This is a genomic window from Pseudoalteromonas sp. HM-SA03, from assembly GCF_002289345.1.
Taxonomy (GTDB): Bacteria; Pseudomonadota; Gammaproteobacteria; order Enterobacterales; family Alteromonadaceae; genus Pseudoalteromonas.
Genome location: NZ_NSDG01000099.1, coordinates 1,358 through 59,028, shown reverse-complemented (window position 1 = coordinate 59,028; position 57,671 = coordinate 1,358). Strand labels below are relative to the sequence as shown.

The 57,671-nt window shown below is 43.1% G+C and carries 37 protein-coding genes and 2 pseudogenes; 2 read left to right on the top strand and 37 right to left on the bottom strand.

The genetic code is table 11. The features are described from left to right. Positions 1–8: 8 nt before the first annotated feature. The gene (locus CKO50_RS19005; RefSeq protein WP_095729424.1) at positions 9–1,214 is read right to left on the bottom strand and encodes a lanthionine synthetase C family protein; all 1,206 of its coding nucleotides are present in this window, start codon (positions 1,212–1,214) and stop codon (positions 9–11) included. A gap of 228 nt (positions 1,215–1,442) precedes the next feature. Here CKO50_RS19005 and CKO50_RS19000 point away from each other — a divergent pair, with 228 nt between their 5' ends. Then, positions 1,443–1,643, top strand: coding sequence for a hypothetical protein (locus tag CKO50_RS19000; RefSeq protein WP_039493184.1), 201 nt, complete (start codon positions 1,443–1,445; stop codon positions 1,641–1,643). Positions 1,644–1,819: 176 nt separating this feature from the next. On the opposite strand, the gene CKO50_RS18995 is transcribed toward CKO50_RS19000, so the two are convergent. The 17 genes and pseudogenes from CKO50_RS18995 to CKO50_RS18915 form a co-directional block, all read right to left on the bottom strand. Further along, positions 1,820–2,581 carry an outer membrane lipoprotein-sorting protein gene (locus CKO50_RS18995; protein ID WP_095729423.1) on the bottom strand — a complete coding sequence of 254 codons (762 nt, stop codon included), beginning with the start codon at positions 2,579–2,581 and terminating at the stop codon, positions 1,820–1,822. Then, on the bottom strand, positions 2,574–3,791 hold the full coding sequence (locus CKO50_RS18990; protein WP_095729422.1) for an FtsX-like permease family protein: 1,218 nt from the start codon (positions 3,789–3,791) through the stop codon (positions 2,574–2,576). The genes CKO50_RS18995 and CKO50_RS18990 overlap by 8 nt, the downstream gene beginning before the upstream one ends. Then, on the bottom strand, positions 3,791–4,486 hold the full coding sequence (locus CKO50_RS18985) for an ABC transporter ATP-binding protein (protein WP_095729421.1): 696 nt from the start codon (positions 4,484–4,486) through the stop codon (positions 3,791–3,793). The genes CKO50_RS18990 and CKO50_RS18985 overlap by 1 nt, the downstream gene beginning before the upstream one ends. A gap of 16 nt (positions 4,487–4,502) precedes the next feature. Further along, on the bottom strand, positions 4,503–5,087 hold the full coding sequence (locus tag CKO50_RS18980) for a hypothetical protein (protein WP_095729420.1): 585 nt from the start codon (positions 5,085–5,087) through the stop codon (positions 4,503–4,505). A gap of 240 nt (positions 5,088–5,327) precedes the next feature. Next, the gene (locus CKO50_RS18975; RefSeq protein ID WP_095729419.1) at positions 5,328–6,116 is read right to left on the bottom strand and encodes a LytTR family DNA-binding domain-containing protein; all 789 of its coding nucleotides are present in this window, start codon (positions 6,114–6,116) and stop codon (positions 5,328–5,330) included. Beyond that, entirely contained in the window at positions 6,085–7,152 is a 1,068-nt protein-coding gene (locus tag CKO50_RS18970) for a sensor histidine kinase (protein ID WP_095729418.1), read from the bottom strand. Before CKO50_RS18970 ends, CKO50_RS18975 begins: the two co-directional genes overlap by 32 nt. 1 nt (position 7,153) lies before the next feature. Next, positions 7,154–8,344: a hypothetical protein gene (locus CKO50_RS18965; protein WP_095729417.1), complete on the bottom strand. Its 1,191-nt coding sequence runs from the start codon at positions 8,342–8,344 to the stop codon at positions 7,154–7,156. A gap of 155 nt (positions 8,345–8,499) precedes the next feature. After that, positions 8,500–10,628: pseudogene (locus tag CKO50_RS18960) on the bottom strand (peptidase domain-containing ABC transporter). Positions 10,629–10,645: 17 nt separating this feature from the next. Next, on the bottom strand, positions 10,646–11,890 hold the full coding sequence (locus CKO50_RS18955; RefSeq protein ID WP_095729416.1) for an HlyD family secretion protein: 1,245 nt from the start codon (positions 11,888–11,890) through the stop codon (positions 10,646–10,648). A 161-nt stretch (positions 11,891–12,051) separates the two neighbouring features. Next, positions 12,052–13,410 carry a bifunctional UDP-N-acetylglucosamine diphosphorylase/glucosamine-1-phosphate N-acetyltransferase GlmU gene (gene glmU, locus CKO50_RS18950; RefSeq protein WP_095729415.1) on the bottom strand — a complete coding sequence of 453 codons (1,359 nt, stop codon included), beginning with the start codon at positions 13,408–13,410 and terminating at the stop codon, positions 12,052–12,054. Between the two features lie 327 nt (positions 13,411–13,737). After that, on the bottom strand, positions 13,738–13,947 hold the full coding sequence (locus CKO50_RS18945) for a hypothetical protein (RefSeq protein ID WP_095729414.1): 210 nt from the start codon (positions 13,945–13,947) through the stop codon (positions 13,738–13,740). Between the two features lie 14 nt (positions 13,948–13,961). Further along, positions 13,962–15,581, bottom strand: a complete 1,620-nt coding sequence (locus CKO50_RS18940) for a cyclic peptide export ABC transporter (RefSeq protein ID WP_095729413.1) — start codon at positions 15,579–15,581, stop codon at positions 13,962–13,964. Positions 15,582–15,629: 48 nt separating this feature from the next. Then, complete coding sequence (locus CKO50_RS18935; RefSeq protein WP_095729412.1) at positions 15,630–16,640, bottom strand: TauD/TfdA family dioxygenase; 1,011 nt, start codon at positions 16,638–16,640, stop codon at positions 15,630–15,632. A gap of 19 nt (positions 16,641–16,659) precedes the next feature. Continuing rightward, on the bottom strand, positions 16,660–23,958 hold the full coding sequence (locus CKO50_RS18930; RefSeq protein ID WP_095729411.1) for a non-ribosomal peptide synthetase: 7,299 nt from the start codon (positions 23,956–23,958) through the stop codon (positions 16,660–16,662). After that, positions 23,955–27,332 carry a non-ribosomal peptide synthetase gene (locus tag CKO50_RS18925; RefSeq protein ID WP_095729410.1) on the bottom strand — a complete coding sequence of 1,126 codons (3,378 nt, stop codon included), beginning with the start codon at positions 27,330–27,332 and terminating at the stop codon, positions 23,955–23,957. Before CKO50_RS18925 ends, CKO50_RS18930 begins: the two co-directional genes overlap by 4 nt. A 2-nt stretch (positions 27,333–27,334) precedes the next feature. Beyond that, complete coding sequence (locus CKO50_RS18920; protein ID WP_095729409.1) at positions 27,335–33,106, bottom strand: non-ribosomal peptide synthetase; 5,772 nt, start codon at positions 33,104–33,106, stop codon at positions 27,335–27,337. Between the two features lie 3 nt (positions 33,107–33,109). Further along, positions 33,110–35,533, bottom strand: a complete 2,424-nt coding sequence (locus tag CKO50_RS18915; RefSeq protein WP_095729408.1) for a penicillin acylase family protein — start codon at positions 35,531–35,533, stop codon at positions 33,110–33,112. 162 nt (positions 35,534–35,695) lie between these two features. Here CKO50_RS18915 and CKO50_RS18910 point away from each other — a divergent pair, with 162 nt between their 5' ends. Further along, a complete protein-coding gene (locus CKO50_RS18910) occupies positions 35,696–37,837 on the top strand; it encodes a winged helix-turn-helix domain-containing protein (protein WP_095729407.1) in 2,142 nt (713 codons plus the stop codon). Positions 37,838–37,999: 162 nt separating this feature from the next. On the opposite strand, the gene CKO50_RS18905 is transcribed toward CKO50_RS18910, so the two are convergent. The 19 genes and pseudogenes from CKO50_RS18905 to CKO50_RS18815 form a co-directional block, all read right to left on the bottom strand. Further along, entirely contained in the window at positions 38,000–38,206 is a 207-nt protein-coding gene (locus CKO50_RS18905; RefSeq protein ID WP_095729406.1) for a hypothetical protein, read from the bottom strand. Between the two features lie 150 nt (positions 38,207–38,356). Next, positions 38,357–38,566: a hypothetical protein gene (locus CKO50_RS18900; RefSeq protein WP_095729405.1), complete on the bottom strand. Its 210-nt coding sequence runs from the start codon at positions 38,564–38,566 to the stop codon at positions 38,357–38,359. A gap of 666 nt (positions 38,567–39,232) precedes the next feature. Then, positions 39,233–42,322 carry an efflux RND transporter permease subunit gene (locus tag CKO50_RS18895; protein ID WP_095729404.1) on the bottom strand — a complete coding sequence of 1,030 codons (3,090 nt, stop codon included), beginning with the start codon at positions 42,320–42,322 and terminating at the stop codon, positions 39,233–39,235. After that, entirely contained in the window at positions 42,319–43,380 is a 1,062-nt protein-coding gene (locus tag CKO50_RS18890; RefSeq protein WP_095729403.1) for an efflux RND transporter periplasmic adaptor subunit, read from the bottom strand. The genes CKO50_RS18895 and CKO50_RS18890 overlap by 4 nt, the downstream gene beginning before the upstream one ends. 729 nt (positions 43,381–44,109) lie before the next feature. After that, positions 44,110–44,526, bottom strand: a complete 417-nt coding sequence (locus CKO50_RS18885) for a F0F1 ATP synthase subunit epsilon (RefSeq protein ID WP_010604138.1) — start codon at positions 44,524–44,526, stop codon at positions 44,110–44,112. Between the two features lie 13 nt (positions 44,527–44,539). Continuing rightward, positions 44,540–45,925: a F0F1 ATP synthase subunit beta gene (gene atpD / locus CKO50_RS18880; RefSeq protein WP_017218546.1), complete on the bottom strand. Its 1,386-nt coding sequence runs from the start codon at positions 45,923–45,925 to the stop codon at positions 44,540–44,542. Between the two features lie 32 nt (positions 45,926–45,957). After that, positions 45,958–46,818 carry a F0F1 ATP synthase subunit gamma gene (gene atpG / locus CKO50_RS18875; protein ID WP_095729402.1) on the bottom strand — a complete coding sequence of 287 codons (861 nt, stop codon included), beginning with the start codon at positions 46,816–46,818 and terminating at the stop codon, positions 45,958–45,960. Between the two features lie 52 nt (positions 46,819–46,870). Beyond that, complete coding sequence (gene atpA, locus CKO50_RS18870; RefSeq protein ID WP_010376884.1) at positions 46,871–48,412, bottom strand: F0F1 ATP synthase subunit alpha; 1,542 nt, start codon at positions 48,410–48,412, stop codon at positions 46,871–46,873. A 14-nt stretch (positions 48,413–48,426) separates the two neighbouring features. Next, positions 48,427–48,960 (bottom strand): F0F1 ATP synthase subunit delta, encoded by a 534-nt coding sequence (gene atpH / locus CKO50_RS18865; protein WP_010604141.1) that lies wholly within the window; start codon positions 48,958–48,960, stop codon positions 48,427–48,429. A 16-nt stretch (positions 48,961–48,976) separates the two neighbouring features. Further along, positions 48,977–49,447: a F0F1 ATP synthase subunit B gene (gene atpF, locus CKO50_RS18860; RefSeq protein WP_010376882.1), complete on the bottom strand. Its 471-nt coding sequence runs from the start codon at positions 49,445–49,447 to the stop codon at positions 48,977–48,979. 49 nt (positions 49,448–49,496) lie between these two features. Then, positions 49,497–49,730: a F0F1 ATP synthase subunit C gene (gene atpE / locus CKO50_RS18855; RefSeq protein ID WP_010376881.1), complete on the bottom strand. Its 234-nt coding sequence runs from the start codon at positions 49,728–49,730 to the stop codon at positions 49,497–49,499. 78 nt (positions 49,731–49,808) lie between these two features. Next, positions 49,809–50,666 carry a F0F1 ATP synthase subunit A gene (gene atpB / locus CKO50_RS18850; RefSeq protein WP_095729401.1) on the bottom strand — a complete coding sequence of 286 codons (858 nt, stop codon included), beginning with the start codon at positions 50,664–50,666 and terminating at the stop codon, positions 49,809–49,811. A 15-nt stretch (positions 50,667–50,681) separates the two neighbouring features. After that, positions 50,682–51,062: an ATP synthase subunit I gene (locus CKO50_RS18845; RefSeq protein ID WP_010604145.1), complete on the bottom strand. Its 381-nt coding sequence runs from the start codon at positions 51,060–51,062 to the stop codon at positions 50,682–50,684. Positions 51,063–51,351: 289 nt separating this feature from the next. Further along, positions 51,352–52,290 (bottom strand): ParB/RepB/Spo0J family partition protein, encoded by a 939-nt coding sequence (locus CKO50_RS18840; RefSeq protein WP_095729400.1) that lies wholly within the window; start codon positions 52,288–52,290, stop codon positions 51,352–51,354. Between the two features lie 15 nt (positions 52,291–52,305). Continuing rightward, on the bottom strand, positions 52,306–53,091 hold the full coding sequence (locus tag CKO50_RS18835; protein ID WP_010376876.1) for a ParA family protein: 786 nt from the start codon (positions 53,089–53,091) through the stop codon (positions 52,306–52,308). Between the two features lie 14 nt (positions 53,092–53,105). Further along, positions 53,106–53,726 carry a 16S rRNA (guanine(527)-N(7))-methyltransferase RsmG gene (gene rsmG / locus CKO50_RS18830; RefSeq protein WP_010376874.1) on the bottom strand — a complete coding sequence of 207 codons (621 nt, stop codon included), beginning with the start codon at positions 53,724–53,726 and terminating at the stop codon, positions 53,106–53,108. Positions 53,727–53,741: 15 nt separating this feature from the next. Beyond that, a complete protein-coding gene (gene mnmG, locus CKO50_RS18825; RefSeq protein WP_095729399.1) occupies positions 53,742–55,631 on the bottom strand; it encodes a tRNA uridine-5-carboxymethylaminomethyl(34) synthesis enzyme MnmG in 1,890 nt (629 codons plus the stop codon). A 422-nt stretch (positions 55,632–56,053) separates the two neighbouring features. Beyond that, positions 56,054–56,491, bottom strand: coding sequence for an FMN-binding protein MioC (gene mioC, locus CKO50_RS18820; RefSeq protein WP_010604148.1), 438 nt, complete (start codon positions 56,489–56,491; stop codon positions 56,054–56,056). Between the two features lie 409 nt (positions 56,492–56,900). Next, a pseudogene (locus tag CKO50_RS18815) lies at positions 56,901–57,530 on the bottom strand (isocitrate lyase/phosphoenolpyruvate mutase family protein); the annotation flags it as partial. Positions 57,531–57,671: the final 141 nt, after the last annotated feature.

Below are 57,671 nucleotides of genomic sequence, written 5' to 3'. Positions count from 1 at the left end.
GTTACTCCTTAACTCATTAACAGACAATCGGTCCAATCAAGGTTGTCATCCAGCACACAGATAAGCGCTAAACCAACACCTGCAAAACCCATTAAAAAGCTAAAATCTTCCTGGTGCACCTTTTCCAAACCGTTATATGAATACAGGGCTTCTAGTCCACGTTCTTGGTACTGATTTAAGCCATAATCTAGCCAGGTTAAGGCGGCTTGCTGTAACTTAGGATGAGGCATAACTTGGTTGAGTAGTTGATAAATAGTTACCAGCCCAAAAAAGCCATGACAAAGCCCGGCATCGTTAATATGACCTTGCTTTGCGTCTCTATCGACGTTAAACAACGCGATTTCTAATGCTCGTTCAACATAGCTAGGTTTGTCTAGCGCATGCCCAGCTCTTGCAAACGTCAACGCAATCGTTAAGTCACCATAGCACCAACCTAACCGAGAGTGGTGTTCATCTCCTGCACATGAGCCAAAGCAAGCTTTCTTATCATCAGCATGACTTTGTTGTTCAAGCAACCAATCACAGCCCGCAACAATCAATTTTTGCGCCCGTAGCTTCACTTTTTCATCCTGAAGCGCAGGAATAAGTGCCGCGATAATCCCAGGTACACCATGAGCAAGCCCAAGGTTAAACTCATGTTGTTCGAGATTTTCTTTGTCAAATCTATACACCGATTGCTTCGGCTGAGACCAAGCAACCTGTTGATCATCTAGTTCTACCGCAACCGACTCATATCCCGTAACAAGACGATCAAATAAAGTACTTTGTTGTGTTTTTTTTGCACGACGTGAGATATAGGGAGAATATCCGGCAAGGCCTAACACCATTTCAATTTCTCCAGTCCAAGGAGAAAAGTCGAGTGCCGTGTCAAAGAAGTTATCTATCTCCTCCAGCAGCTCAGGGTCATACTCTTCGTCGTTATACTGGTTAAAATACTCGAGCACCCAAGCTTGTCCAGCTAGCCCTGAACTCAATTCAGGGGTTTGCTCTGCCAATTCATTTTGGAGCTTATCTAGCGCCAGATGAAACTTTACCTCATCGACCCAAGCATTATTAAAGTTTGCAGCCCGAAATAAAAACAATAAGTGCCCAGCTAAACCACTAAGCAAGCCGTTACTGTTAACGGCTTCAAGATTGGACTCAACCTGCTTGGCTAGCTTTTCCACTATAGACAAGATCTGTTCTTTTTTTTCTAAATCTAACACCTTTAGCATACTTATCCTTGTTTAACTTTTGATTATAATATTTGTACTCACCATAGGTAAGTTAACCTTTTGTTTAGTCAAACTCAAACTTTGATACACAGACCACCATCAAAAAACAAAGTGTTGACATTTATTCAAACTAAAACTAGCTTAACTTTTGTACACACCCGTTCAAGCGTGTAGCAAAAGGATTGAAATAAGGAACTACTATTAACCAAAATAAGTAAGGAAAAACGAATGAAATTGACACTAAACAAAAAGTGCATAAAAGCACTCTCAAATGACAGCAAATCTATTCCAGCGAATATGACACCTCAAATTGCTGGCGGTGATGTTCAGGCTAATTCTCCAGCAGGCTCTTTATTCACAGATCGCTATGGCGATTGTTGGACAGGCCGTAACCACTCTTGCCGTGAACACACCTGCCAGATCCCATAATCTGACTAAAAAGAGTAGAGAATTCTCTACTCTTTTTCGGCTTTATACCTCGTCCTTAAAGCTGTTTTCTGATTGCGTACAACGAAGAAAAGCGCTCGACACAATCTTTACTTGCTTTTCAGGAGGTCTCCGTATATCAATTTGGTTTTTCTTTAATGACAATTCCACCCCAACTCCTAATCAGTAAGTAGCAGGTCTAAATCGCTACGGATCAGTATCTGTGGATTAAATAATTTATCCGGCACTTCAATCTGTTGCACTGCGTCATAAGCAATAATAGTTTTTTGTCCTTTCTGCACTTTGTCTTGTAAAGTCATTGCTACCACTTTGACTTTGTCATCGCGGATCCCACGTTCAAAAAATGCTGTTTTAGCATGTTTACCTGAGCGCAAATAAAGTTCTGCTTTTTTGGGGAAATAATCTTTTTGACCAATTTCCAGTAGGATATGTTGATAACTTAGCTTGGTTGAATTCGCTTGCAGCTCAAGCTTAATAACATCTTCAACTTGCGCAACGCTTTTAACTTGATACTCTTCACTCCAACTCAAAGTTGCGATATCACCTAATGATGCTTCACCAAGCAGCTTTTGCATCGGGGTGATTCGAATTGGACGGCGACTTTTGGGCATAAACATCCAGTAGTTGCTTCCTTTCATCAGTACCTTTTGGCCCTTTTCAGAGTCTGATTTAAAAACCACCAACGCACGTTTTGATGACGATGAATACACATCATATTGTTTTGTATGCTTAAGAATGTCGTCATCAAAAGCTTTTACGGTGGCTGATACCTTCACCGAAGCTGGCTCATTTCTATATGCATCGACTTTTGATAACACGGTTTGTGCATCTATTTTGATAAGCTGTGCAGCATAAACACTAGATGAGGCAACCGCTAACATTGCTAAAGTTAGTAAAGTTTTGGTCAGTTTATTAAACATGGCTTAGAGCCTCCGTGATTGGCTTCGCGCTACCTTTGTATGCCGCTTTGAATGCCGCTAATACACAAACTAAAATCATTGTTAACATTACACTCAACGCAATTTCCCATGAAAACGTAATAGTAAGTGGATACCCTTGGTTACTGCCTGGAGGTGGTGGCATTTCTAACCCCAAATAAACGAGACCCCAAGCAACAAGAGCCGAGATAGCAATGCCAATTGTTGCGCCTAAAAAACCGATGATGCTGGACTCAAGAATGAAGTTCCGGATGATTTCCCCTTGGTAAGATCCCATTGCTGCTACCGTCCCGATTTCCCTAGTGCGCTCAGTCACCGTCATCGCCATTGTGTTTGAGATAGAAAAGAACACCAGTAACACCATAATTCCACCCAATAGGCCAAAGATGCGGTTATATAAATCTTTAACTGATTGATAGTAAAATGCACTTTCCCACCAAGGGACAACGGCCAAAGCTGGAACTCTTGGCTCGTATTGCGCAACCGCGCTTTGAGTATTATCCAAGTCAAATAAGTAAACAGAAAGCGAGCTAACCTTATCGGTGTAGAGTAAAGATTGGGCGTCACTCAGTTTAATGTATAGCTGGCGCTTATCTAAGTCCGGCACACCTGTTGTATAAATCCCTCGAACTTGAAAGTCTAAGGCATTTAATGCACCATCTGTGGTCGTCGACATTAGCGTCACATAATCACCAACAGCCACTTTTAAACTCCGAGCTAAGTCTTTACCTAGCACAATTTGTGACTCGACTTCAGAGTCACTAAAACTCGATAATGCCTGACCAGATAGCATGGTTAAGAACGGCCCTTTCACCATAAACTCTTCTGGCTCAACTCCTAACCCAATAAAAATAGAGCTTTTTTCACCATTTGAAACGAGTCCATTAAAGTTGATTCGAGGTAAAACACTCTTTACCCTTTCATCTTCTAATAATTGATTTTGCAGCAGTTCAGTATCTGCCAAACCGTACTGCAACGGCATATCTTCTTCTTGCTCTAGTTGTTTTTTATGGGTAATTATGAAGTTACCTTCATCTCTTGCTGCTTTCTCAGCTAAAGATTGGTAGGTAAACAGTGCAAATCCACTAGTCGTTAGAATAGCGGCCACCGCTACTGCGGCAACCAAAATTGTGAACAGTGAACGTCGTCCGTTTCTCAGTACGTTAAAAAATGCAAATACAACCCAACGCATTATCCTGCTCTCCTGTTATCTACTTGTTGTAACTGTTCTGTGATGTGCCCATCAGCAAGATTTAATACTCGATGGCAGCGCTCCGTCATCCGGTGATCATGAGTAGCAACAATAAACGTTGTGCCCATGTCATTACCTAGATCACGCATTAAGCTCATCACCGTGGCCGCTGTGGCTGTATCCAAATTTGCTGTGGGCTCATCTGCGATAACTAATTCAGGTTTCTTTACTAATGCTCGAGCTATCGCGACACGTTGTTGTTGACCACCAGAAAGCTGGTCAGGACGTTTAGATATATGATCTTGCAAACCAACTTTATGGATAATTTCAACCACCCTATCCATTCTTTGCTGCTTATTTAGATTTACCATCAACAGTGGATATTCGATGTTCTCAAACACCGACATCACAGGAATTAAGTTGTAGCGTTGAAATATGAACCCCAGTTTTTCTCTTCGAATTTGGGTCAATGCGCTTTTCTGTTTTGGGATCGGCCGATCATTAATCCAAATCTCTCCTTGATACTGCTCATCAAGTAATCCACAGATATTGAGTAGTGTTGATTTTCCACTACCCGATGGCCCGCACAGAGAAACGGTTTCGCCAGCATGAATATGCGCAGAAACTCCCTTAAGTGCATCGACAGTTACGTCACCTGTTGTGTAAGATTTTCGAATGTTTTCAAAACGAAGCATAGAAGCGTCCTCGTTGTTATTTGGTGCTAGCTAACAGGAGCTTTTGTGCCAACTCCACCATCGATTTTGCTTGCTCAGCATCATCCAACTTCTCAGCTGCAGCTGCTGCACAACGGTACGCACTAACCTGTAAAGCAGGCTCTAACTGTTTAAACTGCTCACTTTCATTGATTACTTTGTTCAGTAAGTAACTTCCATGCTCTGCGCGATTCATCATTTTTGGAACCTGAGCAAAAGTACAACCAGCAGTTACACTGACTCGTGCCTGCAATGAATAAGGTAAAGACTTAGCCTGCTTGATTGCTTTGGACAATTTCGCCATCCCCTTTTCAGCATATTGCATTTTCTGCCATGGCTTGTTGGTATAACGAGCTTGTGTTGTCTCTGTGCTACCGAGCATCGCCAGAACAACTGGATTTGGTGCTTTTTCGTTAATTTCTTTTAGTGCATTAAAAGCGAATTGATTTTGTTCTTGCGAGCCTTGTAGCCCCGCTTGGTAGGCTTCGATTACCTGCTCAGGAATAGCATTTGAGGCTTCGACGTTTAAGCTTAAGAAGCCCATTGCTGTTATTGCACTTGCTATGATTAATTGGTTTGTCATCACTATTACCCTGTGTTTTTCTGTTGATATGAACATCATAAGAAAAGAAAACTGATAGCAGTAAATGAGGTGATAACCTGCGCTTAGATGGGATAAATGGTAAATATTAAAGATAAAGTGAAGTGCAGTTTAAAAGTTGAAATAATCTAAGATCGGGTCCGCCGTTATCCATGATTCAATTCGCGGAATATATATAGATATGAGATGCTAAAGAGCACACTTTTAGCATCTGAAAGGATATTACATCTGCTTAAAAAGCGATTGATATTTTCGACTTACCGCCAATCTATCACTGCTATCTTTTAAGTCTATGTAAACATGACCAAGCTCATCTTTAGTAACACGTTGAATTCTTTCAACTTTGACGATGCAATTACGATGGATACGCCAAAACACTTCTGGATCTAACTCACTTTCCAGTGCTGTAACTGCTGTTTTTATCAAATAAGTATCTGTCGCAGTATGCACTTCAGTGTATTTATTATCAGCAATGAAATACTCAATATCTGAGGTGTTAACGACGTGAAGCTCATTATTTTTGCTAGCCTTGATCCATTTCAGGTGGCTGCTTGTTGCGGCTGCCTGAGTGGTTCCGATCAATTCTTCAAACATCTCACTGAGTTGAGCTTTTTGGTTTAAGTCGGGAGATTGTTGGAGTACTAGCTTTTGCAGACGTTCGACAGTTCGCTCTAAACGAGATTCTTCGATGGGCTTTAATAGATAATCAATCGCTTGGTTCTCAAAAGCCACCACTGCATGCGCATCATAAGCCGTTATAAAAACAACATAAGGCGGCTGTGCGTGTTCACACAGTTGCCGCGATACTTCTAACCCATCTATGCCAGGCATACTAATGTCCAAAAACACAACTTGAGGTGAAAAAGCCTCAACGAGCATTAATGCTTCTTCGCCATCCGCAGCTTGACCAACAATATCCAGATCTGGCCAGGCGGCTTCCAGCATCATTTTTAAATGTGCTCTTAAAATAGGCTCATCGTCAGCGATTACCGCTTTTATCCGTTGAGACATTAATGGGTACCTCCAAAGTTACGCGAACCTGTCCCACTTGGCTATCATCATAAACCAGCTTAGCTTGATCCCCGTAAAGCTGTTCCATTCGCTGTTGCACGTTTTTCAGGCCAACATTCGTGCCCTTTCGTTTACTGCCCCCGATATTACAATCGTTCGACACAACAATAATCACATTCTGCTCAGTGCGCCGTATTATTAGCTTCAGCATACCACCGGATTTAATCTGCTCAATACCATGTGTTACCGCATTTTCTATGATCGGTTGCAGCAACATTGGCGGAAACAAAATATCCTCTGTAACTTTATCGATGACATCGTACTCAATATGCAGACGCTCGCCTAGTCTAATTTTTTGTATGTCCAAGTAAGCCTGATTAAATCTGAGTTCATGACCAAGTGTCAGCCACTGTGTATGTGTCCGGTCGAGGCTATGCCTCAACAAAGCAGTTAATGCTGACAGCATTTTACTCGCTTGTTTCGCGTCAACCGTAATTAATGCTTGGATATTTGCTAGCGTGTTAAAGAGAAAATGCGGCTCAATCTGAGATTGAAGTAGCCTTAGCTGGGTTTCTAGTAATAGCTTATCTTTTTGTACTTGGTCTAGCTCGAACTGATAAAGAGCGCGTCTTAATTGTGCGGTTTGCTCACTGCGGTAGTAAATAAAACTAACCACAATCATGAAGAAACCACCAACAACAAACACCCCTAAGTACTGCTGTAAGTCATCAACATAACCACCTGAATTCTTTATTACATTTAATAGAATAGGTGTTACACCCCAAACTAAAAATGATAAAGCCAATGCGGCAGAATATTGTGTAGCCAACTTCATATTAGGGTAATTTGTCGCCAGCCAAATTCGTGATAATCGAATGGTAAAACCAATCCCGAGCGATATGAGCACCGAAATTATCGGATATTTAGCCCACCCTATGGCGTAAATCGCAAACCCGATGAATGTACATATCAATGCCAATCGAACATTTTTTTTCCAATTATCACCACTAATCGGTGCGCCCTCAGTTTGACTCATACTAAAATTTTAGTTCCGTAGAAAAGTACCATGTCCTGCCAAAGCTAAGCTGCTCATAGATAGCTTCATTACCACCGGCATACTGCCGAATACCACCACACAGTGGGTTATGTTTAAAGCCACTGTAGCATAGCTTCCCATCAATCAACATACTGTTATCATTAGGGTTTACAACCCAAGTCAGCGTAGGCTGCCAAGCTGTCGGTAATGTTGTTCTCAGGTGCAGCATCAGATTATTCCTGAACAAATTTTGGGTTGCAAAGTGTCCGCGCATTACCCGTAATTGATGGCTTTCTATGTTATCATCTGCAGCCGCAATCAAGTTGCGCCACTGCGTATTACTCGGTGCGCGACCATCGTACCAATACTCAGCAATTAGCGTCACCCCAAAACGCAAACTGTAATTGATCCCCATTAAGGCTTGAAGACTACCACGCTGCCACTGTGTTTGAACCGAAGGAAGAAAGCTGTCTGATTGCAGTGTACGCAGGTCAAAAACTGGCACCCTATGCCTTTGTTGCCAAAGTAATGAACCATGGATTTCCATGCTATCACCGATAACAGTAACAGCACTACCGCCAACTCTCGCGCCTAATTTCTCGTCATAGTGCGCAACGGTCTGAGCCTCAAAATTCTCAAAGTATCGATAATAGCGACCACCACAGCCAAAGCTTGCGGCCACTTTCAATCCTTTTTCCAAATAATCAGGGGTAGTTTCATTACACACTAGGCTGACACTACCGGTTTCGGTGAAATAATCTCCCACCGCCATCCAAGTGCCAGGCGGCACTGCGGTATAGACCGCAAGAGAATCGGTAGGAGAAAACATATCGAGAGGTCGAAAGCCATAACCAACATCCCAATCCAATTTTTTCTTGCCGACAGACGCAAACCAATCACCTAACGTGAAATCGTAGTAAGCCTCAGAAACGTCTATATCGAGTTCAGACATTCCAGCCATTGCCATCCAGTTTGCAGTGGCCGCAACTCTCATCCCATTAAACTCAGTACTAACATCGAGAGCAGTAAACCAGAACGTCGCGTTTTTTTCATCAAAGATTCGGCTGTTACTGGCACTAAGCTCTTGTATGTTCATGCGCCAAGTTGTATCAAACTCAACGGCTGCATTCAATGAGTAACTTAACAAGGTGAGAATGACTGATAATAAATAGTGGTTGATTCGTTTTTGCATTATGCCCTCCAGATATGAGTAGCATACGATTTGCTACTACCAATTGGAGAGCAAACGACAAAAAGATGAATGTGAAGATAAACGGTGAATTAGCGTGATAAACGGTTGAAGCACACTAAGCGGGAGCAAGCTTGTTACCGGCCTGCTCCCACCGCCTATTCAGACTCAGACGTTTCCATTTCCGCGTCCATCTTTTCTGGCTTTTTGAGCTTAATTTCCCGATCTGCCGAGGCGATGGTTTCTTTACGGTGTGCAATGATCACACGGGTAATTTTCAACCGTGATACGGCTTCATTGATATCCTCTTCCAGCCCCGTATCGAGGTGGCTAGTCGCTTCATCCATAAACAGAATCTTAGGATCTTTATACAGCGCACGCGCCAAGATGATCCGCTGCTTCTGGCCCCCAGATAAGCTCGAACCCATGTCCCCAATCAGGCTGTCATAGCCCATAGGCATTTCGCTGATATCGTCATGAATGGCTGCAAGCTGGGCACAGTGCACCACTTTCTCCATATTAATCGGAGAATCAAAAAAGGCNCCACCGTACCTGATAATAACTCATCGTCTTGCATCACCGCAGCAATCTGCTGGCGGTATTGTCTAGCGCCAATTTGGCTAAGAGATATGCCATCCACCAAGATTTCACCGCTGGATGGTTTATTTAGCCCCAGCATTAACTTAAGTAATGTCGACTTACCGCAACCAGAAGGCCCGGTGATTGCTACTGACTCACCCGCATTGATTGTTAAGTTTAGTTTTTCAATAACATTTGGTGTTGCGTCTGAATATGCGAACGACAGATTTTTTACTTCAATTTTACCTTCGATATTCAGTTTGCGATATTGATCTGGTTGCAACTCTTCTTTGTCCGTTAAAGCAATATCAGCGATACGGTCAAAGTGGAGGCCTAACATTTTAAACTCAATGAGCTTTTCTATAAGATTTGCGGTCTTATCCATAAACTGACGTTTGTAAGACATAAAAGCAAACAGCATACCGGTACTAAATCCACCAGCAATCACTAAGTGTGCCGCCAAATAAACCACAATGATATTCTCGATACCAAATAGCGCCCGGTTAATCGCGTCGTAACCAATTTTAAAATTGCCCAAGCGGATATTGTGGTTAATTGCACTAGCGTAGCGATTTTGCCACTGCCCTTCTCGCTTGACCTCTGAGCCAAATAATTTAATTGTTTGGATCCCGCGTACCGTTTCCATAAAGTTGGAATTTTCTTCCGCGCGCGCCATGATTTCTTGCTCACTGATATTACGAAATGGCTTATACATGACCATTCTGATAATCGCGTAAGTGATCACAGCCACTAACACAACCGCTGATAACATGGGGCTGTAAAAGAAAATCATCGCTAAGGTAATAATCGCCATTAAGCCATCAATAATCGCTTCAATGACGCCAGTTGTAAGAAGTTGCTTTACTTGCTGAAGAGAGCCAAAGCGAGAAACGACATCCCCCATATGGCGCTTCTCAAAATAGGCGATAGGTAAGCGCACTAAATGGTGAAATAGGTTCGCTCCCAATTGAATATTCATCTGATTACCAAAGTGTAGCAAGGTGAAGCCTCGCAGCGCATTGGTGGCAATTTCAAACAATAGGACTAAAAAGAAGCCAACCGCAAGCACGGTTAATAATGAGGTGTCCCCAGTGAGTATGACATCGTCTATGACCAGCTGAATATAATAAGGTGCTGCAAGCGTAAATACCTGTAGCAAAATGGAAAGCATAAAAATCAGCAGCAATGAACGTTTTAAGCCAGTAATACGACTCCAAAAATCGGAGAACTTCAAACTGGCCTTTTGCTCTTTCTTCTCAAACTCTTTGGTTGGCGTTAACTCAAGCACCACTCCAGTAAAGTGCTTAGAAGCTTCTTCCATCGTAAAGGTTTTTTCGCCACCTGCTGGGTCGTGGATCACGATGCGCTTTTCGTTGGCCTTTTTAAGCACCACAAAATGGTTCATGTCCCAATGTAAAATTGCCGGTGTTTGCAGCGCATCTAAATCCTCAAGTTCAATTCGCAGCGGTCTTGAGGTTAAGTGCAGCTTCTCGGCAAAGTGCATGATGTCGAGCAGCGTACAACCTTCGATTGAAATGCTAAAACGCTGTCTTAGGCGTGTTAAGTCAGTATGGTAACCATGATATCCCGCAACCATAGCAAGGCTTGCAAGACCGCACTCAGCCGCTTCTGATTGAATGATCACAGGTAAAGATTTCCGCGACCAAAACTCTAATTTATTGGCTGCGCCTTCGTGTTCCATTTCCATATCAACCCTTTTACTTCTTATAATTGGCCTTTGATGCTAAATACTGGGTCGAACAACCAACGCAATAATGAGCGATCTTCTACCACAATATCGGCATCCAGTGTCATACCTGCTCGCAATGCAGTATCTTTACCGTATGCTTTCACCACTTGCTCATCCAACGCAACCACCACGCGGTACGCTGGCTCTTGGATAATACCTGGCATATTGGTTTCCTCAGGTAAAATCACACTGTTACTGAGTTCCACAATTTTTCCTTTGTAAATGCCAAACTTTTCATAGGGAAAAGCGTGATAACGCAGTTTCGTCTCTTGCCCTTCTTTAATAAAACCAAAGGCAGAAGTTGGGATATAAACTATTGCTTGCATATCACTATGCTCGGGGATAAGGGTAAGCAAGTGTTGACCCATGGAAATATTTTTACCTAGCTTTGCCAGTAATCCTGTCACCACACCGGACTGAGTCGCACGAACTTCACCAAGTCGCTCCTGCTCGATGGATGAGATTTGGATAAGCAGGTCAGCTTGTTGTGATTGCAGCTGAGAAATTCGGTTTTGGTGTTCAATGGGCAATTTAGCCAATTGGTTTTTGACATTTTTAAGTTGCGATTCCAGCGCAATGCGCTCCGAGCGGATAGAGGACGATTGCTGCTTTAGCGAAAGCAAAGTGTCTTTCTGACGCTGTAACTCCAGCTCAGAGATGTATCCAGTGCCTTTTAGCGTTGCAATTTGCGATACTAAGTCTTGATTAAGTAGTAACCGTTCTTGGAACGTAGTTGCTTGGCTCTCAAGTTCATGTAACTTTTCTCTTACAGTGCTTTCTTGTTGCTGCAATTCCTCAATATCAAGTTGATATTGACCTCGCAATTGCTCTATTTGTTGTAATAGATTTTTTTGTTGAAACCGGTACTGGTTAAGTAAGGCTTGATTTAATTCAGTGGCTTCCGTGCTATGTTTTGCAGATGCGATTCGCAGCAAGGGTTGCCCAACAGCAACTTGTTCACCCTCTTTGACCAACACTTCAGACACCACCCCCTGTTGCATTGCGGCAACGCGCAGCAGTCCACCACTGGGTTCAATAACGCCAGACACTCTTTCCTTTCTGGTATAGCTACCACTTGATAGAAACACGATACTTAAAATCACAACCGTTAATATGAGTAATCCCAGCGTCTTAAATACGGGCGGTTGGATTAAGCTAATTGTCCCCTCTAAGCGGTGCTGTTTATGCTCTAACACCTCACGGCGAAATAAATTTTCCATAGCACTTTTCGAGTAATATTATTGTTAATATTTTTTTATTGAAAATACAATGTACCACGGGTGGTAACAGAAAGGAATGAAATAAGGCAAGTATGATTTACCTTATTTCATTCTGAGAAGTGTTATACTATCTCTATGATAATAAATATAAAATAAACTTATTACTTTTTAATTGGACGCTGCCAGCCATCTAGATTTCGCTGCTTTCCGCGCGCTACCGCTAATTGTTCATCCTTAACACTTGAGGTAATCACTGAGCCTGCGCCAATCGTTGCTGTACTACCAATTTCCACCGGTGCAACCAGCGATGAATTTGAGCCAATAAAAGCGTTATCGCCAATAATGGTTTTTGATTTATTCACACCATCGTAGTTACACGTAATGGTCCCAGCGCCAATATTCACTTTTTCCCCAATTTCAGCATCTCCAAGGTAGGTCAAGTGATTAGCTTTTGAACCTTTCCCCAAACGAGATTTCTTCATCTCGACAAAGTTACCAATATGAGAGTCTTCTTCCATGATCGCACCAGGGCGCAAACGAGCAAAAGGGCCTAAAGTACATTTATCAGCGACTGACGCATCCTCAATAAGAGTATTGGCTTTAATCACAACACCATTACCAATTTTACAATTTTTAAGTACGCAGTTTGGACCAATGACGACATCGTCACCGATCTCTACATTACCTTCAAACACCACATTTACGTCGATTAAAACGTCTTGACCTGTGGTTACCTGTCCACGCACATCAATACGAGCAGGGTCAGCTAGACTTGCACCGTTAATCATCAGGGCTTCTGCTTGCCAAGCCTGATAAGCACGCTCTAAGGCAGCAAGTTGTACACGGTTATTCGCACCTTCAACTTCCATCTTATCGTCTGGTTGTGCTGAGGTAATTTCTATTCCCTCATCGTGTGCCATTGCAACGATGTCAGTGAGATAATATTCGCCCTGTGCATTCTCGTTTGATAGCTGCCCCAACCACTTTTTCAAAAGCTTACCATTAGCAGCCATAATGCCTGTATTGATCTCGGTAATAGCAAGTTGCTCCGCAGAGGCATCTTTTTGTTCGACAATACCAACCAATTTGCCATTTTCGCGCAGCATACGGCCGTAACCTGTCGGGTTTGCTAAATCAACAGTGAGTACTGCAAGGCCGTCATCTGGCGTCACATCCAACAAACGCTGCAGCGTGCTCAGCTTTGTGAGTGGCACATCACCATAGAGGATTAAAACTTTATCATCGTCACCAATGTGCTCTTTCGCAACCGCTACCGCGTGACCTGTACCTAACTGCTCTGCTTGATGAACCCAGTTCACTTCATTATGTGATAACGCAGCTTGTAGCTGCTGCGCACCATGACCGAAAACTAAATTGGTAGAGTGTGCGCCCAATGAGACTGCATTGTCGATAACATGCTGAACCATCGGCTTTCCAGCAATAGGGTGAAGTACTTTTGGCAACTTAGAGCGCATACGAGTGCCTTTACCCGCAGCAAGAATAATTGTATTTAACGGCATGAACACAGGATCCTTTTTCTTGTGTCAAAAAACAAACATACGGTTCAATACTCTTGTCTTTAATCCGGTCACTTCATTGTGCACCGTAATACCGAAATAGCTTTTAGCAGACAACAAGCACTTACTAAGTACAAATTGCGCAATATTGTAGCGAGGATTGGTGAGAAAGGTAAGAGTGTACTTTTCTTCCACACCGAGGTTTAATCAAAAGGTACGTTAAAAGAATGCAATAGTACCTACAACACAGTCAGCTAAATCGTTTTAACACGCTAAAAGCGAGCTAAAGTGGCACGAAGCTTTCGTCTCGCGCCACTCAATGTTCAGCACCTATTTAGCTGGAATTTGGGGCGGATTCGGCGTGGTTGGGACTGGTCCGCCATCCCCTTTGGTAACAGTTACATGGCGCTCTTTCACCACTTTACCACCGTCGATGTACTGGGATTCTTTCACTGTCACTTCGCTTTCAGCTCCAACAACTTCGATATCCGTACTTTTTGGTGTTTCTGGGGTCTTGCGACCTTTGATAAAATCAAACATATGTGCTCCTTTATTTATGCAGCTTGTTGTTTTTTCTGGTTCAACTCTTCTGCCTGCCCCTGATCAAACTTGATATGGCGATCAGCGAGGTGAAAGTATTTGTCATCATGAGTTACTGCAATTACTGTTTTACCTTGCGATTTCAACCATGGCAGCAATTCTTGATAAAATAGCGCTCTAAAATGTGGGTCTTGATCTGCCGCCCATTCATCTAGCACATAAATATCTTTATCTTCGAGAATTGAGGCGATCAATGCCAAACGCTTTCTCTGTCCTTGGGAAAACTGTGTGGCAGAAAACCCTTCCTCATCCACACTTAGCTTGTGATCCAATTGAAACTGAGCCAGCAATGTATTCGCCCTTTCTCTATCTACTGGCTCACCTTTAGCATCTAACAGCTCACGATAAAGGTAGAAATCGGGCAGTACCATCGTAATTTTATCTCTATAGCTATCAAGTTGAGCTGCATGCACTTCCTGTTCATCTACTTTTATTACGCCCTTTGAAGGGGTGTAAAGGCCCAATAGCAAGTGTAAGAATGTTGACTTACCACTGCCGTTACCACCGGTAATAAAAATAATTTCTCCTTTATTAAAAGTCAGATTCAGTTTAGGCAAAGAAAAAGCGGTATCTTCTCCTTTCGCTTCATAGGCGAAAGAGACATCTTTAAAAACTAACTTATTCCAGTTGTCTGAAAGCGACGCATGCTGATCTGTAGTTAATCCACCTTGTTCACTGCCAAGCTGTAAAGATTCGATTTTTTGCATTGAGACGCGCGCCCGCGCGATGTTTTGCCATAGGTTCATCACATAACCGAATGGTGCCGCAATGTAAGTTACGATAAGGATATAACTCATTACTAATTCAGTGCGTTGTAGATAATGACTTACCGCAACTATGGCGCCCAGCGTGATGAAAATCACCACCTGACTTATATTGCGATTAATGTCCCAGGCAAAGCCATATTCACGCTCGCTGCTGCGTAATTCAGTCATCACTGGCTGTAGGCGCTTCTCAAAAAAATACTGGCGTCTCGCTTTGTTGACTGTTAATTGTTTCGCGCCATCTAAAATACCCTTATAGCCCTCAAATACATGGTCTTGATGTTCACGCATTTGGTTTGCGGCCTTGGTTATTTTTGTCATTACTATTTTTGTGATTAAAAATGACACGAAGGCAGCCAAGACGAGAATGCCAAACATGACTTCAGACAGTACAAATAGATAACCGAAACAAGCTAACAACAGAAAACTGTTATAAACGAAAGCTGGCATCTCAGCGAGCGCCCCCGAGATAGCATTCACATCATTAGTCAGAACGTTATACAGTCGCGCTCTACCAGCTTTTTCTAGTTTGTCATAATCGGTTCCCAAAATTCGACTAACTAGGTTTTGGCGCACACTGTTTACTGTGCCTGCACTGTATTGAGAGAGAAAGTAACTCGTCGTCATTGAAGCCGCTAATAGAAACGTGACTAATACCGCAAACACAACAACCTCTAGAGGCTGAAAACCGGTTTCCCCACTTTCCCCTATCATATGAAACAAAGCTATCGATGTAGCCGCAGTAAACAAACTAGCGAGCCCCGATAAGAACATGATCTTTTTGAATTTTTTAATATAGTAAAGCAACATAATAAACCTGCTATTTTGGGGCTCACAGTCACGAGCCACATGACTAACTTATAGTTCCACTGGCTCGCCCATTGAAACAACAACCCGGCGCTCGCCTTTGAATGGGTCGCGGCCGTGTGATACCAACATGTTATCCATCAGTAACACATCGCCTTTTTCCCACAAGAAAGTTACGGTCGCTTTTTTATAGGCTTCGTTAATATGCTCAATCACATCATCAGGGATCACAGAGCCGTCGCCATACATTGTGTTATAAGTTAACGCTTCTTCGCCAAATTGAGACACTAACTCTTTTCTAATCACTGGACACAAACTTGACGGGTGCCAGAATGCAGCATGGTTAAACCACACCTTTTCACCGGTATGAATGTGATCGCGAATAGCAGGGCGCACTTGGCGAGTACGGATTTGATCGGCGCTGATAATTTCCAACTCAACATCCGCTTTATGACAGTATGCTTTAACTTCTTCAATATCATCAGTGTTGAATGCTTTTTGCCAAGTTGGGCCTAAGCCATTGCCATAGTTTCGTACTAACATCCAACCATGCTCTTCAAACTTGGCTTTAATATCAGCGTCAATATAGTCATGCACTTTTCTAACATCTGCGATAGGTGTCGCACCGCGTTCCTCTGCAGGGATCATGCAGCTAAATGCAATCTTCATTGGCCATTGTTTAACGTATGACAACTCGTTGTGCTGTGCGATGCTCAATTCATTAGGAAACTCAGTTGAGGTGTAAGCGCCTTTGCCGAGATTAGTGCGAGGTGTCGCGCCTTCCATATATTTTGCGAGTGTCGGAATAAATTCATTTGCGACGTCACGGAAGTCGTCTTCATTCTGTAGATTAAAACCACGTAGTAGAATCGCACCGAATTGTTTCAGCTGTTGATCTATTTTTGCTGCATTGTCAGCAACCCACTGCGCGGCACTGTGTGTTCCGCTAGTATCTTCAATTACAAGCGGGAAATCTGGACCTTCCGGTAAAAAACGCTCCTGAAGTGCAGCTGGCATTTGACCGTTGTATTGCTCTTTGAAAATTACAGTATCTTTTAACATGGATATTTCCTTTTATATTTTAGTTTAAATGCTTATTAATCAGTATTTTAAGTTCATTTTCTTTCATAATGGCATGATGTTCTGTGTCCTCAATACCGAATGCTTCACAGTGTGATAAACGTGTTGACCATCCCTCTATAGCCGTAAAATCGCTGGCGTAAATTAGCCGAGCACTGGATGCAGAAGGAATGCAGGTATGGGCTGAAAATAATGCATGGTTATGGCTCAATATTTGCCATTGCATCTGCAAATCCATCAAGGTAAACGCTTCAGAGACAAGGTGCTGTGTCACACACAACTTATGAAGCATCGCCAGACGTTGCTCGTGATCCAAATGCTGTACATCTTCAACGGCAATGCCATCCAGCGACACCCCAAGCTCTTCGGCAAAAGCGCCTAACCGCTGTAATTCATTTTGTTCAATATTTCTATGTAGTTCAGGAATATATGAATCAATCATGGTCAGACTAAGTACTTTTTCTTGTGCCAGCCTTTGCATGGTGTGACCAATCACTCCACCCATCGACCAACCGATCAGATGATAATTCGGGTGTTCGATATCAGCCTCAAGCAAAGACAGATAATGTGTGGCCAGCTCAGTGATCGATCTGAATTGCAAGGTCGTGGATTGCAGCCCGTAAATAGGTACATTTGTTTCCAATTCAGAAACCAATTGAGCATAGCAAGTCAACTGACCACCCACAGGGTGAATAAACACAATCGGGGGTTGTTGGTCATCGCCTTCACGCAACAACACAAGTTGTTTAAGGTCACCATAACTACCCATAGCATCCACTTTTGCTGCCAGTGAACTCAGCGTTTGCTGCTGAAAAACATCTAGTGCATTGAGCTGCACATTGAACGCCTTTTTAATTGCTCGGACTAGCGCGACCGCTTGCAATGAATTGCCACCTAGATCAAAAAACGACGACCCCTTAAACAGCAGCGTATCCGTCGGTAGCCTTAATACTGCTTGCCATACCTCTGCTAACTTGCACTCCGTCTCAGTGCTTAAACTGTCCCCGGATGGCTCAACCTCGACTTGTGGTAATGCAGAAATATCCAGTTTGCCGTTGCGAGTAACTGGCCAGTGTGTCATGGCAATATATTGTTGAGGTACCATGTAGCTTGGTAATTTCGCACTTAATGTAGCGCTCAACCCAGTACTATCAAGCACTTCAGATACACCTTGTACATATGCCACAAGCATAGGAGTACCACTTGCTAAATAACTAATCATCACATGTGCCCTTACGACATCAGGCAAAGCGAAAAGATGCTGCTCTATTTCAGCCAATTCAATTCGATAGCCATTTAGTTTCACTTGAGAGTCAGCACGACCTACGTAGTGCAAAATACCGTCTGAAAAACGCACGATATCGCCTGTTTTGTATAACCGAGCATGGCATGATTGGTGGTAACCAAACGGGTTATCAATAAAGCAGCTGGCAGTTAGCTCAGGTTTACCTAAATACCCTTCTGCAACGCCTTCACCACTGATATATAACTCCCCACTCATTCCTTCTGCGACTAATCTTTGATGATCATCAAGCACATACAAACGAGTATTAGATAACGGCAAACCTAAATGTGGACAGGAGCCTGAGATTTCAGCAACCGTTGCATTGACGGTACATTCTGTTGGACCATAAACGTTCAATGCCGTCCGATCATGCAGGTGCTGCCACTTAATCAAACGCTGCCAAAGTGATTCAGAGATGGCTTCACCGCCTATAATAAGGTTTGGTAATTGCGCATCTAGGTCTTCATCCAGCCACATTTCGACTAAGCTTGGCGTACAATCCAATACCGTCACGTTATGGTCGCTAAGGTATTCGCCCAGTTGTTGTGGTTGTAACTTAAGGGTTTCTGGTATCGGTGTTAACGCCATCCCAGCTATCAGCTGCAACAACCCCTGCAACGATGCATCAAAGACATAGTTAGCATTCCATCCCCAGTTTTGTTCACCTTGGCATATTGGCCAGCGTTGCATCTCTTCCATCAATGAAACTGCATTGCGGTGCGATACCATGACACCTTTCGGTTGCCCTGTAGTACCTGAGGTGTATATCACATAGGCAAGATCCTCTGCCGAGACGATAACAGGGGTAACTTCCCCAGCGACTTGTGCGACTTCTAACATATTGACGGTAGTACTTGGGCACTGAGCGCTATCAAAGCGCGTCTGATAAGCAGGCTGTGAAATCAACAGACTGGCTTTAGCATCAGCTAGCACAAAATCAACTCGTTCTCTCGGCGCGCTTGGGTCTAGCGGCAAGTAAGCTGCGCCAGCAGTCATAATGGCTAACAAAGCAACGACCATCTCATCACTTTTGTCCATCTGCACAGCGATAACCTGTCCACGCTCAATACCATGAACTGTCTGGAGCACTTGCGCACACTTTGCTACACGCGATGCCAATGCTTGAAAGGTCCAACTTTGATCCTGCCAGTGAAGCGCGATGTTAGTTGCGTGCTTTACTACAGTATCTGACCAACATGTGACCAAACTCTCGGCAACAACAGGCTGCGTCGAGTCTAGCGGATTCAACATAGCGAGTAGTGCTGTGGTTTGAGCTTCGTTACAAAGCGTCAACGCGCTCATAGGCAAAGTCATGATATCGCGCTGCGAATTGCCTTTTACCAACGCGCGTAACAACTGCATCATCTGCTCGGATAATCGCTCAATGCTCGATGCTTTAAATAGGCTAGTGTCGTATACCCAATTAACGGTTAACTGGTGGTCAGACAGCTCAAAATGAACATCTAAATCAAACTTGGTTGTGATCTTTCCATCCATTAGCGAGGTAAACTCAACACCTGATAAAGCCTCTATCGAGTCTGCTTTATCAAACCGGAAGCTGTCTTCCCCATCCGTAGTCAACATTATCTGAAATACTGGGCTTATCGCTGCGGAGCGATTCACATTTAGCGCATCAACTACTAAATCAAAAGGCACCAAATTATGTGATTGTGCGGCAATATTAACGTCACGTATGTGAGCTAAATACTCTCCCAGAGTCGCAAAGTTGGTGTGCGCCGTTAGTGCAATGGTATTGACAAATAGTCCAATTAAATCGGCTAGCTTTTGATCATGCCTACCAGCCACCGGCGCGCCAATTACGCACTGGGATTCTCGACCATGCTGTGCAACAACAAGCGACAACGCTGCATGTGCCAACATAAATGGGGTTAGATTATGCGTGCCGATAAAATCCTTTAACGCCAACGCTTCAGCCTTTGCAAGAACCTGAGTTACAACGGCTCCAGCTTGCTGTTTAATTTTCGGCCGAGGAAAATCCAAGGTAATACCATGCTCTGCTGGTGCATCCTTAAGGCGCTCCTGCCAGTGTTCAAGCGATGCTAAGCAACTCTCACTGGTTAAGTATGTTTGCTGCCACACAGCATAATCCGTGTAATTAAGCGCATTATGCGGCAAGTTCGGCACCTTACCTTCTTGCTCTCCACGGTAGAGTTCGGCGAACTCGTTAAACAAGATGTTCATCGACCAACCATCGGTAGCAATATGATGTAAGCACAATAGTAAGGTACCCGAATTTTGCGCAGCACCATCAATGTAAGCCACGCGTATCAGCGGAGAACTGGTGAGATCAAATGATTCATTCAACTCACTTTGCACTCTCATTAACTCATCAGCATAGTGTTCTGCACTGGTATGGTAGTGAGCAATAGTAAATGCTGAAATTGGCTGAACCAGCTGTATCTCGCCTTCATCGGTTTCATGGTAAGACGTTCTTAATACTTCGTGACGCTGAAGCAGGCTTAAAAACGCGCGTTCGGCTGAATCAATGTTAAAATCACCGCGAACTGCAAACTGATAATTTAGATTATATTGCGCACTACCATTACCAAGTTGGTCGATAAGCCACATTCTGCGCTGTGCTGCCGACAAGGGATACCCCTGCTCCGAACTTGGCGCTTTGGTGACGCTAAGTAAGCTAGTGGTATGCTGATATTGCGCGACTAATTCGGTAAATTGAGCCAATATAGGCGCTTCAAATAAACATTGCACAGGCACTTCAGATTGTGCAGCGTGATGAATTTTGTGCACGACATTCATTGCCAGTAGCGAATGGCCGCCGAGTTCAAAGAAATTACTTTCCATGCCAATGTGCTCTGGCGCAAGCTGCAGAGCAACAGCCCAAATATTGGCAACTACACTCGCTAAAGCGCTAGAGGGTGGTGTCAGTTTCGTAGCCGTATTACTTTGCTCACGCACCAGGCGGGCACGATCTATTTTGCCATTTGCGGTGAGTGGCATCGCTTCTAAAAGTACAAACTGAGCCGGGAGCATATGTAAAGGCAAACACGGAGTAAGTGCCTGTTTAATCGCCTCAACACTCTGTACCTGATGACAGGTTACATAAGCAATCAAGCTTTTTTGCCCACTCTCAGTTTCGACTTGTACTGCGGCCTCTTTGACATCGGTTAGATTTGTTAGCGCTTGCTCTATTTCACCAATCTCGATACGAAATCCGCGGATCTTTACCTGATTATCGGTTCTGCCGATATAACAAACATTGCCATTTTCATCCCACTTAACCATGTCGCCGGTGCGATAAAGTCGCTCACTCGTAATTGAATCAACATGGACAAAACGCTCTGCTGTCATATCAGCTTTGTTTAAGTACCCTCTGGCAAGTCCTATTCCGCTTAAGTACAGCTCACCAACAACGCCAACAGCACTGCGTTGCTGCTCAGCATCCAAGATATAACAACCCGTACCTGAGATTGCCTTACCGATTGGATATTGGACTCTCCCTACTTCTTCAATTTCATAGTAAGTACTAAATGTCGTATTTTCAGTCGGTCCATAAATATTCAATAAACGCGTGGGCTTACCACTAGCTAATGCGCGATCGATAGTATATTTATCGAGTTTCTCTCCACCAACCATGACATTATTTAGTGAGGCAAATGCATCTGGACGAATAGCAATGATTTGATTAAATAGCGCCACAGTGATGAACGCTGTGGAAATGTTCATGCGACGAACTTCATCAGCAAAGCGGTTGGCATCAAGTAAACAAGCCTTATCCATCCCATATAATGTTGCACCGTTTGCCAATGCTCCCCAAATCTCAAATGTGGCGGCGTCAAATGCGGTATTGGAAATGAATAAGATATTTTCAGCCGAACTCAATGAGACATAATTAGGGTTGTGTATTAATCGCTCAATACCTAAGTGTTCAACCATCACCCCCTTTGGTTTACCTGTCGATCCAGAGGTGTAAATAATGTAGGCAAGATCATCGCCACTGGTGGTTAAATCAAGATTAGTACCACTGTGAGTTGCAATTTCAGCTTTAATTTGTAACGCATCAACTGCCACGACAGCAATCTCGTACAGCTCAAAAATGGGTGCTAACGCTGTCGTAGTCAGTACTTGCTTTAGCGCCGTATCTTCGATCATATATTGCAGCCTAGCCGCCGGGTAATCGGGATCTAGAGGAACGTAAACCGCGCCTGCTTTAACAATCGCGAGCATGGCAATCACGAGCTCCGTAGAACGTTCGAATGTCACGCCAATGAATGCTCCTTTACTTACACCTTGGCTTTGTAGGTATCTTGCTAATTGATTCGCTCGGGTATTTACTTCTCCATAGCTCAGGGTGTTACCGGCGACACAAATAGCTGATTTGTCTGGATCGCTACCTGCCCAATGCTCTACATAGCTATGAATAGGTAAATTATTTCCCTGATATGCAGCGAATTGCTCCCATTCTTGTATCTGGGCAAGTTCGGTATCATCCATCAGCACAAGTTGCTCTATAGGAGTATCAATATTGTCAGCAATTTGCTTGCAAATGGTCTGTAACTGGCGGGTCATTCTCGCGACGGTTTCGGCCTTAAACAGGTTAGTGTCAAATGAAAAGCTCACTTGAATGCCATCAACTGTGTCGACGATGTTTATTTGGATATCGTATTTTGCGCTTAGCTCTGCTGAGTCAAACGATTGCAACACGACCTCTCCCGCCAATGGGATCTCTGCCTTTGTGCTAATATCTAGATTATTCTGTACGAGCGCGATTTGAAACAGCGGATGATAACCATTGCTACGCTCTGGTTTTAACGCCTCAACTAAATATTCAAATGGAATATCCTGATGCTCAAGCGCAGATTCATTCACTTGTTTGGCTGCCGACAACAGCTGGGCAAATGACTGCTTTGAGTCTAGGCGTAAGCGCAACACTAAGTTGTTAATAAAGCAGCCAAACGTTTTTTCTAGTTCTTTTTGTTTTCTACCTGCCACTGGCGTGCCCACGACAATGTCATCACTACCTGCGTAGCGCCCCAGTACCACTGAAATAGCGGCATGAAACAGCACAAATAATGATGTTTGCCGTGTTGTCGCCAACGCTTTTAGCTTGCGACTTAAAGAAGCTGATAACTGGGTAACTCTAAAGTCACTTCTACCACAGGTAGATGCCGGTCGTGAAAAGTCCAATGGGATACTATGAACGCTCGGCAAATCCTGTAATTGAGTTAGCCAGTAGGTCTTTGATCCCTCCACATTATCACTACGTAGCATCTCTGATTGCCAATTAGCATAATCGGCATATTGCACTGCAACGTCGGGAAGCTGTGGCGCAATACCATGAAATAAAGCGTTATAAATATGCTTGAATTCATCAAGTAGCAATGCCATTGACCAGCCATCAGCAGCAATGTGATGGACATTGAAGAACAAAATACCCCGCTCTGGAGATTGCCTTAAAAAACCACCTCGAAGCATGAGGTCATGTTCAAGATCAAAAGGCCTATCAGCGTCCTTACGTACAAACTCAAGTGCGAGCGCCTCGCTTTCTGCAACTGATAAATGACTATAATCTTCAATAATAAAGTCAACATCGCCCACTTCACGTACCGTTTGTACCAGCTGTTCGCCTTGGTAATGTACAACGGTGCGCAATGCTTCATGACGAGCAACTATCATTTGCATTGTCTGACGAGCCATAAGCTCGTCAAACTCTCCAACTATGTGCACGCCATTTGGCATATTGTAAGTCGCCGTAGCATCTGACATCTGCTGTGATAACCAAATTCGGCGTTGTGCTGAAGAAACGGGCAGCAGCCCATTTCTGTCTACTGGCGTAATACGATAACGCTGCCGTTCACCTTCTAGCGCAGCAAACCGCTGAATATATGTAATCAGAGCTGTTTTATTTTCCTTAAGCATCGCTATGAGTTCAGGGATCAGGTTACTCTTATCGCCAGTGATATTAAGGCTCTGGCCGTCCGTAGACAGCCTGAGGCCCAAAGTAGAGCACTGCTCAATGATGTGCTCTACACTCATATCACCATCCTTTCGTCATCATCGCGCACGACGCTGCTAGACATTACTAACTTTTGTTTCTCATAGAGCTCGCACTGTTCAGCTAGTGCTTGAATAGTCGGGTTTTCCATTAGCACCTTTAATGGTATTTCAATGCTAAGTTGCTCACGGCAGGCACTCGCAACTCGGATCCCCAATAGAGAGTGACCGCCGATAGCAAAGAAGTTGTCGTCCATGCTGATAGACTCTTTGCCCAATAAGTCCTGCCAAATGGTTTGTAAACGCGCTTCCATCTCCGATCTTGGCGCGATGTAATCATCAATCACTTCTTCAAGCTCAATGCTAAGTAGTGCTTTGCGATCCTGTTTACCATTTTTCGTTAACGGGATTTCTTCAACTGCAATAATGGCGGCAGCAACCATATAAGTAGGAAGTTTTGCTTTCATCCAATCACTGAGTCTATTTTGGTTTACATCTGTACCCGCCACGTAAGCGACTAGCTGTTCATCCTTGACGAGTACTGCAGCATCAGTTACGCCCGCATCTTCCAAAATAACTGACTCAATTTCGTTTAGTTCGATACGATAACCACGTAACTTAACTTGGAAGTCACTGCGTCCTAGGTATTCAATAGTGCCATCTGCCAGCCAACGCCCTAAATCACCCGTTTTGTAGATACGACCAAAAGTAGCAGACTCGATGAAACGCTCTTCGGTTAACACATCATTGTTAAAGTAGCCACGAGCAACCCCTTCACCACCAATGTATATTTCACCTTTTGCACCAGCCGCTAACGGTGCTAGTGCGTCATTCAAAATATAAGTCTGGCAATTCGGCAATGGACGCCCAATGTTTGGTACAGAATCAGCGGTAATATCAGAGAAAGTCGCGTTAACAGTACACTCTGTAGGCCCATAGACGTTGAGCGCAAAACGTTGATGTTCAGAAGCATGTGATGCCACTTTTTGCCATAATTCAGAGCTGATAGCCTCACCACCGATTAATAAATTCGGCAATGCAATTCCCTGCTCACTGGCTTCACGAAGCACTAAATCAACTAATGCAGGGGTGGTATCGAGTACGTCGATTTTATTTTCGGTAAGGTAACTAAGTAACTTGCTTGGATCCTTTCGCAATTCATCTTTCAGTAGATTAAGCTCCACACCGAAAGCCAACTGAGTTAGAGCTTGAATAGAAGCATCGAAAATCATCGGCGCGTTCCATGCCCAGCGATACTGACCTGAAACCCCACGCTCAGACAACAGAAGTTTCATGCTGTTTGCAAGATTCACCAAGTTACCGTGTTGAACTGCCACGCCCTTTGGCTTACCAGTAGAGCCTGATGTATATAACACGTAAGCTAATTGCTCAGTTGACAAGCTGATATCGTCAACACTGATCTCACCTGTTGCCGCTAATTGAGTGTGATCGATGGTCAGAGTCTGACAATTGATGTCTTTGAATTTATCGTTGTAATGAGACTGAGCAACAACAATATGTAATCCAGTGTCAGCGATGATGTATTCGATGCGATCATTAGGTGCACCGGCATCTAGTGGAACATATGCGCCACCCGCATGCATCACCGCTAGTTGAGCAATTAGCTGTTCGATACTGCGATCGACACAAATACCGACAGGAGACTCAGTTACCACGCCTTGCGCTGTTAATTGCTGAGAAAACTCACTGACTTTCGCTGCAAGCTCACCATAACTAATGGCTTCATCTTCAACTCGTAACGCGATTGCATCTGGGTTTTGTTGTGCGAATTCAAAAATCGACTTAATCAGATTGGTTTTGTTTTCAAAGGTATGCTTATTCGCATTTTGCCAAGGTTGTAGGGTGCCTTCAGTCACGCCAGAAATTGTCGAGATTTTCTCGTCTCCATTAGCGATAGCATTTGCTAGCAATGCTTCAAATGATTGGGCAAAGTTCTCCATGGTATGTATATCGAACAGATCTGACTTATATTGCCAAGCCAGTACTAGCTTTCCTTCTTCCACCGCGGCACTTAGTGAGATATCGAAGTTGACCACGTCAACACCTGACAGGATTTCTTCCGGATCCGACATTTCTAAACCAGGGAGCTGAAACGTACCGCTATCATGGTTTTGTAGTACAAACCAAAGCTGGAACATAGGTTGATGACTGCTACTACGCTCAGGATTCAGGTCTTCAACAAGCGCGTCAAACGGCAGATGCTGATGTTCAAATGCTTCTAATAACGTAGTTCTATTGCTGGCGATAAGTTCATTGAAACTTGGATTACCTGACAGATCGGTACGTAGCACTAAATTGTTTAGGAAGAAGCCAATGAGTGGTTCAACGTTTTGATGAATACGGCCTGCGACTGGCGTACCCATAACGATATCTTCTTCGGCGCTCCACTGGCCAACCAATAAGGCATAAATCGTTTGCAGAGCCATAAACTGTGTTACGCCCTGTTGTTGGCAGTATACGTCTAGTTTTTTCGTTAGCGCGACACTCAATTCACGGCGCAATGAATTACCTAAAAAGCCTTGCTGTGCTGGGCGACTACGGTCTAATGGTAGGCTGTGTGTTGCTGGTAGGTCTTTTAACTGTTCGCGCCAGTAACCCACTTCATTTTCAAATACTTCACCTTGTAGCCATTGACGTTGCCAGTGTGCATAGTCCTTATATTGTACCTCCAACTCAACTAACGGATTCGGTTTGCCTTGACTGTACGCGGTATATACTTCCAAGAACTCTTTGACTAACACACCAAGAGACCAACCATCTGAGGCAATGTGATGCATGTTAAACAAAACATAGTGCTCAGACCCTGACGCTTTAATTAACTGAACTCGCAGCATAGTGTCGTTTTGCAGATCGAATGGCTTTAGCGCATCTTGCTCTGCCAACGAACGGATCTCGTCGTACAGGTCATCTCCTTGCAAGTGAGTGAAATCAATAATGGTCACCGCACTATCAACCTGCTCTCGGATCACCTGTTCACATTTGTCGTTCGTTTCTTTGTATACAGTACGTAAAATCTCATGGCGCTCAATCACGGCATCGATCGTAGCAATAAAAGCGGCTTGGTTAAGGCTGCCATCTAGCTTAAATGCAGCAGACATATTGTACTGTGCAGAACCTTGCTCAATACGGTCAATAATCCAAAGGCGCTGTTGAGCAAAAGATAGCGGAATAGGCCCATCAATCACCGCACGCTTGAGTTTTTGTTTTTCAACAGCACTTTTCTGTGCTGAAAATTTATTAATGAACTCAATAAGCTGCGCTTTATTTTCTCGTAAAATAGTGATCATTTCATTGCTCAACCCACCTTTTGGCGCATCGATTTGCAAATTGCCATTCTCTACGGAGAGTCGAACTCCTTGCTCAAGACATTGATTTATTATTGTTTGTGTGTTCATGGTTATTTCCTTAAAGTTTGCAGCGAAGTAGTAGCTGTCATCATTGGACTGGCCATACTTTGATTGTTAAAAATGGATGAGATTAGTTCTGCCAATTGGCTAACAGAGGGACCACTGGCAAATGTCGACACATTTAGTCCCAAGTTAAAATGCTGTTCACAAGATGAACATAAACCCTGTACTTGTAATGGATTACCTCCTAATTCGTAGAACCCTGCATCGACTTTGACTTGGTCTTTTTTTAGTAACGATGCATAAATATCATGCAAAATATCTATAATGCGTTCGCGCAGTTGCATAGCTTTGCTTTGAGTCTGTGCAAGACTGCCAAGACGCTGATTTGACGCTGATAGCTGGTTAAGTTTGATTAAGCGGAACTCTTCAAAAAGTGCGTTGACTGATATCACTTTGGCATCTGATGTTGCTTGATATTGCGCTAGGATTTCAGTCAGGTGTGTATCCACCTCTGTACCATTGATAAGCAGATCCGTTGTGTGATTAAACGTAAGCCCAGTTTGGCTGTTCATTAAATTTAAGTACCCAGGCGTCAGCTCAATCAGGTTTACTTGTTGAGATGCTAAGTAATCATTCAATTCAGTAATTGAGTATCGTGTCTTGGTGTCAACGATATGTAATTCGAAGTCAATACTCATTAGACATAGCGCCATGACAGAGCAATCGAAAGACACGGATGCATTCCAAATAAACTTATTACTGTGGCTCTGCTGTGGTTGAAGCTCATTGGTGAGCTTGCCCGATAGCATGACGAGATCGTGTTGTGTTAGTGCTATTTCGTTATCGGATCCCGGATACAGAATACAAATAGGCTGAATCGATAACTTTGCTTCTGGCTCAAGAAACCCTGTCGGTACCTTAAAAGCCAGCGCTTCTGTTGTATCCAACACTTTTATCGGGGTATCAGCTAAGAATGATCCTAAATGACGCTGCGTAACCGCGAATTCCAGGTTAAAACGCTTGATTGCTTCATCTATCGTCTGCGTATCACTATCTGGGTCTAATACGATAAAGGTGATACCACTGAATAAGCAGGCCATCTGCGTGACTAATAAAGCCAAACCATGTTCTAAACAAACCCCTACCGAATAACCTGGTTTTACGCCTTGAGCATCTAAATAAGCGCGCATGCGTCTAACTTTTGCAAACAGGGCTTGCTGAGCAACTGTTTGTCCTTCGTTTACCACTGCCGTTGACTGAGGACTGGAGGTAGCATTTGCGACCACTCGTGCAGCAAACACTCCTTGCTCAACGATTGGCACTTCAATATTTTGTGAGGACATTTGTGTCAAAGGAGTTAACGTGTCAGACCCTTCAAGGAACCATTGCAAAATAGCCTTAAAGCGCGCGGCGTATTGCGCTACCGTATCGACGTTAAACAACTCAGGGCGGTACTCCCAATCCAGTGTTAGTGTGCTTTCCTGTTCGTATACCGATAATGAAAGATCGAAGTTAACACTAGGAGTATGAGGCTCCACCAGCTCAACTTTTAAATTGTCCAACGTCATCGGGTTGAATTGTTGACTGTGGTAAACAAACCAAAGCTGAAAGATCGGGTTGTAACTTTGGTTGCGTTCGGGATTTAATCGCTCTACCAATAGCTCAAAGGGAACATCCTGATTATCAAAAGCAGACATCACGGACTGTTTGGACTCGGCCAATAAGTCTTCAAGGGGTCGACTAAGATCGATCCTATTGCGAAGTACTATTGAATTAGTGAAACATCCTATTAATCCTTCTATATCAGGATGATTTCTACCCGCTACAGGTGTGCCAATTAGGATATCGCTTTCGCCGCTTTGCTCTGCGATTAAAAGGGCGTATACAAGCTGTAGTACCATAAACGGCGTCATGTCTTTACGCTGGCAAAAAGCCTGTAACTGCGAGCGCATTTGACTATCAATAGTCAACTTGTAACTACGCCCTTTAAATGAAGGTTGTGCTGGTCGAGGATAATCCAACGGTAACCCATGCACTTGTGGATGATCAGCCAAAAAGTCAAGCCAATGCTCTAATTGCGCATCCAGTAAACCGTCCTGAATGTTTTGATGTTGCCAATGAGCATAATCTTTGTATTGAATATCCAGAGTCGGCAGTTCAGCAGCTTCATTTCTCAACACACTGCGATAAAGCACCTTAAGCTCTTCGGTTAAGATGTTGATAGACCATCCATCTGCGGCAATATGGTGCAAAGTCAGTAGTAAAAAGTGATGTTCCGGCGCAGTTTTAATAATTTTGGCGCGAATTTTTAAACCCACATCGAGTTGAAAAGGCATATTCGCTTCGGCTTCAACAAAATGTTCAACACTGGACATCACATCTTGTTTACCCGAGAGGTCTATCATTGGCACATCAAAGCTATAGTCTTCGAGCACGTATTGCTTAGCCGTATAATCATCATCAATTAACACTGTGCGTAGCACTTCATGGCGGCTAACTAGCTGCGCTAACGCATTCCGTAATGCACTAACCTGCAATGCCCCGGTAATGGAAAAGACTCCGGGCATATTGTATTGCGCCGTGCCATAACTGAGCTTATCAATCACCCACATTGACAGTTGAGAGCGCGATAAAGGGTGTCCACGTTCGATGTCCGACTTAGTCAGATTGCGAGTCGCCAGACTATATGATTGATCTTCCAACATCGCATCGACTTTGCTCGCCAACTGCCTAATCGTTGGCTGTTCAAAGATGCAAGCAAGAGGCAGATCCACTCGTAATCTTTGCCTTATCTGACCAAACATCTTCATGGCAAGTAAAGAGTGACCACCCAACTCAAAGAAATTATGCGTCACGCTGATTACATCTCGCTCAAATAGCGACCGCCAAATCGTGCTTAACAAATGCTCGGTGTCAGTTGTTGCTGCAAGAAACTCAACTTCTCGATGTACAGGTTCAGGCAGCGCTTTGCGGTCTACCTTGCCGCTAGAAGTCAATGGAAATGCATCCATTTCGGTGTAAAAGTGAGGCACCATAAAGTTAGGTAACTCAGCTGCAAGCGCAGTACGTATGGCCTCAACATCAAGTGCAGCACTAGACTCCATGATGACATACGCAGCCAGCTTTACATCACAGCCTCGCTCACCATGCGTGTTCACCACCGCCTGCTTAATACCAGTCAGTTGCGATAGCTTTTCTTCAATTTCCCCTAATTCAATACGATAACCACGGATTTTCACCTGATGATCGATACGACCTAAATACTCAATCTCACCGGTGCGGTGTAAAGTGACTAAGTCCCCTGTTCGGTAAAGTCGCTCGTTGGCTACTGCAGGTAAGTGGACAAACTGAGTAGCGGTAATATCAGGTCGACCTATATATTTAAGCGCAAGACCATCGCCCGCAATACATAGCTCACCACTCACACCAACCGGAGCTAGTTGCCCTCGAGTATCGACAACAAAATGACGGTAATTAGGAAGTGATCTTGATAACCGGCAACTTGGTATACCATCTTTATCTCTATGCACCTCTTCAACCAAGGAGTACACGGTTGCTTCCGTTGGCCCATAGCCGTTAATAACTCGTTTCGATCGCAACAGCATTTGCTCTGCAAGTGCTGGATAAAGCGGCTCACCACCAGTGACCAATGTCGCTTGAGCATTTCCTTGCCAACCAGCCTCAACTAAGGCTTGCCACATCGTTGGAGTACACTGGAATAAGTTGTACTCACATGTATTTGCAAACGCTGCGAGTTTAAGTGCATCCTTACCTATCTGATGCCCAACCAACGTGACTTTGCCACCAACAACCAAAGGGGCAAATATTTCCAAAGTCGAAATATCAAACCCTATCGTTGTTGTAGCTAAACAATGACATGCTTCTGTAAGTTCAAGGCGCGCGACCATGCCACCAATGAGATTGTCTAAACTACGTTGAGCAATTAATGCGCCTTTAGGGCGACCCGTAGACCCTGAGGTATATAAAATATAAGCACCCACAGCTTCGCGTTCTGTCAAAAAATGAAGGCTACGCTGCTTTGGCGCCTCTATATTAGCGGTCAATTGGTCAATAAGTAACGTACGTTTTGCATCAATCGGAGTCGTTTTCAATACCTGAGTATCAGTCACCAACAGCGCAGCCTGACTATCAGTAAACATAAAGGTCAGACGATCAGGCGGATAAGAAGGGTCAAGTGGCACATAGGTTACGCCTATAGATAAGCAAGCTAATAACGTTGCAACCATATTCTCATTGCGGTCGAGGCATAATCCTACACGATCACCAAATTGGAGCCCTTGTGACGTTAAAACTTCAGCTATTTGCACCGCTTTTTCGCTTAATTCGCGATAAGTCCAAGTAGATTCACCAACAACTAGCGCAATACTATTTGGGCGGTCTGTTACTTGCTGATTAAAACGTTGCACTAGGCTACTACTGTCACACGCTTCCGAGTTGCCATTTAGCGATTGATAAGCCTGAAAGTCCTGTTCATTGAAAAAGTTAAAACCTGAGATCTGCTGTTCTGGGTTGTGACGTATAGCTTCCAAAATAGCAAACAGACGTTCGAATATGACTGCCACATCGGATTCATCAAAAAATGCGCGATTTGCTTCAATCTGTAAAATCACGTCTTGATGGTCGCCATATTCACAAAGATTAAATAACAAAGGCGTGGTTTCCACACCGGGAGGGATAAACTCTGATTCGGCGTCTATCTGACCGTCTGCATATTTATAATTTAGCTTTTGATAATTGAACTGGACATCGAATAAGCGCTCAAGGTCAGGCTTCAACTGACGAGCATGCTCAACAATTTTACTTACCGGATATTTCTTAAACTTTGAGACATCTCGCATTTGCGTACGGATCTCACTCGCAAGGTCAGCCATGGTCCACTGCTGATCGATACCAAAACGCATTGGTAAAACAGAGACTATGCCGCCAATTGCTCGCATGGTGGCTTTATCACGGTTGTGAAACGGCAAAGCCAAAATAATGTCAGATGTATGATATTGAAGATTTAAATAACATGAGATAGCTGCCATAAACAGATGATGTATACGAACTCCCATGTTTTTTGCCAGTTCAGATAGGCTAGTATAATCAGCCTGTTTAATCGCATATTGGCTAAAAAAGCTATTATGCATCAAGGGTTTATTTAGCTTTTTGGGAACAAACACTCTATCTGGTAATTGGCTGCTGAACTTTTGCTGCCAGAAGTCTGCAGTTGCCACGCTAATATCCACATTGTGATTTATATAGTCGACAACATGCTCAAACTGCGTCAGCTGGATAGGCTCAACAACGCTGTTTCCATCTTTATGTGCCAAGTAATATCTAAACAACGTATCAAACCAGTTGCTGTAACCAAATCCATCGGTAATCAAGTGATGTGCTATCGGTACATACCAATACTCGTCGCTCGTTAGTTTGAGCAAGAAGGTTTGATATAAACCAGGTTTAGATAAATCAAAAGGCTGCATTAGCTGTGTTTTTACAAACTGCTTAGCTTGTTCTTTCGCATCAGAAACAGCACTAAAGTCAAGATATTCGAACTTACACGCAACTTCAGCGCGACACTGAACTGGTTGACCCAGCTGTTCTTGAAAATAGAGGTGAAAAATATCGTTTTCAGCCACTAGTTGCGCCATAGCCTGTTGAAAGGAGGCCACACAAATAGGCTCTTTAATTGTTATCACTCCACCAATGTTATAGTTTGGTGAGCTTGGATATCGTTTTTGATCCAGATAAATATCGAGTTGTGCAGATGTCAGCATCATACCCTTACCCTCTGTGAGTTTATTGTTGTTTTTCATGGCTTATTCCTTAGACTCAGCGGGGAGTAGCTTGAGCGAGTAAACGGTTTCCTGTGGCAAGAATGGCGAGAACACTCCTTGTTGCCAGTCGTCGTGTCCCGCCATCCAGTATGGCGACATTGGATTGGACGCTTGACCTACCGGCATATGAAAGAACCCACTCTGCTCTTCACTTGGTGTCACACCCATTCTCATCGAGGCTCCGAAGCTTTGCTCCTGTACTAGGGGCATATTGATATCTCCGTCAGCACCGTACTCAGGGATATTAAAAAATTTCCCAATGAGTGGCAGAGCACCAGCAACAGGATGAGAAATAGCAACTTTGTTGTAGTCACCCCATTTGGCACTCGCAATCGAGCCATGAGTGTTATTAAAGTGGTCATTCAAAAAAGTCAGAGCATCGGCATACAAAGCTTGCCAAGACTCAAAATGTGTATTTAAGAGATGATCAGGGTGCTCATTGACTAACTTCCATAGCGGCCTTTCCCACTGGTTGGTTAAGCTGAAGTAGTCAAAAACATTTAGGTCAGGGTTACTTTCATTAACTCCACTAAGAATGCCGCTAAAAACTCGGCGTGCGACCTGAGTTCTGAATGCCCTGACCAACAAATAACCGGTGGAGTCTTTAAGTGCTTTACCATTCCAGTTATTGACAATTTTTCGGTATTCGGCCAATTCAGGGTATTTGGTCATGAACTCTTCATTCATAATAGACAGCAGCAGATACTGCCAACGCTGGAGAAATATTGCGCGACTATCGAGCTGTGTACGCAACATCTGAGCTTCACTAGGCTCATACATCACTCTGAGACCGTTATGAATTTGCTGCGCTCTCGCACCAAGGGCATAGTTTTCACGGCCAATAATATCTAGTTCATCACCTGAAACGACTCGTGCATTAGCAGTAAAAATAATACCTGATTCAGGATTAACACGTTTCGGATATTTATCAGTTGTTAAGTACCCTGACCAATCATATTCTTTATTGTCATAGTCGATGGGAGCCCACACTGAATGCGTTCTCTTTGGCAGTGCCCCTAACATCGTCCAGCCAATATTCCCTTGCTCATCACCCACTACTACATTGAGATGTGTCATATGCGTGTTATTGAATAAAGGCAGCGCAGTATCAACGCTAGATGCACGCTCAACCTCTAATAACCCTAAGTTGACTGCAGATGATGAATGGGCGACCCAACGTAAAACCAGTAAATCGCCATTCTGTTCACGTTCAACGACAGGTCCGTGCGGAGTGACATCAACGACGTACTCCACAGGCTCAGCACCCTTGACGTCAATGCGCTGTGTAACATGTGTGACTAACGCTTGGCCTTTATCTGCAGGGATCCGCAGCAAATCAGACCAATCTCCCATAGAGTTAGTGAAACCCCAGGCTATATGCGTATTGCTGCCCGAAATCATCAGCGGTAGGCCAGGTAGGGAAACACCAGTTAATTTGCGGTCTTCATTCGCTTCGTGCCAAGAAAAGTCGACTCGGTACCAAATATTGGGAACATTAAGATTTAAGTGCATATCATTGGCAACTAAAGCCTTGCCGGATTTCGTATTTTCGCCCGACACAGCCCAGTTATTACTGCCAACAACCGATGGGCTATCTTGTAACGCCATTGTATATAAAGAATCAGCGTGCTCATGCAACGCCAAGATGTCTTGGTTAGTGTCAGTAGCACTTCTTAGCGAGTAAACTTCAGCACTAGGAATAGATATAGCTGCAAGATGTTGTGTATCTAATGGTTGATCCCAAGGCGTACCCAGCGGCACCAGAAAGTCAACCAGTGCCTGTGGTAGGTTTTGTCGTAACTTATTTAGATAAAGCGTATTACGGTAATCATGGCCTTGCATCTCCATAAACATGGCAAAAGAGACTAAGAATGAATCCTCCGCTTGCCAAAGGTTTGGTGATGCTTGTAACAAAGTATATTCGAATGGGGCACTGCCTAGCTTTTCAAGCCCAACATTTACGCCTTCGACATATGCATCAAGTAATGCTTTGTGCCTAACATCTAAACTATCATAAGCTTGTCGCGCAGACTTTCTGAACTGATGCAGCCTAGCTTCCTTGTCAGCACTAACAAAAGACTCGCCAAACAGCGCACTAAGTTCCCCAGCCGCTTTTCGACGCAGGTAATCCATTTGAAAAAAGCGCTCTTGAGCATGTAAGAAGCCCATTGCTCGAGATACATCCATTCTTGTCTGTGCAATAATAGATGGCACACCGCTTCTATCTCTGTCTATGACAACCTCATTTTCAACATGAGGAAGATTAACTTCACCATTTAATAAAGGCAGAGCAGAATTCAGTCGATCCCATAACCAATAACTAGCGCAACTGGTTATTACCATAGTTGATAGGCTACTAAATAATAGTGCCTTCTTTATAATCCTATGTTTTCTTTCTATGCTCATCTTCGCTTTCCAATACCTGTTCCTTGTGCACGACACACGGTGAACAAAACTAAACTAGCCAAGATAATTGAATAATCAGCACAGAAAGACAAAACACTTCCCATTATAATGTGTTACATTGGTCGGTAACAAAAAAACACATTAAATAAACACAATACAATCATGAATGGTAATAGTGTTAACAGGGCAATTTGGTTAGAAGATAAACAAATTACAGTTGGTCAATTTCAGATCGATTTCAAAAAAACACGCTTGTATGACAACAATGCCGTGAATGAAGCTGAGCGAGTAATTAAGCTCGAACCCTTAACCATGGAGCTTTTATGCTATCTGGTTAAGCGCCAAGGTGACTATGTAAGCCAAAAAGAGCTGCTTGATCATGTTTGGGATGGGCGCATCGTTTCAGACAACGCTATTCGCCGAGTGGTTAAAAAGCTCAGAGATGCGCTAGGTGACGATGTAAAGTCTCCTACCTATATAAAAACCGTGCCAAGCAAAGGCTACCTGCTTATTGCCGAAGTAAATATCGAGACGGTCACACAAGGTAACGACGCTGATCACACCGCTGGAAACATTAAAAACCCTAATAATAAAAACATTAAAAAAACTATTCAAAATCAAGCTAAGCATTTGTTTATATTACTTATAGTGTTCGCGTTTTCTTGTTATGTGGTTTACGCTTATATTTTGAAATCTACTACAAAAGAAATACAACAAGTAAAAGCAGTCACCAGTATGTCAGGTGAAGAGGATTGGGCGGATTACCACAAAGAATCGGATATGGTCGTCTACTCTCATCGTAAAGACGTGTCGGGTTTTTTTAACTTATATATTAAGTCTTTGTCAACCAACGTTACCAAAAGGCTAAGCTCAGGTGAGGCTAATTACTATTCCGCTAAATTCTCTAAAAATGGAAAGAAAATCGCTGCGCAAAAGCAAAAAGGCAATCATGTGGAACTAGTTATCTTATCGCTAAATGATGCGATGGATGTTTCTAAGGAAGAGGTGATCTATGAGTATGATACATCTCAACCAAATTTATCCTGGGCTCCAGACGATAGCGCACTGTACTTTTCCCTGAAAAAGCAATCGGATTACCCAAATACCATCTTTAAAATCGATATTAACAGTAAACGCCTAACTCAGATAACTTACCCAGACTTTAATCCTTATGGAGATTACTTTTCAGCAATTTCAGGAGATGGATCACGCCTTGGCGTTTTAAGATACTCAAATTATCAACGGACACACTTGATCATTTTAGAGTTAGCCTCAGGAAAAGTGCAGAGCAATACCGTACTTGACTTTATACCGCAAAATATCGTTTGGGATGAAAGCGGTTCAGGTCTTTATCTTTCAAATAATAATGAAATCTTCTTTTTTAACGCTCAGAAAAATGAGCTCACTCCCCGAGTGCAAACCGATTTTGGGCTATCTTCAATTTACAGTACCTGCGGAAAACATTGCTTGCTAGTAGGTAAGGAAGAAGAAAATGCACGTGATATTATTGAAGTTAAAAACCCATTTTTTAACAATGATATCAATAACTTATTTGAGTTTTCACTTACAGGAAAAGAGGGGCATCCCGATTATCTGGCAGACTCAAATAGCATTGTTTTCCGCTATGAATATGACAATATTCCACAAATCGTTACTTATTCAACATCAGGAAAAATGGAGTTTTTAACCGAGTTTGCTAAGCATCACAATATAAGCGACCTGGAGTATCACCCGAAACACCACTCCATACTCGGCATTTTAGACCGCCAACTATTTACCTTAGATATCAATAGCAAACAAATACACTATCTAACCACTCAGTTAGAAAATATTCAAAACCCGAGCTGGAGCAATGATGGACGTTCAATCTACTTCTCACGAAAAGAAGGAAACCAGTTTTGGCTTGTCCGCCAAGATGTCAACAACGGTAAATCAGAGCCACTGCTTTCTAATGTAATCAGTGCAAAAGAAGATCCCAAAGGACAGTACCTATATTATCAGCGCACTGATGGCCAATTATATCGAGCACCATTAGACACAATGAAAGAGAGTAAACCGATAGCAAAGCTAGAGTTAGCGTCTAATATTTCTTGGCACCTCACTTCTCAATACGTCTATTATTCTGTTTCAAACGGTTATAAGTATGACTTAGTTCGTACGGATTTGAATTCAGGCAAGTCTGAGCGAGCTTCTCTACTGAAATACGCATTCTACGCAAAATTTCAACTCCACCCGAGCGAACAAAAGCTATTGCTACTGCAACGAGCAACACCGAGTACAGACCTTTACAACGTCTATTTTTAACTCGATACAATAAAGTGTCCTCTGCATCACATATCGTTTTGCAGAGGACAACGAGCTAGAGCGATCATAGGTGTTAAAACGCCTTTCTCAACCTTTTACTATCTGACTTTAAAGAATCCAACTACCGAACGTAAGTATCAACTTGGCAGTCGAGTGTCATTATTACTCTTCCGTTAAATTATCTTCCGGCCAACACCTAGGGAAGTTTGGACAACTTGGAGTAATAATCTCACCATTTGGGGCACCTGTGGTGTTGGCGCCATTCGTGTAATAAGGTTGCTCAGAAGCCTTTGCTGGCGCCCATAGAATAAAAAACATGGTGCCGATAAAAAGTGATTTCATTGCTGTTGAGTTTATTTTAGAAAACATATTATATCCTTGTGTAATTTTTTAATTGATTTTTAATTATATTTTTTAATAGTGTTCATTCCGTAACATTATCACTACTGAGTACATCACCTAATTCCACTTTTTCAACATTAGAAATAGGATGTAATCAGTCTCTTCGATGAGATCGTTTTACTCTTTATTTGCGCTATGTTGTGACGTTGATGTTGGAGGAAGAACCGGCCAACACTTTGGAAAATTAGGACATGCAGGTGTGACGACAAAGTCATCCGTTACTGTCGCACTATCTTGACTGTTAGTATCTTGCTCATAAGCATTTACAGATACAGTAGTTAAAATAAGTAGAGTTGTTAGCGCTAGTTTTTTTAATGTAGAGAACATATTTATTTCCAATTTTTGAGTTTAATTTATATCGAGCTTCGAGTTGATGAATCTACTTTAAGCGTAAAAAGCCTATTTACCACCCTACCATTCATGACTACGCATTATTTCGATTAACCACATACCAAAAATAAAAATAAAACCAATAAAAACAATAACATGAAAAAAATCAATATTGCTATCTTTTATCTATTACTAAGTACTTGTTTGTTTTATTAGACTATTCATAGCGGATAGTCACAGGAGCATGAAGATGGAATAGGACCTGAATAGTTGTAATATGAGGATAAGCTAACAATGCCAACTAAATTTTAGCGTGCAAACCTCAACAATAAAACAAACCAATCACAATACTTTAACGCGAATTAACACACAATAATGGCTCCCAAGCTTACGGAAATCGGCTCGAAATGTTAAATAAGGAGGATTACCGGGTGTAATATTTGATTAATGCTTAACGTCACAGAGCTAAGCACAGACTCAAGTACTTTTGTACATTAAGGTATAATATTAAACATTTTGCAGTCTTGGCGAAGTTTCAACTTTACACACTTTAAAGCAAGACCTTAGCTCTAAAACTCATAAGAGTTACAACGTGAAAATACAACAATAAAAAGGCCACAACTAAGTGTGACCTTGACGGGATTCAACTAGGGTAAATAAAGACTATGAAACCATTTCAGCATGTGGAAAACGGGTTTCACGCTCTTTGTATTTGGCGAAAATGGGTAAACTTAGCAAGGCCGCCATAACAGAAAGAGAAAATATAGCACTGAATGTCATACCACCAACGATCACAATAGCCAAGCCACGATAAATCTCCGAACCCACGCCAGGAATAATTGCCAAAGGCAACATCCCAAAAATACTCGTCAGCGTACTCATATATATAGGCCTTGCTCGTGACTTAATCGCTAACTGAATTTTATCACCTATGGTATAGCGCAAATCCTCAAGTTCATTAAAATGACCAACAAACAGAATTGCATTATTAATAACAAGCCCAATTAGAATGATGAACCCCATCATTGAGATAACATCTAAAGGTTGATAGGTAAAAAGATTAACTGAATTGAGTGCTAACATCCCGCCAATTAATGCAATGGGTAACGATAGCATAATAGCCAAACCATTGCGGAAAGACTTAAACCACCCAGATACAAGTAAAAATAGAATTAGCATTGCAAAGCTAAACTGTTGCAGCATATCTGAAATAAGCTCGTTTAATTTACTCGCGCTACCACGATAAGACACCGAAACAGACTGTGGCATATGTTGCTCAATAATAGGCGTTACTTGAACTTTGAGCTCGTCAATAAAAGTAGATAAGGGAATGCTAGGCGGTGGCGTTACATTAATTGACAATGTACGAAAGCCATTTAGACGATATAAAGAACTTGGCCCAACATTCAATTCATAATCAACTAAGGTTCTTAACAGGGTAACTTTGTTCTCAAGTGGAAAATACAACGGTGTATCCATTACATTATTGATGGCATCCCAATCTTCCCCTTTGATATAGATTGGTAAGTTTTTTGTGCCATTAGAATATTCCCCAATGTAGACTCCGTCGGTCAGAGCGCGTAACTTCTGCGACAAATTATACTGGGACTCACCCAGCTCAAGCAGCTGATTGTCTTTTGGAGTAAAGATAATTTGTGGGTCATCATTATACAGCGGGGTGTTACTCCACGGGTTGGCATAACCCATATTGGTGTTTAGGTGCTCATACACTTCTCGCCCAATTAATTGCAAATCATCCAGCGACGTACCGGTAAAATCAATAGTAACCCGACGATTGGTAGACAAGCCAAAACCAAGTAAAGAGTTAAAATTGGCATACACATTCGCATGCGGAAAAGCCATTTCCAGTATATTTTTTACCCAGTGCTTTAATTGCTCAGCCTGCTCGGGTTCTTTGGGATATAGCACCAACTGGACCGATGAACTCCCCGAAACAAATGACAAAAATTTATCAATCAGCGGGCCTTGTTGCTGCTCCTGCTCCGCTTCAATCAGTTGATTTATGGGTATCAACAACTCGCTGGTTAACGCTTCATGATTCATACTTTGGTTGACATTAACAGACACGTTAACGCGCGTTCCTTCCACTTGCGGTAGAATGTTCAACTTAGGCGCGAGCAATATCAGCCCTGTGATAGGTATTACCACTAACAACAGGAGCATCGCATTTCGATTTCGTGAACTTACTACCATACGTGCAAGGCGTGCAGAGATTCTATCGACAAAGTCTCCCGTACTATTTACGGCTTTAATACTCGGTAAAATATAGCGTAAAAGCAGTGGTAACAGCAGTAAAGCAACAAACAAAGAAGCGCCTAGAGCCGATGAAATAGTAATGGCCAAATCGTGAAATAATTTACCCTCAGCACTTTGCATCAGAAGTATTGGAGCAAATACGATGATGCTAGATACCACTGAATTTACCAGTGCCCCCGATACCTCAACCATCGTTTTACGTATCGCATCTACAACACGCTCCCCCTGCTCTCGATATCGCACTGCCGTTTCAACCACGACGATTGCAGCATCCAAAATCATGCCCGTCGACAGAGCAATACCGGCAAGCGAGATCACATTAAATGTTCTACCCAAAACTTGCATAGCCAAAAACGTCGCCAAAATGGAAATTGGTAAACTGATGAATATCATCGCGATAACAGGGAGCTTTCTAACAAACAAAAATAGAATTAAAGTAGATAATACAATCCCAAGGATCAGGTTATTTTGCACCATACTTACTGCACTATTGATGGTTTTAGAATCATCCTTGGTCAATTCCATTTGTACACCTAGCTCAGGCAGTACTGTAGTATTGAGTTCAGTCATCACTTTTCTTAGCTGTGCCAAAGATGCCAAAGCATTTGAGCCAGTTGCAGCATTAACGCTGACATAAAAAGCTTGCTGTCGCTTCCAGTAAACCGGCGATGAATCAGTAACAAAAGCGTTTTCGATGTAGGCAACATCACCAAGTGTAACCACCTTTTGTTCATTCTTAGCGATAACTAGCCCATTGAGATCTGAGATATCGCGACGACCCTCAAAACGTACCGCAAAGTTGCGTGTACCTTGTTCAACGATACCGACACTTTGATCTAGAGAATTGCGCAAAATATTTAGCATTTGATCTATCGTCAACGTGTATTTAGTCAACTTTTCAGGGTCAAAAATAATGTCTATGCGCTGTTCAGTAGACGCCAAAGGCGAAAGGCTGCTAATTCCCGGAATCGCTAGGATTCTAGGTCTGACATATTTCTCAAATACCTCTGTGTATCTTGCTCGATCAGCCGGAACCCCTACACTATGAGGAAAAAGTACGAGGCCAGCAATGCTGCCTTTATTATCTTTTGACTTATTTTGAATGATTGGTTCTAGTGCTGTTTTAGGCCGCGTATTAAATTGATTCATCTTATCGATAACTTCAATATAAGCCTCCTGCATATCGGTACCGGGCTGAAAGGTCATATTTACCCAAGCAAATCCAGTCCCAGTATCGGTTTCATAACGCAACACTCCGGGCACTTTACTTAGCAGCTCCTCTACTGGTTCAACAATCTGACGTTCCATTTCCATGGGCGATGCGCCTGGCCAGAAGTTTCCTACAACAATTCGGTCTTCACCAATATCTGGAAGTAATTGAACAGGGAGTTTGGGTATAGCGGCAATACCCAAGATGATTATGATGAGAAAAAAACTCACTACGTAGTGAGGGTTTTTCAGTATTCTGTTATTCATAATTGAGCTACCCTTTCATCCACTTTTACTACATCACCGGGTTTCAAACCTAGCCCACCTCGAGTGACAACAACCTCTCCGGCAGATAGCGCACCACTCACGACATAATCACCATTAATACCTGCAAGTACCTTTACATTGGCTTTTTCTACTGAACTATCAGCTTTTAGCTTGTAAACAAAGCTGTCCTTTCCTCTTGGGATCAGCGCATCACCAGGGATAAGTAGACTATTTGGTATCGTAATTGTGAGTTGTATGGACAGGTTAGAGCCTAATACTAGTTTATCTTTCAGTTCAGGGTCCGGTTCAGCAAATAGCTTTACCGCGCCAGTTCCTACACTTACTTCAGGTACTACTCTAGCGACTTTGGCGGTGCCAATGCGCTTCGGTACCTGTAGCTCACTTTCGATGATCAGTTCGGCATGTTCATCAATATAATCAAGTAATTCAATGGGAAGCTGACTAGATAGCTCAATTGCTGCAAAATTATTGACTCTTGCAATTGCATCCCCTTCTTGGACAAACTCGCCTTTACGTACGAAGGTTTCTGCAACAAAGCCACTTTCTGAAGCACGAATTGTGCTTAGCGAAATATGTCTTTGAATTTCTGTCAGACTGACTTCAAGCTCAGATACCTTATTTTTGGCGCTCGCAAGCTCATAAGTAAGTTGATCTAGCTCTGATTGATTAACACTTTTAGTTTTTGATAAGGCTTCGAGTCGCTTTAACTCAACATTAAGGTGCTGTACCTGAGCCTCAGCTTGGTGAATCTCAAAGCGCTTTTTTTGCTCCGACAATGATAGAAATTGCGTATCCAATTGTGCAATCACATCGCCAGCATTTACTCGCTCTCCAAGCTTTTTAATCCTAAGAACGTGCGCACTGCTGTAACTAGATAGTACGATGGCATCTGAATCAACAACCTCTGCAACCAGCTTACTCATGATCCCTCGGCTATTTTCGACAACCGGAGCGGTAGTCACTATGCGTTGCGCTAAGCTGTGCTGAGACACAAGGAGTAGCAACAACAAACCGACTTGATGCGTAAAAATTTTCATAACTTGATCCCCGTTGATTTCACTTTTCTCTGTGTTTGTTTGGGTGAGTTTAGAGAGTAGGGAGTAAATACGAGAAGTGAAGTATTGTTACCTCACGCCACAACGTGTGACCAAGTAATTATTAGCATAATAAACATATAGTTATATAGAAAAACACAGAAAACAATGAATCGTGACTAGCAGCTTAAGCCTACAAATTTAGTACGTTAGCACTCCAAAAAAGAACGAACTAACACTGTTACAATAAGTTGGTAGCCACCTTGTGGCTCTCCTAGAGTAGGAAAGCTTAAATAATCTGAGGTTTGGATAAGAAACGAGCTAACTAATTGTTTTTAAAAATACATTAAATTATTTCCTTATCTAGCCAGAGAGTTTTAGGGATAACTAGACGAATTTACGCACCAATAGCTGGCTATTGGAAGTGAATTCAACGCAGTTAACGCAAAAACTGGCTGCTAGAAAGGCATTAATTATCCGAAGCTCAGGTTAAATAATGTATTAAGTAAACCAGACATTCTGAAACGAGGAATAGCTTGAGTAGTACAGCTTTCACCTCAAAATAGATCACTTAATTAAGTGATTGGTATAAACCCAAGTAGGCAACCTCAGTAAGAAACCTTGAGCTTTGTTTAGGTCGGCTTTATGCCTTCAAATTGATTGGGTGGTATACATCATGCATAAAAAAACCCACGCGATGCGTGGGTTTCTAATAACCAGATAGGTGGTTGCTTATTTGCGCAGCTGGCGAATAACGCGTAGTTGAGCAAGGGCTTCTTCTAGTTGTACTGCAGCTTGTTGGTAATCCAACTCACCGCTAGTACCAGAAGCCATTTGCGCTTGCGCTTCACGTTTAGCTTCTTCAGCAGCTTGCTCGTCAAGCTCTTCCGCACGAATAGCAACGTCCGCTAGAACAGTTACTGTTTGTGGTTGAACTTCAAGCGTACCGCCTGCAACGTAGATAACTTCTTCTGAGCTATCTGCTTTAACCAAACGTACCATACCAGGTTTTAGGCCAGTCAGTAGTGGTGCGTGACCTGGATGAATACCAAGCTCACCTTCACTACCTGTCACTTGGATAGTAGTCACAGCGCCAGAGAACAAGCTCTGCTCTGCGCTTACTACATCAAGGTGTACTGTCATTGCCATAACAACCTCCTAATTACATGTTTTTAGCTTTATCGATCGCTTCGTCGATTGAGCCAACCATGTAGAATGCCTGCTCAGGCATATCATCGTAATCACCGTTTAGGATGCCCTTAAAGCCAGAGATTGTGTCTTTAAGAGATACGTATTTACCGGGTGCACCTGTAAATACCTCAGCAACGAAGAACGGCTGAGATAGGAAACGCTGGATCTTACGTGCACGAGATACAACTTGCTTATCTTCGTCAGATAGCTCGTCCATACCTAGAATTGCGATGATGTCTTTCAGCTCTTTATAACGCTGAAGAACTGTCTGAACGCCACGTGCTGTGTCGTAGTGCTCTTGACCGATAACTTGTGGGTCAAGCTGACGTGAAGTTGAATCTAGAGGGTCTACCGCAGGGTAGATACCTAGAGACGCGATATCACGAGAAAGTACTACTGTCGCATCTAAGTGAGCAAACGTTGTTGCTGGAGATGGGTCAGTCAAGTCATCCGCAGGTACGTATACCGCTTGGATTGAAGTGATTGAACCTGTCTTAGTTGATGCGATACGCTCCTGTAGAACACCCATTTCTTCAGCTAGTGTAGGCTGGTAACCTACTGCTGAAGGCATACGACCTAGAAGTGCTGATACTTCAGTACCTGCTAGTGTATAACGGTAGATGTTATCTACGAAAAATAGTACGTCACGACCTTCGTCACGGAACTTCTCAGCCATTGTTAGACCAGTTAGTGCAACACGTAGACGGTTACCCGGTGGCTCGTTCATCTGACCATACACTAGTGATACTTTATCTAGTACGTTTGAGTCGTTCATCTCATGGTAGAAGTCATTACCCTCACGAGTACGCTCACCAACACCTGCGAATACTGAGTAACCGCTGTGCTCGATTGCGATGTTACGGATAAGTTCCATCATGTTTACGGTTTTACCTACACCCGCACCACCGAATAGACCAACTTTACCACCTTTAGCGAATGGACATACAAGGTCGATAACCTTGATACCAGTCTCTAGAAGCTCAACAGAGTTGCTCTGATCTTCGTATGATGGTGCTGCACGGTGAATAGACCAACGCTCTTCTTCACCGATAGGACCCGCTTCGTCAATCGCGTCACCAAGTACGTTCATGATACGACCTAGTGTTGCTGTACCAACTGGAACCTTAATTGGCTCAGCTGTACCTTGTACTGGAGTACCACGACGTAGACCGTCAGTACTACCTAGTGCGATACCACGTACCACACCGCCACCTAGCTGCTGTTGCACTTCTAGTGTCAAACCAGCTAAGTCGCCTTCTGTAACTTTTAGTGCGTCATATACGGCTGGCACGTTGTCTTGTGGAAACTCGATGTCCACAACGGCGCCGATAATTTGGACGACCTTACCTAAACTCATGTCTATTCCTCTTATTAAACTTTGCCGAAGCGTTACACGGCAGCCGAACCGCTCACAATCTCACTGATTTCTTGTGTGATTGCGGCTTGACGTGCCTTGTTGTATACCAGCTGTAGCTCATCAATCAGGCCACCTGCGTTATCAGTTGCGGCTTTCATCGCAACCATACGGGCAGCTTGCTCAGAGGCAGCATTCTCAACTACGCCTTGGTAAACCTGAGACTCAATAAAGCGCACAATAAGTGTCTCTAAAATCGCCTCTGGGCTTGGCTCATATAAGTAATCCCAAGCGTGAGCTGATACTTCTTCTTCAGCTTTTGGCAAAGGTAATAACTGATCGATAACAGGCTCTTGTTTCATTGTGTTGACAAACTTGTTGTACACAACGAATAAGCGGTCAATTTTGCCTTCTTCGTATGCATCTAGCATTACTTTTACAGGACCAATTACGTCCTGTATTGAAGGTGTATCTCCCAGCCCTGCCTTTTTGGCTTCAAGCGAACCACCAAAACGTTTAAAGAAACCAGCAGCTTTGCTACCTAGTGTTGCGAACGACGCCTCAACACCCTTTTCTTTCCACGTTTTCACGTCTTTCGCTACACGCTTAAACTCGTTTGAGTTTAAGCCACCACAAAGACCACGGTCTGTAGAGATAACGATATAACCAACTCGTTTCACATCACGCTCTTCTAGGAACGGGTGATGGAAATCAAGATTAGCCTGAGCAACACGACCGATCACTTTGCGTAAGTTTTCAGCGTATGGGCGACTAGACGCTACGCGTTCTTGTGCCTTCTTCATTTTAGAAGCGGCAACCATCTCCATTGCGCTGGTGATCTTTTGAGTATTCTTGATACTCCCGATCTTGCTTTTTATCTCTTTTCCGCTGGCCATGACTCTCTCTCCGAATCTCGGTGAGTAGTTACCTACTCACCTTAATAACACATTACCAAGTTTGCGTAGACTTGAACTTCTCAAGAAGCTCTTTAAGCTGCGCTTCGATCTCGGCGTTGTAGTTACCAGTTTCATTGATTTGAGCCATTAGCTCTGCGTACTCGCTCTTAGCAAATGCGATTAGGCTTGCTTCGAAATCAAGGATCTTGTTGATTTCGATATCTTTTAGGAAGCCTTTCTCTACTGCAAATAGCGATAATGACATATCAGCAACAGACATCGGTGCGTACTGTTTCTGCTTCATTAGCTCTGTTACACGCTCACCGTGTTCAAGCTGTGCACGTGTTGCATCATCAAGGTCAGAAGCGAACTGAGAGAACGCCGCTAGTTCACGGTACTGAGCTAGCGCTAGACGGATACCACCACCTAGTTTCTTAACAATCTTAGTTTGAGCTGCACCACCTACACGAGATACCGAGATACCAGCGTTAACCGCTGGACGGATACCTGCGTTGAACAAGTCAGTTTCTAAGAAGATCTGACCGTCAGTGATTGAGATAACGTTGGTAGGTACGAATGCAGAAACGTCACCACCTTGAGTTTCAATGATTGGCAATGCCGTCAATGAACCTGTTTTACCTTTCACTTCACCATTTGTGAACTTCTCAACGTAGTCAGCGTTTACACGAGACGCACGCTCTAGAAGACGTGAGTGAAGATAGAATACGTCACCTGGGTATGCTTCACGGCCTGGTGGACGCTTAAGTAGTAGTGAGATTTGACGGTAAGCAACAGCTTGCTTAGACAAATCATCATATACGATTAGTGCATCTTCACCGCGGTCACGGAAGTATTCACCCATAGTACAACCAGAAAACGGCGCTAGGAATTGTAGCGCTGCAGATTCTGATGCAGAAGCAACTACTACGATAGTGTTTGCAAGTGCACCGTGCTCTTCTAGTTTACGTACTACGTTAGCAATTGTTGACGCTTTTTGACCAACCGCTACGTACACACACTTAACGCCTGTGTCTTTTTGGTTGATGATAGCATCGATTGCTAGTGCTGTTTTACCAGTCTGACGGTCACCGATCACAAGCTCACGCTGACCACGACCAACTGGGATCATCGCATCGATAGACTTATAACCAGTTTGTACTGGCTCATCTACTGATTGACGCTCGATTACGCCAGGTGCGATTTTTTCAACTGGTTCAAAACCATCGTTATCAACAGCGCCTTTACCGTCAATTGGCTCACCAAGCGTGTTAACAACACGACCTAGTAGACCACGGCCTACTGGTACTTCAAGGATACGACCAGTTGATTTAACTTTTACGCCTTCTTTAAGGTCAGCGTATGGACCCATTACTACAGCACCTACTGAGTCACGCTCAAGGTTTAGTGCGATAGCATAACGGTTGCCAGGAAGCTCGATCATCTCACCCTGCATACAGTCAGCAAGACCGTGGATACGGATGATACCGTCGGTAACAGATACGATAGTACCTTCGTTACGCGCTTCACTTACAACTTCAAACTGCTCAATGCGTTGCTTGATCAGTGCAGAAATTTCTGTGGAATTAAGTTGCATGCTCTTTTTCCCAATTACGATTGTAGCGACGTCGCAAGACGATCTAACTTGCCGCGAACAGAACCGTCGATTACGGTGTCACCGGCTTTAATCACTAGGCCACTTACAATGGCTTCGTCGATGCTACAATTCAGCTTAACTTTGCGTGCGAAACGTTTCTCAAGTGCCGCGACCAATTTTGCTTGCGTATCATCTGCAAGCACTGTTGCTGAAACCACATCTACTTCGATTTCTTTGTCATAGTCTGCTTTTAATTCTGCAAACAATTCTGCAACAGCTGGGATGGCGGCTAAACGCTCATTTTCGGCCATCAGCTTGATAAGATTTTGACCTTGTTCGTTGAGTTGCTCAGCACATAACTTGATAATGATTTCAGACTGCTGTGATTCAGTAGCGATGCTACCAAGTAGCGCCTGAACCTGCTCGTCGCTGGTAACTTGACCAGCGAAGAACAGCATTTCATTCCAAGCTTCAACTGTGCCTTTTTCAACGGCAAGTTCAAAAGCCGCTTTAGCGTATGGGCGAGCGATAGTAGTCAATTCAGACATGCTCATACCCTCCTACTTAAAGCTCAGCGACAAGTTTTTCAACGATGTCACTGTGTGTGGCTTGATTGATTTCACGCTCTAAAATCTTCTCAGCGCCTGCGATAGAAAGTGCAGCGACTTGTGAACGCAGCTCTTCTTTCACACGGTTGCGCTCAGACTCAATTTCAGAGTGTCCCTGAGCAATGATTTTTTCACGCTCTTGCTGACCACGAGTAGTCTCTTCGTCAACAATTAGCGCAGCACGCTTCTTAGCTTGTTCGATGATTTCAGCCGCTTGTGCTTTCGCTTCTTTCAACTGTTCAGCACCTTGTGCACGTACGCGCTCAAGTTCTTTCTCAGCTTCATCAGATGCCGCTAAACCATCTTCGATTTTCTTCTGGCGAGCTTCAATCGCACCATTTAGTGGTGGCCATACGAACTTCATACAGAACCATACGAAGACCACAAATGCGATTAATTCACCTATTAGAGTGGCGTTTAAGTTCACGACCGCTCCTCCTTACTTGACAGTTGTTCGTTTCAGGTATTTTGCAATATTAAAGAGCGAACAACATGTACATAGCGATACCTACACCGATCATTGCAACGGCATCGATAAGACCAGCTAGGATGAACATTTTAACCTGTAGTGAAGGCGCAAGCTCAGGTTGACGAGCACATGCTTCTAGGAACTTACCACCCATGTTACCGAAGCCTAGTGCAGTACCGATAGCACCAAAACCGATTAGTAGTGCAACAGCGATAAGTTTAATAGCAACTGCGATTTCCATTTTTATCTCCAAAGTTTTAATAGTAAATTAAAGTTTAAGTTTAAATTTAAGTTGTAAAAATCTTTATTATTCAGCAGATTAGTGACTTTCTGTACTAGCCATGCTGAGGTAAACGATAGTCAGCATCATAAATACGAATGCCTGAAGTACGATTACCATAATGTGGAATACTGCCCACACGAAGTGCAGTGGTAACTGCATCAAACCAATTGCACCGATAAGGATGAAGATCATCTCACCTGCGTATAAGTTACCGAACAAACGTAGTGCTAGCGAGAACGGCTTAGCAACCAATGCGATTGTTTCAAGTAGTAAGTTAAACGGGATCAACACTGCCATCATTAGTTTGTTTTTAGAGCTAAATGGGTGCAATGTTAATTCTGCAACAAAGCCACCGATGCCTTTGATTTTAATTGAATAACCGATCATCAGAATAAACACACCTAGCGCCAGTGCAGCTGTCATGTTTAAGTCTGTTGTAGGTACAATCTTCATGTACACATCGTGTGAATCCATACCAAATGCTTGTTCACCAACAAAGCCAGCGAATGCAGGTAGGAAGTCAACTGGAACTAAGTCCATCAAGTTCATTAGGAATACCCAAACGAAGATCGTTAGGGCTAAAGGTGCAACTAACTTGCTGTTACCATGATAAGTGTCACGTACGTTGGCACCAACGAACTCAACAACCATCTCGATAAAGCACTGGAATTTCCCAGGAACACCTATAGTGGATTTTTTAGCGGCACTTCGGAAGATCCATAAAAATATCAGACCTAAACCGATTGACCATGCGAGGGTATCTACATGCCATGTCCAGAAACCACTATCCGCACATGCTTTGTTGAAGGCAAGACCGGCATCGGTCGAGCACATCTTGGCATTGGTCAAGTGGTGCTGAATATGGCTTGATAGAGTAACTTCTTCTGCAGCCATGTTTTATCCCAAAAGTTAATGATTAAAAAAAATCAGGACCAACCATTGTGTCAGCATCACGAGCATATACGCGCCAAAGAAAGGCAGCATCATTACTGAAAAATGCTTAAAAATCAGTGCAAAGAGCACAACAGTTAGCAAAAATTTTAATCCATTTCCTCGTTTTATCGAGGAATATACTTGATTTGCTTTGCTTGCACCCATAAATCGAAAGGCATAAGCAGCAAATACAAAATTAGGGAGTACCAACACAGCGCCGCCAGCTAATGCTGAAACTCCGGCTTGTACTCCCCAACCTATAAAAACGATTACTGCAGCGACTAATGCTACGATACCCTGAATCAAAACACCTTGTAATGCGGCTCGCCTGTATGGGCGGGCTAACGAATGAGTCACTTTATATTAACCTTAATGACGTTAAATTTTATCAGGGTATGAAAACTGGCGAAATTATACTTGTTTCTGCTTAATTTGCAACTTGACGAGGTGAAATGTGACGTTTTTTGGACGCCAAATAGGTCAAAATTTGTTAGGGAGGAAGGCTTAAATTAAAGCCTGAACAAGAGTGGCTATTTTTCCATCAAAGTTCTTCGTATTCTCGCTATTTCGCAGCATATTGGTGAGGAAATAGCGGCGCAAAATAAAGCACCGCATTCACGTATTGGCCAATTAGTTAAGTTTACCGTTAGTCAGCTTCATTCATTTCAGGGTTAATACGCCCCAAAATACCATCAAGCTCATCTAAACTAGCATAGGAAATAACCAGTTTACCTTTACCTTTTTGGTTGTAGTTGATCTCAACTTTTGCGCCTAAGTTTTCCTGTAATTGCTGTTCAAGTAACTTCACATCAGGATCTTTTTGCTTCGCTTCTTTTTTCTCGACAGGCTCTAAAATGGTACGAACCAGTTTTTCGGTTTCTCTTACGGTTAATCCTTTGGCCACAGCAGTTCTTGCCGCTTCAGATTGCGCTTCACCAGTTAGGGCAAGTAAACAGCGAGCATGGCCCATTTCTATGTCGCCATGTTCCAACAAGATTTTTACATCATCGTTGAGATTGTTGAGACGAAGTAAATTGGTGACCGTCGTACGCGATTTACCCACCGCATCGGCAACTTGCTGATGCGTGAGTTCAAATTCATTAAGCAAACGATCTAGAGCAATTGCTTCTTCCATTGCATTGAGGTCTTCACGCTGAATATTTTCAATAAGCGCAATAGCAACAGCCGCTTCATCCGGCACATCTTTGATTAAACAAGGAACGGTATCTTGCTTAGCCAACTGTGCCGCACGCCAGCGTCTTTCACCGGCAATAATTTCAAAGCTTTGCGTGGCAACTTTACGCACCACAATTGGCTGTAAAATCCCCTGTGAACGGATCGAACTGGCCAGTTCCTCAAGTGCCTGCTCTGACATATCTTTGCGCGGCTGATACTTACCCGGCTTTAGCCACTCAATAGGTAATCGTTGTAACTCTTGTTCAACCGCCGATTCAGCAGGCGCTTCACTGACTGTCGCAACCGCTTCTTGTTGATTAGGTACAGGTGCTGCAGTACTTGGATTAGGTTTAGCTGAGCTGAGTAGGGCATCCAACCCTCGGCCTAAACCACGTTTTTTAACCGACATGTTCTTTTTATCCTCTTAGGCAACCGCAGCTGCTTGCTTTTCTTTGCGTCTTAGCATTTCACCCGCTAGCGCTAGATAAGCTTTCGCACCGCTTGATGCTCTATCATAATACATCGCAGGCGCTCCAAAACTTGGCGCCTCCGCTAATCGCACATTACGAGGGATCACAGTCCGGTACACTTTATCGCCAAAGTGTTGTTTTAACTGCTCAGATACGTCGTTAGCTAGACGATTACGCGGGTCATACATAGTGCGTAAAATGCCTTCAATTTGCAATCCTGGATTCACCAATTTACCGAGTTGGGTAATGGTGTCCATTAAAGCTGTTAATCCCTCCAGTGCATAATATTCACACTGCATTGGAACTAAAACTGCATCCGCCGCAGCCATGGCATTTACCGTTAGCATATTTAATGAAGGTGGACAGTCGATGAATATATACTCATATTTATCTTTTATCGTCTCAAGGGCGTTGCGTAGTCTCACTTCGCGCGCAAACAACTCCATCAGTTTGACTTCTGCCGCGGTTACATCCCCATTGGCTGCGATCAAATGATACTCACCACTGGTTTCTGTGGTGATCACTTGATCCATTGGCGCTTCTTCGATCAACAGATCATAAACCGTTGCGACATCGGCGTATTTATCGACGCCACTGCCCATGGTTGCATTACCTTGGGGATCGAGATCGATCAACAGAACTTTACGTTTAGTCGCCGCCATGGACGCGGCTAAATTCACCGCAGTGGTTGTTTTACCAACACCACCTTTTTGGTTTGCTATTGCAATGACTCTTGCCACATTGTCCTCGACAATTAATCTTTAGAAAGAATGATTAAATGGCGCTCACCTTCAAGCTTGGGCACCACTAAACTAATATCTTGCGATAAACTCACGCCGTTTGGTAATTGTTCTAGCTCATCCGCAGGGTATTGACCCTTTAGTGCTAAGAATACACCTTGGTTATCGATTAAATGTGAACACCACTGGATCATATCTTGTAGTGATGCAAAAGCACGGCTGAGTACACCGTCTAATTTAACACTTGGCTGATATTCTTCAACTCGAGACTGCACAGGGGTTACATTCTCAATGCCAAGCCCATGTTTTACCTGCATTAAAAATCGAACCCTTTTACCAAGGCTATCAAGAAGAACAAAATTGATGTCCGGTCTAGCTATCGCTAAAACCATACCCGGTAAACCCGGTCCGGTGCCAACATCAATATAGTTACTGCCTGTTAAGTGTGGCGCAACAACCAAAGAATCCATGATGTGTTTTACCATCATTTCTTTTGGGTCACGAACGGAAGTGAGGTTGTAGGCTTTGTTCCATTTATCCAGCAGCTGGACATATTCGACCAACTGCTGCTTTTGTTGTTCGCTGAGCTCGATTGAGGTATCAGCGAGTAATTCATTCAATTGTTCTAGTAACACAGTGTTCCACTGCTATTACGCCGACTTACGTAATAGCCCTTGCTTTTTCAGATACACTAATAATAGCGAAATAGCAGCAGGGGTGATACCAGAAATACGTGAAGCTTGGCCAATCGTTTGTGGACGAGCATCACTCAGCTTTGCCACAACCTCATTTGACAGGCCGCTTACCTGGCCATAATCAAACTCAGCAGGCAGTAATGCCTCTTCATGACGAAGTTGCTTATTAATCTCATCTTGTTGACGCGCAATGTAACCGGCGTACTTAGTTTGGATCTCAACCTGTTCAAGGGCTGGAATATTATCAAACTCAGATCCTAATCCTTCGATTGCCATCAGGTCGTGATAATTAACCTCTGGACGGCGGATCAGATCTTCAAGACTGGCTTCGCGTACCAGTGGTTTTTTCAATAATCCATTTACCGCTTCAAGTGCAGGGTGATCTTTATGGATCCAAGTATTGCGCAGACGCTGTGCTTCTTGTTCCATAACTTCAAGCTTGTCGTTGTATGCAGCCCAGCGTTCATCGTCAACTAAACCTAATTCACGACCTTTTTCCGTTAGACGTAAATCCGCATTGTCTTCACGCAGTAACAAACGGTATTCAGCACGAGAGGTAAACATACGATAAGGTTCTTTTGTACCAAGCGTTGCTAAGTCGTCAATCAACACACCGGCATAAGCTTCATCACGGCGCGGTGTCCATGCTTCACGACCTTGAACTTGAAGGGCTGCGTTCATACCCGCAATCAAACCTTGGGCACCAGCTTCTTCATAACCGGTTGTACCGTTTATTTGACCTGCAAAGAATAAGCCATTGATAAACTTAGTTTCTAATGATTGTTTAAGGTCACGGGGATCGAAGAAGTCGTACTCAATTGCATAACCAGGACGACAAATATGCGCATTCTCAAAGCCTTTAATAGAACGCACGATCTCCAGTTGGATATCAAATGGTAAGCTGGTGGAGATACCATTTGGATACAGTTCGTATGACGTTAAGCCTTCAGGCTCTACGAAGATCTGATGTTTTTCTTTATCAGCAAAACGCACAATCTTATCTTCGATGGAAGGGCAGTAACGCGGACCAATCCCCTCAATCACGCCAGCATACATCGGCGAACGATGTAAGTTATTGCGGATCACATCATGGGTTTTTTCATTGGTATAGGTGATATAACAAGGGATCTGTTTTGGATGATCAGACACTTTGCCCATAAACGAGAAAACCGGAGTAGGGGTATCGCCTGGTTGCTCTTGCATTACTGAAAAATCAACCGTTCTTGCGTCGATACGTGGTGGGGTGCCTGTTTTTAGACGATCAACTCGAAACGGCATTTCACGTAAACGCTCAGCCAAAGCGATAGAAGGAGGATCGCCAGCACGGCCGCCTTTGAAGTTTTCTAAACCAATATGGATCTGGCCACCCAAGAAAGTACCAACCGTTAGCACCACTGAAGAAGCACTAAAGCGCAAACCCATTTGAGTTACGACACCTTTGACCTGATCGCCTTCAACAATCAGATCATCACAAGATTGTTGGAAGATCTTTAAGTTTTCTTGATGTTGCAAAATATCTTGGATCGCAGCTTTATACAATGCGCGATCTGCCTGAGCACGAGTCGCTCGTACTGCAGGGCCTTTCGATGAATTAAGCGTTCGAAATTGGATCCCTCCTTTGTCGATTGCTTTGGCCATTGCACCACCAAGCGCATCGATCTCTTTAACCAAATGACCTTTACCAATCCCACCAATAGCTGGGTTACACGACATTTGGCCTAAGGTATCCATATTGTGTGTTAACAATAAGGTATTCATACCCATACGTGCAGCTGCAAGTGCAGCTTCAGTGCCTGCGTGTCCACCACCAACAACGATGACATCAAAATGTTCATGATAAATCATTTACGGGATCCTACTTAAAACAACCGAGCAAATTTAGAAAGGATGCGTATTCTACCTAGAATTAACCAGAAGTGAAATGGTTAAACTTTGCACAACGCAAAAAAGAGATCACTTAAAATATATAAGGATCTTTTTAAAGATCTTTATTGATCTTACTACTACTGATCCTTTGATCTGTGAATAGTTTTGTATTCCTGTTTAGATCCAACTGCTTAACTAAGATCAATTGGTGTGAATTAGATCGGATCAATGGGCTTAAAACCTTTGATCAACTTGCCACTTTATTCACAGCGCTAGATCTGAATTATTTTATCCAATGGATAAGTAAGCGTAGATCAGCAGTTAGATCATAGGTTATCCACAATACGATCTAAAATAGACTGAATTTGTGAATAACTTCTGTGTATTTCAGTGTCGCGCCGTTAAGCGACACATTCAACAAACTTAGGTAACCAAGCAATAGCAGTATCTTCTGGTAGATCTGGGTGTAAAACATCGATCTTTTCTATGTCTAACAGCTGTGTTGCACCTTTTTCTTTAAGTAGATCAGCAAGATTAATAGCTGCATGATTAAAGGTGTCATAACTTGAATCACCAATTCCCACTACCGCAAAGCGTAACTGGCTTAGATCCGAGCTCGCTTTTAATGCTGATATAAAAGGTAATAAGTTTTCTGGATAGTCACCGGCCCCATAGGTTGATGTCACCACCAGCCACAGTGCTTGTTGACAAGCTTCAAGCTCGGGTTTTTCATGCAAATTCACGGTATAACCTTGAGATTCAAGCGATTCCATAAGCTGTTCAGCAACGTATTCTGCTGATCCCATTTGGCTGCCTACAATAAGATCTAAAGTTTGCATTGTTACCCTCACCTAAGTCGTATTGCGCGCCATCTTAGCGTTTAACGTGAATATGTAAAGAGGGCTTTGAAGTTATTGGATAAAAATATTTGCACAAATAGTGTGTAATTTTTAGTGTTTTTACTTATCTATATGAAATAAAGGCATAAAATAAAATATTCCTAAGTTTAACTCGGTGATTTATTTGTGGATAATCTATGGGATAGCTGAGCCTAAAAATACTTTTTTAAGCCAAGGCTCATGCTTGAAACGGTAAGAACACCGCTGTTTTTGAACAAATTTTGAGGTTGTGGATGAGGTGTTGTGGATAACGATCTAAAAGCTGGAAGTCGATCCAGACTTTTAGATCTATATAGTTAGATCCATATAATAAAAGAATCTAAAAAAACGGTCAGATCTTGGGATTAATTTAGTTTGACAGCCAAGTTGTGCGAACTGATTGTTCAAATAAGAAGTCTACAGCATGTTCTTCGAGCAGCCTTCTGGTGGCTGATTCTTGTAGTGCTATCACATGATCGCTGAGTGCATTACCCGATGAGATACGTTTGACTCCTAACTCTGCTAACGCCTGTTTATCACTAAATCCGGGCAACAGCATCACATTGACTGGAATTGAAAGCAGGGCTGTTAGGCGTTTTATCATGGTGGTGTTGGTTAAACCGGGAATAAAAAAGCCGTCGCAACCAGCTGCTTGATAGGCGAGTGCACGCTCATGCAGCGCCGCTTCAGTCCACTGTGGTTGTAAGCAAAGATCGCAACGGGCATTAATAAAAAAATGATCGAAACCGCCATGACGTAAAGCTTGTTTGGTTGCCTGCAATAACGCTTGGTGTGCTTTTATATCGCGTAAGCTGCTCTGGTCACTGGGTTTGTCTTCAATATTGATACCTGCAACGCCAAGGTCGGCCAATTGGATAATATGGTTGATGATCTGATTTTGATCCGCGCTGTAGCCTGCCTCAATATCAACACTTAATGGAATAGTGATCACCTTAAGGATGGCACTTACTGTTTGTAGTACACGGTCAAATGTAAGTTGTTCTCCATCTTTTTAACCTGAGGTTTGGATAAGAAATGAGCTAACTCATTATTTTTAAAATCATATTAAATTATTTCCTTGTCTAGCCAGAGAGTTTTGGGGATAGCTAGGCGAATTTACGCCNNCCAATAGCTGGCTATT

Coding starts and splice junctions, on each gene's coding strand:
- CKO50_RS18885 (WP_010604138.1), bottom strand. CDS start 44,526: ATGGCAATGACAGTACACCTTGATGTAGTAAGCGCAGAGCAGAGCTTG.
- CKO50_RS18905 (WP_095729406.1), bottom strand. CDS start 38,206: ATGTTTTCTAAAATAAACTCAACAGCAATGAAATCACTTTTTATCGGC.
- CKO50_RS18895 (WP_095729404.1), bottom strand. CDS start 42,322: ATGAATAACAGAATACTGAAAAACCCTCACTACGTAGTGAGTTTTTTT.
- atpG (WP_095729402.1), bottom strand. CDS start 46,818: ATGGCCAGCGGAAAAGAGATAAAAAGCAAGATCGGGAGTATCAAGAAT.
- CKO50_RS18890 (WP_095729403.1), bottom strand. CDS start 43,380: ATGAAAATTTTTACGCATCAAGTCGGTTTGTTGTTGCTACTCCTTGTG.
- CKO50_RS18920 (WP_095729409.1), bottom strand. CDS start 33,106: ATGAAAAACAACAATAAACTCACAGAGGGTAAGGGTATGATGCTGACA.
- CKO50_RS18930 (WP_095729411.1), bottom strand. CDS start 23,958: ATGAGTGTAGAGCACATCATTGAGCAGTGCTCTACTTTGGGCCTCAGG.
- CKO50_RS18955 (WP_095729416.1), bottom strand. CDS start 11,890: ATGGAAAATTTATTTCGCCGTGAGGTGTTAGAGCATAAACAGCACCGC.
- CKO50_RS18975 (WP_095729419.1), bottom strand. CDS start 6,116: ATGTCTCAACGGATAAAAGCGGTAATCGCTGACGATGAGCCTATTTTA.
- CKO50_RS18980 (WP_095729420.1), bottom strand. CDS start 5,087: ATGACAAACCAATTAATCATAGCAAGTGCAATAACAGCAATGGGCTTC.
- CKO50_RS18915 (WP_095729408.1), bottom strand. CDS start 35,533: ATGAGCATAGAAAGAAAACATAGGATTATAAAGAAGGCACTATTATTT.
- CKO50_RS18990 (WP_095729422.1), bottom strand. CDS start 3,791: ATGCGTTGGGTTGTATTTGCATTTTTTAACGTACTGAGAAACGGACGA.
- mioC (WP_010604148.1), bottom strand. CDS start 56,491: ATGCAAACTTTAGATCTTATTGTAGGCAGCCAAATGGGATCAGCAGAA.
- CKO50_RS18925 (WP_095729410.1), bottom strand. CDS start 27,332: ATGAACACACAAACAATAATAAATCAATGTCTTGAGCAAGGAGTTCGA.
- CKO50_RS18910 (WP_095729407.1), top strand. CDS start 35,696: ATGAATGGTAATAGTGTTAACAGGGCAATTTGGTTAGAAGATAAACAA.
- atpA (WP_010376884.1), bottom strand. CDS start 48,412: ATGCAACTTAATTCCACAGAAATTTCTGCACTGATCAAGCAACGCATT.
- CKO50_RS18935 (WP_095729412.1), bottom strand. CDS start 16,640: ATGTTAAAAGATACTGTAATTTTCAAAGAGCAATACAACGGTCAAATG.
- CKO50_RS18840 (WP_095729400.1), bottom strand. CDS start 52,290: ATGTCGGTTAAAAAACGTGGTTTAGGCCGAGGGTTGGATGCCCTACTC.
- atpE (WP_010376881.1), bottom strand. CDS start 49,730: ATGGAAATCGCAGTTGCTATTAAACTTATCGCTGTTGCACTACTAATC.
- CKO50_RS18945 (WP_095729414.1), bottom strand. CDS start 13,947: ATGTTTGATTTTATCAAAGGTCGCAAGACCCCAGAAACACCAAAAAGT.
- CKO50_RS19000 (WP_039493184.1), top strand. CDS start 1,443: ATGAAATTGACACTAAACAAAAAGTGCATAAAAGCACTCTCAAATGAC.
- atpH (WP_010604141.1), bottom strand. CDS start 48,960: ATGTCTGAATTGACTACTATCGCTCGCCCATACGCTAAAGCGGCTTTT.
- mnmG (WP_095729399.1), bottom strand. CDS start 55,631: ATGATTTATCATGAACATTTTGATGTCATCGTTGTTGGTGGTGGACAC.
- atpB (WP_095729401.1), bottom strand. CDS start 50,666: ATGGCTGCAGAAGAAGTTACTCTATCAAGCCATATTCAGCACCACTTG.
- CKO50_RS19005 (WP_095729424.1), bottom strand. CDS start 1,214: ATGCTAAAGGTGTTAGATTTAGAAAAAAAAGAACAGATCTTGTCTATA.
- CKO50_RS18900 (WP_095729405.1), bottom strand. CDS start 38,566: ATGTTCTCTACATTAAAAAAACTAGCGCTAACAACTCTACTTATTTTA.
- CKO50_RS18995 (WP_095729423.1), bottom strand. CDS start 2,581: ATGTTTAATAAACTGACCAAAACTTTACTAACTTTAGCAATGTTAGCG.
- CKO50_RS18940 (WP_095729413.1), bottom strand. CDS start 15,581: ATGTTGCTTTACTATATTAAAAAATTCAAAAAGATCATGTTCTTATCG.
- CKO50_RS18985 (WP_095729421.1), bottom strand. CDS start 4,486: ATGCTTCGTTTTGAAAACATTCGAAAATCTTACACAACAGGTGACGTA.
- glmU (WP_095729415.1), bottom strand. CDS start 13,410: ATGCCGTTAAATACAATTATTCTTGCTGCGGGTAAAGGCACTCGTATG.
- atpD (WP_017218546.1), bottom strand. CDS start 45,925: ATGAGTTTAGGTAAGGTCGTCCAAATTATCGGCGCCGTTGTGGACATC.
- CKO50_RS18970 (WP_095729418.1), bottom strand. CDS start 7,152: ATGAGTCAAACTGAGGGCGCACCGATTAGTGGTGATAATTGGAAAAAA.
- CKO50_RS18965 (WP_095729417.1), bottom strand. CDS start 8,344: ATGCAAAAACGAATCAACCACTATTTATTATCAGTCATTCTCACCTTG.